Source organism: Alcanivorax sp. DP30 (assembly GCF_009882945.1).
Lineage (GTDB): Bacteria > Pseudomonadota > Gammaproteobacteria > Pseudomonadales > Alcanivoracaceae > Alcanivorax.
The window spans coordinates 117334-173107 of sequence record NZ_WTUY01000002.1; the positions used below are offsets into that span (position 1 = coordinate 117334).

57 protein-coding genes (2 of these 57 running past the window's edge) are annotated in these 55774 nt (G+C 57.4%); 26 read left to right on the top strand and 31 right to left on the bottom strand.

Annotated elements, in window-relative coordinates; genetic code table 11:
* The 7 genes from GQF00_RS01095 to GQF00_RS01125 form a co-directional block, all read right to left on the bottom strand.
* A protein-coding gene (locus tag GQF00_RS01095; RefSeq protein ID WP_161317215.1) for a DUF3336 domain-containing protein crosses the window boundary here: on the bottom strand, nt 1-108 show its 5' portion. The gene continues 1350 nt to the left of window position 1, outside the view; only the first 108 of its 1458 coding nucleotides appear in the window; its start codon is at nt 106-108; its stop codon lies off the left edge, out of view.
* 222 nt (nt 109-330) lie between these two features.
* A complete protein-coding gene (locus GQF00_RS01100; RefSeq protein WP_161317217.1) occupies nt 331-690 on the bottom strand; it encodes a hypothetical protein in 360 nt (119 codons plus the stop codon).
* A 53-nt stretch (nt 691-743) separates the two neighbouring features.
* On the bottom strand, nt 744-1151 hold the full coding sequence (locus GQF00_RS01105; RefSeq protein WP_161317219.1) for a roadblock/LC7 domain-containing protein: 408 nt from the start codon (nt 1149-1151) through the stop codon (nt 744-746).
* Complete coding sequence (locus GQF00_RS01110) at nt 1148-1708, bottom strand: ATP/GTP-binding protein (RefSeq protein WP_237440341.1); 561 nt, start codon at nt 1706-1708, stop codon at nt 1148-1150. The genes GQF00_RS01105 and GQF00_RS01110 overlap by 4 nt, the downstream gene beginning before the upstream one ends.
* The gene (locus GQF00_RS01115; protein ID WP_161317221.1) at nt 1708-2673 is read right to left on the bottom strand and encodes a hypothetical protein; all 966 of its coding nucleotides are present in this window, start codon (nt 2671-2673) and stop codon (nt 1708-1710) included. The genes GQF00_RS01110 and GQF00_RS01115 overlap by 1 nt, the downstream gene beginning before the upstream one ends.
* 270 nt (nt 2674-2943) lie before the next feature.
* Nucleotides 2944-3969: an AraC family transcriptional regulator ligand-binding domain-containing protein gene (locus tag GQF00_RS01120; protein ID WP_161317223.1), complete on the bottom strand. Its 1026-nt coding sequence runs from the start codon at nt 3967-3969 to the stop codon at nt 2944-2946.
* Between the two features lie 6 nt (nt 3970-3975).
* The gene (locus tag GQF00_RS01125; protein ID WP_161317225.1) at nt 3976-4668 is read right to left on the bottom strand and encodes an SIMPL domain-containing protein; all 693 of its coding nucleotides are present in this window, start codon (nt 4666-4668) and stop codon (nt 3976-3978) included.
* 193 nt (nt 4669-4861) lie between these two features.
* On the opposite strand from GQF00_RS01125, the gene apbC reads away from it, so the two are divergent.
* Entirely contained in the window at nt 4862-5947 is a 1086-nt protein-coding gene (gene apbC / locus GQF00_RS01130) for an iron-sulfur cluster carrier protein ApbC (RefSeq protein ID WP_161317227.1), read from the top strand.
* A gap of 240 nt (nt 5948-6187) precedes the next feature.
* Nucleotides 6188-6757, top strand: a complete 570-nt coding sequence (dcd, locus tag GQF00_RS01135; RefSeq protein WP_161317229.1) for a dCTP deaminase — start codon at nt 6188-6190, stop codon at nt 6755-6757.
* On the opposite strand, the gene GQF00_RS01140 is transcribed toward dcd, so the two are convergent.
* The 4 genes from GQF00_RS01140 to purM all read right to left on the bottom strand — a co-directional run bounded on the left by GQF00_RS01140 (nt 6738) and on the right by purM (nt 9983).
* Nucleotides 6738-7526, bottom strand: a complete 789-nt coding sequence (locus GQF00_RS01140) for a DUF3108 domain-containing protein (protein ID WP_161317231.1) — start codon at nt 7524-7526, stop codon at nt 6738-6740. The genes dcd and GQF00_RS01140 overlap by 20 nt on opposite strands.
* A 2-nt stretch (nt 7527-7528) precedes the next feature.
* On the bottom strand, nt 7529-8185 hold the full coding sequence (locus GQF00_RS01145; protein ID WP_370519440.1) for a DUF3108 domain-containing protein: 657 nt from the start codon (nt 8183-8185) through the stop codon (nt 7529-7531).
* Between the two features lie 28 nt (nt 8186-8213).
* Nucleotides 8214-8876 (bottom strand): phosphoribosylglycinamide formyltransferase, encoded by a 663-nt coding sequence (purN, locus tag GQF00_RS01150; RefSeq protein ID WP_161317235.1) that lies wholly within the window; start codon nt 8874-8876, stop codon nt 8214-8216.
* Between the two features lie 63 nt (nt 8877-8939).
* Nucleotides 8940-9983: a phosphoribosylformylglycinamidine cyclo-ligase gene (gene purM / locus GQF00_RS01155; protein ID WP_161317237.1), complete on the bottom strand. Its 1044-nt coding sequence runs from the start codon at nt 9981-9983 to the stop codon at nt 8940-8942.
* Between the two features lie 157 nt (nt 9984-10140).
* Between purM and GQF00_RS01160 the strand changes: the two genes are divergently transcribed.
* The 3 genes from GQF00_RS01160 (at nt 10141) to GQF00_RS01170 (ending at nt 16452) form a co-directional block, all read left to right on the top strand.
* The gene (locus GQF00_RS01160; protein ID WP_237440342.1) at nt 10141-11163 is read left to right on the top strand and encodes a DUF2066 domain-containing protein; all 1023 of its coding nucleotides are present in this window, start codon (nt 10141-10143) and stop codon (nt 11161-11163) included.
* 3 nt (nt 11164-11166) lie between these two features.
* Entirely contained in the window at nt 11167-11856 is a 690-nt protein-coding gene (gene hda, locus GQF00_RS01165) for a DnaA regulatory inactivator Hda (protein WP_161317239.1), read from the top strand.
* Nucleotides 11857-12009: 153 nt separating this feature from the next.
* Nucleotides 12010-16452 (top strand): choice-of-anchor Q domain-containing protein, encoded by a 4443-nt coding sequence (locus GQF00_RS01170; protein WP_161317241.1) that lies wholly within the window; start codon nt 12010-12012, stop codon nt 16450-16452.
* On the opposite strand, the gene GQF00_RS01175 is transcribed toward GQF00_RS01170, so the two are convergent.
* Nucleotides 16429-16713 carry a hypothetical protein gene (locus GQF00_RS01175; RefSeq protein WP_161317242.1) on the bottom strand — a complete coding sequence of 95 codons (285 nt, stop codon included), beginning with the start codon at nt 16711-16713 and terminating at the stop codon, nt 16429-16431. The genes GQF00_RS01170 and GQF00_RS01175 overlap by 24 nt on opposite strands.
* A gap of 114 nt (nt 16714-16827) precedes the next feature.
* Between GQF00_RS01175 and sthA the strand changes: the two genes are divergently transcribed.
* Complete coding sequence (gene sthA / locus GQF00_RS01180) at nt 16828-18225, top strand: Si-specific NAD(P)(+) transhydrogenase (protein ID WP_161317244.1); 1398 nt, start codon at nt 16828-16830, stop codon at nt 18223-18225.
* 143 nt (nt 18226-18368) lie between these two features.
* Here sthA and smrA read toward each other — a convergent pair whose 3' ends face one another.
* Entirely contained in the window at nt 18369-18962 is a 594-nt protein-coding gene (gene smrA, locus GQF00_RS01185) for a DNA endonuclease SmrA (protein ID WP_161317246.1), read from the bottom strand.
* A 91-nt stretch (nt 18963-19053) separates the two neighbouring features.
* On the opposite strand from smrA, the gene GQF00_RS01190 reads away from it, so the two are divergent.
* The gene (locus GQF00_RS01190; RefSeq protein WP_161317248.1) at nt 19054-19377 is read left to right on the top strand and encodes a hypothetical protein; all 324 of its coding nucleotides are present in this window, start codon (nt 19054-19056) and stop codon (nt 19375-19377) included.
* 90 nt (nt 19378-19467) lie between these two features.
* On the opposite strand, the gene GQF00_RS01195 is transcribed toward GQF00_RS01190, so the two are convergent.
* Complete coding sequence (locus tag GQF00_RS01195) at nt 19468-19626, bottom strand: hypothetical protein (RefSeq protein WP_161317250.1); 159 nt, start codon at nt 19624-19626, stop codon at nt 19468-19470.
* Nucleotides 19627-19785: 159 nt separating this feature from the next.
* Nucleotides 19786-20544, bottom strand: coding sequence for a glutathione S-transferase N-terminal domain-containing protein (locus GQF00_RS01200; protein WP_161317252.1), 759 nt, complete (start codon nt 20542-20544; stop codon nt 19786-19788).
* A gap of 247 nt (nt 20545-20791) precedes the next feature.
* Between GQF00_RS01200 and GQF00_RS01205 the strand changes: the two genes are divergently transcribed.
* The gene (locus tag GQF00_RS01205) at nt 20792-22003 is read left to right on the top strand and encodes an acetyl-CoA C-acetyltransferase (protein ID WP_161317254.1); all 1212 of its coding nucleotides are present in this window, start codon (nt 20792-20794) and stop codon (nt 22001-22003) included.
* Between the two features lie 27 nt (nt 22004-22030).
* Entirely contained in the window at nt 22031-24193 is a 2163-nt protein-coding gene (locus GQF00_RS01210) for a 3-hydroxyacyl-CoA dehydrogenase NAD-binding domain-containing protein (RefSeq protein ID WP_161317256.1), read from the top strand.
* 173 nt (nt 24194-24366) lie between these two features.
* Here the strand turns inward: GQF00_RS01210 and GQF00_RS01215 are convergent, their stop codons facing one another.
* A complete protein-coding gene (locus GQF00_RS01215; RefSeq protein ID WP_161317258.1) occupies nt 24367-24777 on the bottom strand; it encodes a VOC family protein in 411 nt (136 codons plus the stop codon).
* 69 nt (nt 24778-24846) lie between these two features.
* Between GQF00_RS01215 and GQF00_RS01220 the strand changes: the two genes are divergently transcribed.
* Nucleotides 24847-25671, top strand: a complete 825-nt coding sequence (locus GQF00_RS01220; RefSeq protein WP_237440343.1) for a polyphosphate kinase 2 family protein — start codon at nt 24847-24849, stop codon at nt 25669-25671.
* A complete protein-coding gene (locus GQF00_RS01225) occupies nt 25664-27202 on the top strand; it encodes a Na/Pi cotransporter family protein (protein ID WP_161317261.1) in 1539 nt (512 codons plus the stop codon). Before GQF00_RS01220 ends, GQF00_RS01225 begins: the two co-directional genes overlap by 8 nt.
* On the opposite strand, the gene GQF00_RS01230 is transcribed toward GQF00_RS01225, so the two are convergent.
* Nucleotides 27199-27561: a response regulator gene (locus GQF00_RS01230; protein WP_161317263.1), complete on the bottom strand. Its 363-nt coding sequence runs from the start codon at nt 27559-27561 to the stop codon at nt 27199-27201. The genes GQF00_RS01225 and GQF00_RS01230 overlap by 4 nt on opposite strands.
* A gap of 268 nt (nt 27562-27829) precedes the next feature.
* On the opposite strand from GQF00_RS01230, the gene GQF00_RS01235 reads away from it, so the two are divergent.
* Both GQF00_RS01235 and purU read left to right on the top strand, forming a co-directional pair.
* A complete protein-coding gene (locus GQF00_RS01235) occupies nt 27830-28849 on the top strand; it encodes an AraC family transcriptional regulator (RefSeq protein WP_161317265.1) in 1020 nt (339 codons plus the stop codon).
* A 30-nt stretch (nt 28850-28879) separates the two neighbouring features.
* A complete protein-coding gene (gene purU / locus GQF00_RS01240) occupies nt 28880-29752 on the top strand; it encodes a formyltetrahydrofolate deformylase (RefSeq protein ID WP_161317268.1) in 873 nt (290 codons plus the stop codon).
* Nucleotides 29753-29798: 46 nt separating this feature from the next.
* Here purU and GQF00_RS01245 read toward each other — a convergent pair whose 3' ends face one another.
* Entirely contained in the window at nt 29799-30458 is a 660-nt protein-coding gene (locus tag GQF00_RS01245; RefSeq protein WP_161317270.1) for an outer membrane protein, read from the bottom strand.
* Between the two features lie 118 nt (nt 30459-30576).
* Between GQF00_RS01245 and rlmM the strand changes: the two genes are divergently transcribed.
* The 3 genes from rlmM to tusA all read left to right on the top strand — a co-directional run bounded on the left by rlmM (nt 30577) and on the right by tusA (nt 33167).
* A complete protein-coding gene (gene rlmM / locus GQF00_RS01250; protein WP_161317273.1) occupies nt 30577-31638 on the top strand; it encodes a 23S rRNA (cytidine(2498)-2'-O)-methyltransferase RlmM in 1062 nt (353 codons plus the stop codon).
* The gene (locus GQF00_RS01255; protein WP_161317275.1) at nt 31638-32867 is read left to right on the top strand and encodes an MFS transporter; all 1230 of its coding nucleotides are present in this window, start codon (nt 31638-31640) and stop codon (nt 32865-32867) included. Before rlmM ends, GQF00_RS01255 begins: the two co-directional genes overlap by 1 nt.
* Nucleotides 32868-32936: 69 nt before the next feature.
* Nucleotides 32937-33167 carry a sulfurtransferase TusA gene (tusA, locus tag GQF00_RS01260; RefSeq protein WP_161317277.1) on the top strand — a complete coding sequence of 77 codons (231 nt, stop codon included), beginning with the start codon at nt 32937-32939 and terminating at the stop codon, nt 33165-33167.
* A gap of 160 nt (nt 33168-33327) precedes the next feature.
* Here tusA and GQF00_RS01265 read toward each other — a convergent pair whose 3' ends face one another.
* Both GQF00_RS01265 and GQF00_RS01270 read right to left on the bottom strand, forming a co-directional pair.
* On the bottom strand, nt 33328-34020 hold the full coding sequence (locus GQF00_RS01265; RefSeq protein WP_161317279.1) for a hypothetical protein: 693 nt from the start codon (nt 34018-34020) through the stop codon (nt 33328-33330).
* A gap of 214 nt (nt 34021-34234) precedes the next feature.
* Nucleotides 34235-35623, bottom strand: coding sequence for an MATE family efflux transporter (locus GQF00_RS01270; protein WP_161317924.1), 1389 nt, complete (start codon nt 35621-35623; stop codon nt 34235-34237).
* 73 nt (nt 35624-35696) lie between these two features.
* Here GQF00_RS01270 and GQF00_RS01275 point away from each other — a divergent pair, with 73 nt between their 5' ends.
* Complete coding sequence (locus GQF00_RS01275; protein ID WP_161317281.1) at nt 35697-36239, top strand: elongation factor P hydroxylase; 543 nt, start codon at nt 35697-35699, stop codon at nt 36237-36239.
* A 422-nt stretch (nt 36240-36661) separates the two neighbouring features.
* On the opposite strand, the gene GQF00_RS01280 is transcribed toward GQF00_RS01275, so the two are convergent.
* The 10 genes from GQF00_RS01280 to arsC form a co-directional block, all read right to left on the bottom strand.
* On the bottom strand, nt 36662-38701 hold the full coding sequence (locus GQF00_RS01280) for a choline BCCT transporter BetT (protein ID WP_161317283.1): 2040 nt from the start codon (nt 38699-38701) through the stop codon (nt 36662-36664).
* Between the two features lie 533 nt (nt 38702-39234).
* Nucleotides 39235-40542 carry a DUF58 domain-containing protein gene (locus GQF00_RS01285; RefSeq protein WP_161317285.1) on the bottom strand — a complete coding sequence of 436 codons (1308 nt, stop codon included), beginning with the start codon at nt 40540-40542 and terminating at the stop codon, nt 39235-39237.
* Nucleotides 40539-41510 (bottom strand): MoxR family ATPase, encoded by a 972-nt coding sequence (locus tag GQF00_RS01290; RefSeq protein ID WP_161317288.1) that lies wholly within the window; start codon nt 41508-41510, stop codon nt 40539-40541. Before GQF00_RS01290 ends, GQF00_RS01285 begins: the two co-directional genes overlap by 4 nt.
* Nucleotides 41507-42826 (bottom strand): DUF4350 domain-containing protein, encoded by a 1320-nt coding sequence (locus GQF00_RS01295; protein WP_161317290.1) that lies wholly within the window; start codon nt 42824-42826, stop codon nt 41507-41509. Before GQF00_RS01295 ends, GQF00_RS01290 begins: the two co-directional genes overlap by 4 nt.
* Entirely contained in the window at nt 42819-44330 is a 1512-nt protein-coding gene (locus tag GQF00_RS01300; protein WP_161317292.1) for a DUF4129 domain-containing protein, read from the bottom strand. Before GQF00_RS01300 ends, GQF00_RS01295 begins: the two co-directional genes overlap by 8 nt.
* Nucleotides 44311-45300 carry a stage II sporulation protein M gene (locus GQF00_RS01305; protein ID WP_161317294.1) on the bottom strand — a complete coding sequence of 330 codons (990 nt, stop codon included), beginning with the start codon at nt 45298-45300 and terminating at the stop codon, nt 44311-44313. Before GQF00_RS01305 ends, GQF00_RS01300 begins: the two co-directional genes overlap by 20 nt.
* Entirely contained in the window at nt 45297-45977 is a 681-nt protein-coding gene (locus GQF00_RS01310) for an RDD family protein (RefSeq protein ID WP_161317296.1), read from the bottom strand. Before GQF00_RS01310 ends, GQF00_RS01305 begins: the two co-directional genes overlap by 4 nt.
* The gene (locus GQF00_RS01315) at nt 45967-46308 is read right to left on the bottom strand and encodes a DUF2069 domain-containing protein (RefSeq protein ID WP_161317298.1); all 342 of its coding nucleotides are present in this window, start codon (nt 46306-46308) and stop codon (nt 45967-45969) included. Before GQF00_RS01315 ends, GQF00_RS01310 begins: the two co-directional genes overlap by 11 nt.
* Nucleotides 46308-46904 (bottom strand): NAD(P)H:quinone oxidoreductase, encoded by a 597-nt coding sequence (gene wrbA / locus GQF00_RS01320; protein ID WP_161317300.1) that lies wholly within the window; start codon nt 46902-46904, stop codon nt 46308-46310. Before wrbA ends, GQF00_RS01315 begins: the two co-directional genes overlap by 1 nt.
* 126 nt (nt 46905-47030) lie before the next feature.
* Entirely contained in the window at nt 47031-47387 is a 357-nt protein-coding gene (gene arsC, locus GQF00_RS01325; RefSeq protein WP_161317302.1) for an arsenate reductase (glutaredoxin), read from the bottom strand.
* Nucleotides 47388-47462: 75 nt separating this feature from the next.
* Between arsC and GQF00_RS01330 the strand changes: the two genes are divergently transcribed.
* The 9 genes from GQF00_RS01330 (at nt 47463) to GQF00_RS01370 (ending at nt 54270) form a co-directional block, all read left to right on the top strand.
* A complete protein-coding gene (locus tag GQF00_RS01330) occupies nt 47463-48755 on the top strand; it encodes a YihY family inner membrane protein (RefSeq protein WP_237440344.1) in 1293 nt (430 codons plus the stop codon).
* On the top strand, nt 48745-49014 hold the full coding sequence (locus GQF00_RS01335) for an acylphosphatase (protein WP_161317304.1): 270 nt from the start codon (nt 48745-48747) through the stop codon (nt 49012-49014). Before GQF00_RS01330 ends, GQF00_RS01335 begins: the two co-directional genes overlap by 11 nt.
* On the top strand, nt 49011-49895 hold the full coding sequence (locus tag GQF00_RS01340; protein WP_161317305.1) for an alpha/beta fold hydrolase: 885 nt from the start codon (nt 49011-49013) through the stop codon (nt 49893-49895). The genes GQF00_RS01335 and GQF00_RS01340 overlap by 4 nt, the downstream gene beginning before the upstream one ends.
* Nucleotides 49896-50178: 283 nt before the next feature.
* Complete coding sequence (locus GQF00_RS01345) at nt 50179-51687, top strand: fumarate hydratase (RefSeq protein ID WP_161317308.1); 1509 nt, start codon at nt 50179-50181, stop codon at nt 51685-51687.
* A gap of 388 nt (nt 51688-52075) precedes the next feature.
* Nucleotides 52076-52489 carry an HNH endonuclease gene (locus GQF00_RS01350; RefSeq protein ID WP_202560315.1) on the top strand — a complete coding sequence of 138 codons (414 nt, stop codon included), beginning with the start codon at nt 52076-52078 and terminating at the stop codon, nt 52487-52489.
* 84 nt (nt 52490-52573) lie between these two features.
* On the top strand, nt 52574-53020 hold the full coding sequence (locus tag GQF00_RS01355) for a hypothetical protein (protein WP_161317309.1): 447 nt from the start codon (nt 52574-52576) through the stop codon (nt 53018-53020).
* A 210-nt stretch (nt 53021-53230) separates the two neighbouring features.
* A complete protein-coding gene (locus GQF00_RS01360; protein ID WP_161317312.1) occupies nt 53231-53632 on the top strand; it encodes a DUF6713 family protein in 402 nt (133 codons plus the stop codon).
* Between the two features lie 93 nt (nt 53633-53725).
* Nucleotides 53726-53971 carry a DUF2164 domain-containing protein gene (locus GQF00_RS01365; protein ID WP_161317314.1) on the top strand — a complete coding sequence of 82 codons (246 nt, stop codon included), beginning with the start codon at nt 53726-53728 and terminating at the stop codon, nt 53969-53971.
* 62 nt (nt 53972-54033) lie between these two features.
* The gene (locus GQF00_RS01370; RefSeq protein ID WP_161317316.1) at nt 54034-54270 is read left to right on the top strand and encodes a hypothetical protein; all 237 of its coding nucleotides are present in this window, start codon (nt 54034-54036) and stop codon (nt 54268-54270) included.
* A 302-nt stretch (nt 54271-54572) separates the two neighbouring features.
* Here the strand turns inward: GQF00_RS01370 and GQF00_RS01375 are convergent, their stop codons facing one another.
* Nucleotides 54573-55774 carry the 3' portion of a hypothetical protein gene (locus tag GQF00_RS01375; protein ID WP_161317318.1) on the bottom strand. The gene runs 28 nt beyond the window's last position, so only the last 1202 of its 1230 coding nucleotides appear in the window; its start codon lies beyond the right edge, outside the window; it ends in the stop codon at nt 54573-54575.

Sequence of the window (55774 nt, forward strand, 5' to 3'; positions counted from 1 at the left end):
TTCATCCGCACCGGAAAGCCGGTCGTGTTCCTGGCTGGCCTCATACCATTCGTTATAGGTCTGAGCGTGCTCAATGGCCCGTTCCAGTTGCTTGAGCGTGCCTTTCATGACGTGTCTCCGTCAGATTCATTATTGTCATTGGATGATGGCAGTATAGCCATGAAGTGGGGGAATGCTGAAGCAATTGTCTGACAAAAGGTGTTTGGGGCGGGCTGACAGCAACTGGAGGTAGCCAGTAAGGCACAGTATGGAGGCTGCCGGGAAAGGAAGACGGATGAGGGAAGGGTGAGGGGAGGGGTAGCGACCTGCGCCGCTGCCCCCCAGTAATGTCTAGATGCTAAGTGTCGACTCCACTTCCTGGCAGGCACGCCGTGCCAGAGCCAGGTTGGATTTGGCTTTATCCAGCACCAGGTAAATAAACAGGCCTTCCTTCGCGGCGACAGGCCGGATGATGTGGTACTGGCTACCCAGGGTGATCAGGATGTCCTCGATCTTGTCGTTCAGACCAAGCGATTTCATGGTTTTCATTTTGGCGCGAACCACTTCGGTATTACCCGCAGCAGCCAGTTCAAGATCCAGACCGGTGCCATCCTGGCCAAGAACCATCCCACTGTTCGCATCGACGATGGCCGTGCACATGGCACCATCGGGTTGCAGTAGGGCGGTAAGACTTTCTTTTACACTAGCCATGTTGTTCTCCTTGCTTTACTTCCTTGAGGGTGTGGTTTTACACGCTTTTGTTGTTACTTCTTGCTGAGTTGCTCGGCCAGGCTGCGGCAACACTCTTTCGAGGCCCACAGCAATTGCCCGAGAATGGACGCATCGTTGGCCACAACGGCCAGCGACATGGGCGGGGAGACGCCACGAACTTCCATGACTGTCACCACGCCAGATTCTGATTCCACAATCATTCGGCTGCATTCCTTGAGGCTTGCTTCCTTGGCAATGGCTTGCCCGATGGCGGCCAGGGAGCTTCCCATGGCTGCCAGCTTGCTGGCGCTTTCATCATTCAGGTGGAGAGAGGCAACCTGAAAACCATCATTGGTCAGCAGGACGGCAGAGGTGACGCCCTTGGTTTCCTGACCGAATTTTTCCAGCTGCCTGGTGGCAATGGAGGTGCCTACCTTTCCCAGTGGGGATTGTGCGGTCATGCTTGGAGACTCCTGCAGTCATCGGCTTCTATCTGGCAAAGCAGGGCATCAACCAGCAACAGTACATCGTCCTGCTGGCGGACATCTGCATCGAAAATGGGTAGGGCAATACCGCGGTCTTCCAGGCGCATGGCCAGTTTTTCCAGGCAGCTAGTATCATCCGCAGCAAGCCGACCTATGCCGACGACCATGGGGACCTTGCCGTTGCCGAAAGCGTTGACATAAAGCTCAAGCTGGTCGGCGACTTCGGGGTGTTCACCGTTAAGCAGCACAATGACACCGGCGGCATTATTGAGAAGAATGGGCCACATGAAGCGAAAACGCTCTTGGCCGGGAGTGCCATACAGACGAACGCAACTGTTATCGGGCAGAACAATCTGGCCATAATCCAGTGCCGCTGTGGTCAGTTCCTTGTTGCACTGTGCAAGATCGGTATTCACCACATCGGTGGAGACGGCTTCATGATCACTGATGGCTGAAATCGCAGTGGTTTTTCCCGCCCCCATGGGGCCGGTAAACAGAATCTTGAATTCGTTGCTGGCGTTGGCGTTCATCATTAGCTACTCAGACCAAGGCGGTGACGCAAACCCTGAATAAACGAGCCCATACGGCGCGGTTCATGGGTGGCGGCTGCAGCACGGGTAGAAGGGGCGACCGCGCCGGTTTCACAGACCAGAAGATTGCTCATGGCACAGGCTGACAGGAAACGGTCGACCTGTTGTTGCGCACACCCTGCATGGGCGGCCAGTTGTTCCCTTTGGCAGGGCTGCTTGGTCATCAACGCACTCATGGATAAGTAGGCACGGTCACTTTTGGCCGAGCGTACATTGGGCCAACGCTTGAGCCGGAAGCTGCCATTTTCGGGTAACCAGGCGGGCAGACTGCTTGCCAGTTGCGCCGTCATCCATGCCAGTTCCGCTATGGGGCGACGGGTATAAGCGCTCAGGTCGGTGTCAGCAGCAGGCTCCAGGGCCGGCAATGTGGCGGCTTTCTGGCGCACCTCATTGAAGAGGGGTTCCTGGATGAAATAAGCGCCGGCTGATGGTGAAACAAACAGAGAGCCTTTTGGACTACGGGACTGATAAAGCGTTTGCGTGTTCTTGCCGGTCACTGCCTGATACAGGGATTCACTGAAATCGGTTTGTTGTGAGGTTGCCTTGCGGGGCTGTTCGGCGGAGGCCTGTGCAGTGGTTTGCTGTCTTTGGCCATCGTGACTCAGGGTGCCGGAGATGTCTTCCAGCACCGAGATAAGCTGCATTACCCGGAATGGATGAGAGAGGGTATAGGGGGCGGCTGGTTTGTCTTCGTTGTTGTGATAAATGACGATGCAGGGTTTGTTGCTGCCTTGCCATTTACGGTTGGCATCACTGTCGTCATTGGCCAGCATAAGAACGTCGGCATCTTCAGGCTCGGCCTGCATCCATTCGATGCTGGAGCGACCATTCATGATCTTCAGCATGGACAGGCAGGCGCTCGTGGTGTCCGCCTCCAATCCTACAAATGCCAATTTCCTGTTTTCCATTGCCGCTCTCCGTGCGGTCTGCGTATTCCCGGGGGTGGGAAGACGCAGCTGTTTGCCACTTTTGTGCGCTAGTCGTGGTCAGCGATGTGATATTCGCGTGAATGACCTTTCCTCCTTTGTAGGGATTAACGGCTCTGCTTGGCAAAGGGATGGCGATGAACGGCCGATTATAGAGGCTGAAAAATCGATGACAGACATTCGAAATGGCACTCGTGTGCAAAAAGCTGCAATTTAAGTAAGCCAAGTGCTCTGGTGAGAGTAGGAAATTGCTTACAAGGTGTGGCGGGTTTTACGGAACTGGCCAGGTGTCTGGCCGGTGTGTCGTTTGAAACTGCGTTGAAAGGAGCGGATATCCGAGTAACCCAGCGCATCTGCAATGCAGGTTTGGGCTTGATCTGTCGTACGCAACAATAGCCTGGCCTGTTCCAGGCGTATCTCATCCAGTAGTTTCTGCCAGCTTTGTCCTTCATCCGCCAGGTGACGGTGCAGGGTACGGATATTCATGCCCAGGCGTTCTGCTACGGCTTCCTTGCGAGGCAAAGTATGGCCGATGGCGTCCTTGATGCATTGACGCACGCGCTGGCTCAGACTGGTTTCGATGCCCAGCTGGGCCAGTTGGGCCGTGGCATGGGCTTCCAGGGTGGACAGCAATAGAGGATCCGGTTGGCGAATGGGTAACATCAACAGATCGGGGGCGCCAACCAGGGCAGAATGAGGCTGGCCAAATCGTACCGGACAACGAAAGATGCGCTGATACTCGGCAACCTGCTTGGCCGAGGGTTCAGTGTGTTCGAGCAGGAGTTGCGCCGGTGCCAGATTGTCATTGCCGGTGAGCCAGCGCGCATAGCACAGCCAAGAGCTGAGTACGTTATCAATCAGATGACGGCGCACCGGTTGATCGGGATAACGGCAGTGCCAGCGAATCTTCGCCTGCTCGTCTTCTATTTCGATGTCAGTGGTGCCCATATCGCCCACCAGCCGCTCATACAGTGTGACCTTGATTAGCGCCTCATGCAGGGTGTGGGCGCTCATGGCTATATAGCCCATCACATTGTATGAGCCCGGTTGAATGAATGCGGAGGTGTGCAGGCCGAACAAGGGGTCGCCGGAGGCTTCGATCAGGTACTGCAGCAGACGCTGAAAATCCCGGCCGTCCACCCGCGCTTCCGGACGCAGGGGTTGATCGGCCTGGAGATTCGCGCTGGCCAATGCCGCCGCGGTATCCAGGCCCAGCTTTTCTGCGTGGGCAAGATATTGCTGGAGGGCGGCGCTGCTGATTTCACCCAGATCGGTCACGGTGTCTTATTCCAGCTCGAAAGTGATTTGCACCTGGGCGGTAATATCGGTTTCGCCAGGGCGGAAGCTTTCAGCGGCGCCCTCTTTGGCGCGTGCCATCATCATCATGGGGCGGGGGGTGCCCATGGTGTGGGATTCAATGCGGATGGCCTCGCCCACATCCCGGCCTGCAGCCGCGGCGAGGATCCCGGCGCGCTTTCGTGCATCGTTGACCGCGTTCTCGAGCGCAGTATCGGACAAGGCATCGGCATTGCTGACCTCATTGCCTGCGGGCTGAATGTCACGAACGTTCAGTTTGGCCAGGCCATCAAGGAGTTCGGCATAGGTTTCCAGACCCTTTACACGGAAGTGGACGGAGCGGGAGACCTGATGACCGATGAGTTTTCTTTCCGGCTGATATTGCCACTGCGGGGTTACCCGGAATTCAGTGGCGCGGGTTTGTGACTCCGGAATATCCAGATCATCGGCGAGGTCGAGCATGGCTTCGATCTGATCATCGACCCGGGATTTCATGGCATCAATATCGGAGCCTTGTTGTTGCGATGATGCGTTGATGGAGAAGATATCCGCAATGGCGGTGACATTGCCCTGGCCGGATACAGTGATGCTGTCGCGTTCCTGGGGCAGCGGGCCTTGCCCACAGGCAGAGAGAAACAGAATCGAGAGGCTGGCCAGGCCAAGTGCGGTAACACCTTTCATGGTATCTCCTTGTTTTTTGTATACCGGGTAGCCCTATTGTGCGAATTTCAGAACGGATAGCCAGTGCATTGAGCAAGCCGTGAAGATTTTACGAACGTTCTCACCATTAAGGGCACAAGATAAGCCCTTGTGCCCCTTGGTTGGCAAGGCTTAAGTCCCTATCATCGCAGCGTGCGATGAGGGAGCAGAGATCATGAGTGCAACAGAACAGGTGATACGTGAACAGCTGGGGCGTTTTGTGCCCGAGGATCTCGGGGTTTCCCTGGATCAGGCTGGTGCCACGATCGGAATCACGGCAACGGATCAGACGGTGACCGCAGATGTGACACTGGGGTATCCCTGTGCCGGTGTTGAGGCATTGCTGCAAAGCCAGATGCAGGATCACCTGAGTGAATGCCTGGCTGGACGGAAGTTTGTACTTGGCCTTCATCATCATGTGATTCCCCATCGCAACCAGTCAGACATTCCGGCTCTGGATCAGGTTGCCAACGTGATTGCGGTCGCCTCCGGCAAAGGGGGCGTTGGGAAATCCACCACTGCGGTGAATCTGGCGCTGGCCCTGCAGGCTGAAGGCGCCAGGGTGGGGCTGCTGGATGCGGATGTGTTTGGTCCCAGTCAGCCCTTGATGCTGGGCAAGCCTGATGGCACTCGCCCTGAGGTGCTGGACGGCAAGACCTTCGTGCCGGTGGACGCCTACGGCTTGCAAACCATGTCCATGGGCTACCTGACCACCCAGCAAACGCCGGTGGTGTGGCGTGGCCCCAAGGCCAGTGGTGCTCTGGTGCAAATGATGGAACAGACACGCTGGCAACAACTGGATTACCTGCTGGTGGATCTGCCGCCGGGCACCGGGGATATCCAGTTGACCCTCGCCCAGAAGATTCCCGTGGCGGGGGCGGTGGTGATTACCACGCCCCAGGACATCGCTCTGCTGGACGCAGTGAAAGGCGTGGAAATGTTTCGCAAGGTGGATATCCGCGTGCTGGGCATCGTGGAGAATATGGCGGTGCATATATGCAGCAACTGCGGCCATCAGGAGCACGTGTTCGGGCAGGGCGGCGGTGAGCGCATGGCCCGGGATTATGACACCGACGTGCTGGCCGCACTGCCATTGTCACTGAAGATTCGCGAGCAGGCAGATAGCGGCAAGCCCGTCGTTGCAGCCTGTCCGGACAGTGAGGAAGCGGCACTGTACCGCAAGGCCGCCCGGCGGATGGCGGCAAGGCTGTCGTTGACCAGCAAGGGCAAGCGGGCGTTTCCCAAGGTCACGCAGCATTAGAAGAAGCTTCAAGCCCCAAGCTACAAGCTGCAACGCGGAACGGGTGAGAGGTGTGTTAGAGGTTGTGCCCGCGCAGGAGCGTCGGGCGCGGCGGCAGACCTGGAACCTGGTATCGCCTGGCTGCGCGTTGCAGCTTGTAGCTTGAGGCTGGTGTTACATCTGGCATCTGGTGTCCGGCGCCTATACCATTGACCGCTTGAAAATCACTGGCAACCCCCATTTCGAAACCGAGAGGCAGAAATGACGATTAAATCGGATCGCTGGATTACCCGCATGGCGAATGAACACGGCATGATCGAGCCTTTTCAGGCCGAACAGGTGCGTGCCGATGCCAGTGGCAACAAGCTGATTTCCTACGGGGTGTCCAGCTATGGGTACGACGTGCGCTGCGCGGATGAATTCAAGGTGTTCACCAATATTCATTCCGCCACCGTAGACCCCAAGAATTTCGATGATCGCAGCTTTGTCGACATCAAGGGCGAATACTGCATTATTCCACCCAACTCCTTTGCGCTGGCTCGCACCGTGGAGTACTTCCGCATCCCGCGTAACGTGCTGACCGTATGTCTTGGCAAATCTACCTACGCGCGCTGCGGTATTATCGTCAATGTGACGCCGTTGGAGCCGGAGTGGGAAGGGCATGTGACCCTGGAATTTTCCAACACCACCACCTTGCCGGCAAAGATTTATGCCAATGAAGGGGTGGCGCAGATGCTGTTCTTCGAGTCTGACGAGGTTTGTCAGACCTCCTACGGAGACCGCGGAGGCAAATACCAGGGGCAGAAAGGCGTTACCCTGCCTCGGGCCTGACCTCGCTCAGCTCGGGCTGTGCCGTGCTGGCATCACTCTGATTGGTCACTGCCTGGGTGCCGGATTTTTCCGGATCCGGGCCGGTGTAATCAATCATGATCAGTTCGGCTTTGAGAAAGGTGCTCTCAATGTGCTTGGCCTTGACCACCATATAGTCCAGAGACGGCGCTACCCAGAACAGGGTGCGCCGTTTTTTCTTGCTGTCGCCCTGTCGTTTTTTTTCTACCAGCAACGTATCCAGCTCCCCCATGGGGGTTTCGATGGTTTCGCGATCAATCACTGCGAAGTGGTGTGTGCGAATACGGTCGCCATAGACACTGGTAACAGAATAGCTGTCGGCACCTTCTGAGAAAACGCAGCGGCCACGCAGCAGAATAGTCAGTTCATCCAGCGCGTTTTCCGGAATGTCCAGACTCTCCTTGTCGTCCTCGGAGACGTTATGGACCCGCGGGGGGCTCCATTGAAAATCCATCCGGTGATAGCGGTGTTTGCCGAAGCCCTCGAACTCATGCAGGTACTTGCTGGTGCGGGGCTGGCAGTCACGCCACTGGAAAAAACTTTCTTCGGTATTGGTGAGCAGGAACGACTTGGCCTTGAGGAGCATGCGGTAGTTATCTGCCCCCTGCGCGGGTTCCAGTACCAGATCGGCTTTTACCGGTGTAGGCAACTTGTTGACGTAAATGCGAAATTCCGCCGCAAACGGGGAAAGGGTTTCGGCCGCGGCCAGATTGCAGACAACCAGCGACAGGCAGAATAGCAGTTGGCGCACAGTTATTGCCCCTCCAGGGATTGCAGTGTCATGAGATGCTCACCGTCTTTGTTCTTTTGCTGCAACTGTACCAGAAGAAAATGATGTTTCGGTGCAAACCACATGAAAGTTTGTCGGGGACTATTTGCGCCCCGAATCCGTTGCACCTTGACGGTGTTGATCCGCTCACCATCGATTTTCAGGGATTCCTCACCGACTACGCGAAAGCGCTGGGTTTCCAGTGACTTCTCATCGGCCACGTCCAGCCTGATGTCCTGCTCGCCACGTTCGAGAGCGCACTGCAGCGCCAGGCTCACAGACAGTTCGTCAGTGGCTGTTTCCGAAATGGGGTAGCTGTGCATGGCTTTGCCGGTACGCTCACTGGCGGCCACCCCGGTTTCCCGGTCCAGATGCAAGGTGGCTTCTTTTAGCTGCCCCAGGCCCTTGCGCATATAGCCATAATAGCTGCTTTGCGGTGTGCAGGATTGCCAGTTAAAGAGGGCGGTCTCGCGGATTTCACCCAGCCAGTTCTTGGCACTGACTTCCATTTTCCACAGGTCACCTTTCACCTTTTTGAGAGTGCGGGTGGCCGTAATGGAGAATGGAATGCCCTCACTCTTGAGTCGATAATCGAGGGTAAAAGGGGTAACCGGTGGCTGGGCAGAGGCAATCGGTGCCACGGCTATTGGTACCAGCAGAAGGGCGGCCCTAAGGGACCTGATAACCCTGTTCGGGTAGAGGCTTCCCATCCAGCTTGACTCCCTGTTCGTCCAGTGACAGGCGCTGCTCTGCGCGCCATTGCAACACCAGCGGGTAAAGCTGATGTTCACGTATCTGTACACGATTGGACAGGGAATCCGGATTATCGTTCGCCACAATTTCCACACGGGCCTGGGCAATCAGTGGGCCGCCGTCCAGTTCTTCGGTGACAAAGTGAATGGAACAGCCGTGTTCCCTGTCGCCAGCCTCCAAAGCGCGGGCGTGGGTGTGCAGGCCGCGGTACTTGGGTAGCAGGGAAGGGTGGATATTGATGAGCCGGCCTGCAAAATGGCGAACGAACACGGGGGAGAGAATACGCATGAACCCGGCCAGTACCAGGGTTTGCGGCTCATAGGGCTCAAGCTTGTCGATCATTGCCTGATCAAAGGCCTCGCGACTGTCGAAATCGCGATGATCCAGAATTTCAGTCGCAATGCCGGCCTGGCGGGCCCGCTGCAGCCCTCCAGCCTCGGCCTTGTTGGACAGCACAACCGGAACCCGCGCGTGCAGATTTCCTGCCGCAATGGCATCCAGAATGGCCTGCAGATTGGTGCCTGAGCCACTGATCAGCACAGCCAGACGATGTGGCGCGGCGGAGGGGGAATCGGTCATTGAACGGGTTTCCAGGGGCTTGTCAGAAAATGGGCTGCCAGCAGGCCGGCAGCCCGGGTTCGATCAGTCTTCCAGGCCTTCCAGAACAACCTCGGGCTCGCCGTCTGCAGCGTGGATCTCGCCCATCAGGAAAGCGGTTTCTCCTTCCGCTTCCATCAATGCCAAGGTGGCGTCGACCTGATCCGCCGGCACTACGATGACCATGCCAACGCCGCAGTTGAAGGTGCGGTACATTTCAAAGGCGGGCACCTGGCCTTCCTGTTGCAGCCACTGGAATACGGCGGGGAATTCCCAGCTGTTGGTATCAATCACGGCCTGGGTACTCTCGGGCATCACGCGGGGCAGGTTCTCTGGCAGGCCGCCACCGGTAATGTGGGCCAGGGCATGCACCTCAACCTGCTCGATCAGCTTGAGCAGCGGCTTGACATAAATGCGCGTGGGGGCCAGAAGGTGCTCCATCAGCGGCTTGCCGTCCAGCTCAACATCCGTTTCGGCCTGCGCCATGATGCGACGTACCAGAGAGTAACCGTTGGAGTGCGGCCCACTGGAGGCCAGGCCGATCAGCTTGTCGCCGGCCTGCACCTTGCTGCCGTCGAGCACGCCATCCTTCTCGACTACACCAACACAGAAGCCAGCCAGGTCGTAGTCTTCACCTTCATACATGCCGGGCATTTCAGCTGTCTCGCCACCAATCAGCGCGCAGCCCGCCATTTCACAGCCTTCGCCAATGCCGGTGACCACACTGGTTGCGGTTTCCACGTCCAGCTTGCCAGTGGCGTAGTAGTCGAGGAAAAACAGTGGCTCGGCGCCGCCAACGATCAGATCGTTGACGCACATGGCCACCAGATCAATACCCACCTTGTCGTGTCGGCCGGTATCAATGGCCAGACGCAACTTAGTGCCCACGCCATCGGTGCCGGCAACCAGTACCGGGTTCTTGTAGCGCGAGGGCAGCTCGCAGAGGGCGCCGAAACCGCCCAGGCCACCCAGGACCTCGGGGCGGCGGGTGCGCTTGGCCACGGGGGCAATACGCTTTACCAGCTCGTTTCCGGCATCGATGTCGACGCCAGCGTCACGGTAGGTCAGTGGCCGTTTCTGTTCGGTCATGGGGGGCTCCGGGTTGATGAAGGCGCGTATTTTAAGAGTCCGGCGCCCATCTTTCCACCGCTGAGTAGCAGAGAATGACAGAGAAAATCCGGTTCGCCAGTCTGCATCGAATAGGTGATAATAGCCCGCTTTATGAGACTGGTTGGATTTTGCGCTCATGCGTCTAAATGGAAAGCAGGTAGTAGCAGCACTGTTATTGTTGCTGGTCATGTTGTCAGGAGTGCAGTCCGCACTGGCCGGAACACTGGATACCGTGGAAGTTGCGGTGGAAAACCGCACCCCGGAAGAGCAGCAACGGGCCTTGGGTGAAGCGCTCAACCAGGTGTTGGTGCGTTTGAGCGGCAAGCCGTCGGTACTGGATCTGCCGGTGGCAGAAAAAGCTGCGGAACAGCGCGATCGCTGGGTCATTCGCCAGGATTACCGCGAGGGTAAGTTGGTGGCGCGGTTTGATACCGCAGGTCTGATGGACTTTATTGGCTCCAGCGGGGCGCCAGTGTGGGGTGTGCCCCGACCCCGTGTGCTGGTCTGGCTGGTGGATCAGGGCACGGGCAAAGGCAGCATGGTCAATCCCGGCCACCCGGATTTCGCCATGCTCAAGCGTGAAGCCGATCGCCGGGGTCTGGACGTGGTGATCCCGGAGTGGGATGCCACCGATCGTGGAGCCCTGGCTGTGGCGGATATTCGAGGCCGCTTTGATAACCAGATTCTGGAGGCGTCTTCTCGCTATCCCCATGAAATGGTGCTCGCAGCGGTGCTGTATAGTGGCGATCCGGCGACGGTGAGCTGGCGAATCCTGCAGGGCCGCAAGACCCTGGATGATGGCCGTATCAAGTCTGACTCCACCCCGCAGGCCATTGCGGACCTTGTGGATAGCGTGACAGATCAGCTGGCTGACCGCTTTGCGGTGGCCGGCGGAGCCAGCGATCAGCGCACCTTGCTGACGGTACAATCAGTTGGTGCGCTGGATGACTGGAAGGCGCTGCGGGACTTCCTCTCAGGGCTTGGTGGGGTGCAGAGCGTCTCGCTGGTTCAGGTTTCCGGAGACTCCCTGATCTATGGTCTGGATTTCAGCGGCAGCGATGCGCAGCTGCGCGATTTGCTGTCACTGTCTTCCGCGTTGTCTCCCTGTCCTGATGACGCTGTGGCCGGGCCACAGTGGCGTTACTGCTGGCGCCACTGATCAATGGTGGCGCAACTACCCCTTGCTCTGCAGCTGCGCGAGGGCAACGACCTGTCCAATTTTGTTGCCGGTGATAATGGCGCCCTGTTTCAGGGTGTTCGGGAAACGGTGCTGGGTGAGGATCGCCAGGCCTTTATCTGGGGTGGCGACGGCCAGGGAAAGAGCCATTTGCTGGAAGGGGCCGTCCGGCTGGCCCAGCATCATGGCCTTAACGCCTGCCTGTTACCCGCCGAAGAAATTCTTCCGCTGAGCCCGGAAGTGCTGGAATCCATGGAGCAGTTCGATCTGCTGGCCCTGGACGATTGTCAGCACTTTGCCGGAGAACCCCGTTGGGAAGAGGCATTGTTCCATCTTTATAACCGGCTGATGGCCAGGGGAGGGCGGTTATTGGTTACCGCCACGGCATCCCCCGCCGCCATGGGGTTGATGCTGCCAGATCTGGCCACCCGTCTGGCCGCCGGCCCGGTATACCGGCTTCAATCGCTGGCGGATGCAGAACTGGAAGCCTTGTTGATCGCGCGAGCACGGACACGAGGCCTGAGGCTGGAGCCGGAAGTGGCCCATTTTATCGTGTTGCGGAGTGAAAGAAGCCCGGCAGGGCTGGTCTCCTTGCTGAATCGCCTTGACCAGCTGGCGCTGGCGCAACAACGTTCGGTCACTATTCCCTTTGTCAAGGATGCGCTGGGGTGGTAAAAAGGAGCGCTTACACAGAAACAACAGTCTGATACTGATATCGGCGTTATTATTGCCCGTAATTACATGGGGTTACATTGTCCAGCCCCATGGGTTTGGAAAGACTTATTAGAACAATAATGCCAGGCGGACTAACGCCTGCAGGAGAACACAATGCGCCACCTTGGGCCATGGCAGAGCCTTGCTGGTTGTACCCTGCTTTTTGCAGCCTCATCCCACGCCACCGTTTACGAGATCAACAGCACGACTGATCCAGAGGTCACCGTGGTGGCTGCTGACCTGGTTGACGAATCTCCGAACCCTCAGGATTGGGACGAAACCACCGACTGGCAGGTGACCACGAGCCCCGCTGATGGTCTGTGCTCTCTTCGCGAAGCAATCTACGCCAGTAATTACCGTCTTCCCGTCGATGGCTGTGAGGCAGGCACAGGCAGCGATACCATCAAGCTGGTTGGGGGCAAGACCTACACGCTCCAGCATGGCAGTCTGCCAATCGGTATTGGTGAAAAAGTGGTTGTGACGTCTGAGGAAGTGCCGGATACGGACACTCCCGATCCGAATGACACAAAAATCGAATACACAGTCACTTTTGAACCGCTCTCCAACCAGATCGCCTTTACGCTTCAGCTGGATGCTTTCGAAGAAGCCGAAGACAAGGTGCGCCCGGTAATTTCCGCTGGGGGCAATTCCCGCGTGTTTGCCATTCATGATGGTGGCGCCATGTCGTTGGCCAATCTGGAGCTTCGGGATGGTAACGCCACCATGGATCCGGACATGGTCATTGCTGATGACAATGGTGGCCTTATTCACGCGGCTGGCACGGTCATCATCAACAGCAATGTGGTGCTGGCTGGTGGGCAAGCCACCAACGGTGGCGCACTTTTCATGACCGAAGGTAGCGGGGTTGCGTTCGCCAGTGGCGGACGTTTCGAAGACAACACAGCGTCTCAGTTTGGTTCCGTGATCGCGACCTCCGATACGTTCGACGGCAATATCATTGGCTACGACTTTTACATGGCCAACAACCAGGCCGGTAGCAACGGCGGTGTGATTTATATGGATGGCGGCAACCCGGGTGACTCGGTTGCCGATCCTGCTGTGCCGGCGGTGCGAGTTGGTATAGAGCTGGGGAATGGCACCATCACTGGGAATACGGGGGGCGGCATCAATGTGGTATCGGATAACCACACGGCGGTCCTGGTGAACATGACCATTGCCTTCAACGAAGGTGTTGCCCTGACCCTGGCTGAATCCGGGTTCGAGGATCCCGCGGATGCGGAAACCCGTGACCAGATTCTGCACACTGTCATGGTCGGCAATGATGGTGGCGCCTGTGCCGGTGCCGTGCTGGATGGCACCGCTGTGAACGCTGCTGCTGCCGCCCGGCTGCTGTTTACGATTACCGATGACAGCAACTGCCCAACGCCGGAAGAGCAGACTCTGGGAACCCCGGTAACCAGTAATCCGAATGGCGCTGAGGTGGATGTGTTTTTTGGTGAAGGCAGGGTACCTTGTGGCGATCCGATTTTTGGCGGCCTGACCACTGGGGTAGGCGCTTGCCCACCAATGTCGGCGGAAGACATTGGCGGGCCTTACCCCGGTTTTCTGCCCAACCCATATCCTGCTGCTGTCTTGGCCGATCCCTCGGCCAGTCCTGGCTTTGCTAGCCTGTTTGACCGTGGCAACCCGGAAAACTCCTCCATCGATCCCTGTGAAAGCACGGACAATCGTGGTAACTCCCGCGGTGGTCCTGGTGGGCGCTGTGATGTGGGTGCCATCGAATTTCTTCGCGCCCAGGCCCAGCCGGAAGAGATTAATCTGATCAGTGGTCAGAGTGTCTTGGGTGATGTGGTGGCGAATGATCTCAATGACACCGTGATCAACTGTTCTCTCCTTGATGACATCGTGGTGAGCGAAGGCACTTGCACGGCGGGTGACGATGTCTGTATTGATCAAGCTGTGATGGATCGCTGCCTGACGATTATCGAATTTCCCGAGCTGGGTAGCGCGGTGCCGGTAATTGATGCCAATGGCTATCCAAAAATTCGTTATAGCCCGTCTTCCAATTTCCACGGTGTAGACCAGATCCGCTACCAGGTAGACAAGGATGCCTTTGAAGGTGGTACTGATCTGGGGCAGAACCTGGATGAGATCGCCAACTTTTTTGCCGAGCCAGAATCCGGATTAACCGAAAAGAAAAGTCTGGGTGCCCAGGGGGGATTAATGCTGCTGCTGGTTTTGCTGGCGGGTATGGTTCGTCGTTTCGGTAGCGGCCTGCGTGGCTTGATGGCGGTTTTTATGCTGGCGGCAACCGGTCAGGCCCTGGCTGTGGACATCACGGTAAATTCCCTCGCGGATAATGTTCCTTCGATCAAGAATGATGGCAAGTGTACTCTCCGAGAGGCACTGCTGAATGCGGGTGAGGCCGCTAGCCCGGATTGTGCCTATGGCGGTAATGCCACGGATACCATCCTGCTGCCTGCTGGCGATATCCAGCTTGCCGATACCCTCGTGGTTAAAGGTGGCGGGGTGGAGATCATCGGTAAAGGGGCCCGTGATGAAGATGACCTGGATGATAACGATACCCTGACCCGTATTCTGGGCGATGGCAGCTTTCGCTTGTTCGAAGTCCAGCCGCCAGGCCCGAATCTTGGTTATCCCTCCGTGCGCTTTCAGTATCTGACCCTGGAAGACGGTTTCGTCAGTGGTAATGGCACGGACGGTGAAGGCTCCGGCGCGGTCATTATTACTGGTGGCTCGGTGATTTTTGACCGTGTACGAATACTGAATAACGCGGCTGAAGCGAATGGTGGCGTGGTCTACATTCGTTCCAATGCGGGTAATGAAAAGCTGCTTACGTTTAACCGCAGTTTTGTCAGCGGTAACAGCGCCGATGTTTCTGGCGGGGTCATGTCCAGCACCGCCCAGTACGTAGAAACCTTCAAGGTTGCCATTATCGATAGCACCTTTGCCAACAATACAGCATTGGTAGAAGGCGGCGTGCTGGATGCCAACATCCGTGCCGGTGAACTGCAAATCGCCAACAGTACCTTTTTGGATAACACGGCCCCTAAAGGATCGGCACTGGATCTCAGCGGGCTGGCGGTCAATGCCAATATCATGAATGCCTCGTTCATGAATAATAGCGGTGGTCTGGGGATTGATCTGGGTGATGCGGTCACCGAGACCCGCATGAGTAATTCGGCCTATTTCAATAGTGGTGATGCCTGTAGCACAGGAGCCACCATCCTGCATGAAAGCGAGTACAACGCCTATTCCGGCCTTGCCTGCACAGCGACAACGGCCAGCACCACCGACCAGACTTCCACTGGAGCGGCGTCACTGGAAAGTGTCTTGACTGATGCTCCTGATTTTGAAGGCGAGGGCAGCAGCGATGACTATGTCCCGCCTTATCTGGCCATTGCCAATGCTGAATTCGACGACGTGCTGTTGAATATGGGTAATGATGCATCGCTGGTGAGCGGCACCGGTACTCCACTGGCATGTCGGGCCACTGACCTTCGCGGCATTGACCGCACGTCCGGTGGCCGCTGTGATATCGGCGCATTCGAGTACCAGCAGATCACCGCAGAAGACGATGAAGGCAGCAACCAGAATACGCCTGCCCGACAGGTGCCGGTGGATATTCTGGATAACGATCTGCCCAGCGATGGTGCTGAATTTGTGCTGTTGGATAGCGGTAATCCTGCCGAGTTTGCCATGGACAAGTTCACCTTTCTGCATGCGGTTCCGTCGGCAGCTGATCCGGAAGTTTACGACAGCACCATTTATGAGTATGTGCAGGACACAACAGACAAGACCCTGTTTACGCTCGACACCGTTGACGACACTTCCATGGTCGGCGCAACCATCCGTTTCGTTTGGCTTTATTATAATGAAGACCGTGACGGTTATGATCTGAAGTGTGGTGATCCGATCCCGCAAAAAGTCATTGATGCCAACCCGAGCCTGTTCGAGGACGGGGACATCGCCGATGAGTGCGTGGTGCTGTTTACCCCGCCAGCCATCCCGGAATTCGATACCCGCATGTGCACCAGTACCAGTGAGGATCCCGTCAAAGTCGCGTTTCGCTATACCTTTGAGGACAGTAATGGTGTAACGGTTCAGGATGCAGATGCTGGCACGGTAGTCATGACCATCAAGGACAAGGCGCCGACACTGAAGAGCCAGTCCGTCGTCAACCAACCGGGCAAAAAGGTGGTGTTCAAGCTGGTGGTGAGTGATCCGGATGAACCCGATGCGGTGATCGACTGGAGCACCGGCCGTTACAACGTTTCCATTGCCAAAGAGCCCAGCTTCGCCAAGAAAAATGAAGATGGGGAGACCCTGGGGGCGGGAATCGTTATTGATGACGACAATGCGGGCACGGTTACCTATGTGCCGGACAGCAACTTCAATACGTTCAAGGATACTTTCACTCTGAAAGTGGAAGATACCCAGTGCAACACTACTTCCCAGCAAGTGACATACACCATCAGCTACAATAACGACGAGACAACCGCCGGCTCTGGCAGCATGGGGTGGATGTTGATTGGCAGTATGCTGTTGCTGTTACGCCGCCGGTTTGCGGCGTAACAGGGTGCGCTTGGCCAGTTCCCAGACCAGGGCGCCGGTCACCATGCTGATCAGCAACAACAGCAGTTTTGGGATGTCCACCAGTGTCCAGAACAGGATGTCGATGCTGGTGGGCTCCAGATTCTGTGCCACGATAATAATCAGCAAAATCAGCCCGATAAGTTGTAGTGCTCCCACCGGGTGGCTGATCAGCCACTGACCGGATTTCTTGCTGCCACGAGCCAGTGCGGAGGATTGCCGGGTATTGTTCTGTTGTTCCATTTGCGGTCTCCCTGACGTGCAATGTGAATCTTTCTTCTGTTTCTCACCTTAGTCTAACTCGTCGTGACTGTGCCACCGCTCTATACTGTGCAAATGTGTGAGAGGGAGGTGTGAATGGACATCAGTGCCGGTTGGGATCTTGTGGTCATTGGTAGTGGTCCGGCAGGGGAGGCGGCGGCGATGCAGGCTGCCAAGAAGGATCTTCGTGTTGCCATTGTCGAAGACCAACGGGCAATGGGGGGAAATTGCACCCACTGGGGGACGATTCCTTCCAAGGCGTTGCGTCACCAGGTCCGCCAGGTTATCCGTACCCAGCGCAATCCGCTGCTGCGAGGCATTATCAATCCGCGCGATGTGCGCTGGCAGGATCTGATCACCCGCACACGGGAGGTGATTGATTCCCAGGTGCAGGTGCGCACGGATTTCTATATCCGTAATCGCGTTACCATTTTTGCCGGCCGTGGCCGGATCGCCAATCCCCATGAAGTGCAGGTGGACGATACCGAAGGGCGTACGCACCTGCTGGAAACGAAGAACATAGTCATCGCCACCGGGTCGCGGCCTTATCATCCGCAGGACGTGGATTTCGACCACCCGCGTGTGTATGACTCCGACACCATTCTCACCATGAACCACACCCCCCGGCACATCATCATTTACGGGGCGGGCGTTATCGGATCGGAGTACGCGTGCATCTTTACCGGATTGGGGATCCGCGTGGATCTGGTCAACTCCCGAGACCATCTGCTGGATTTTCTTGATACGGAAATCTCCGATGCGCTCAGCTACCACCTCCGCGACCAGGGCTGCACCATTCGTCAGGGTGAGGAGTACAAGCATGTGGTGGCGGATGAGGATGGTGTGACGCTGGAACTGAAGTCCGGAAAAAAATTACGGGCAGATGCCTTGTTGTGGTGTAACGGCCGCTCGGGGAATACCGGAAACATGGGCCTGGAAATGGTAGGCCTGGAACCCAACAATCGCGGCCAGCTGGCAGTAAATGAGCGCTACCAGACGGAAGTGGAAAACATCTATGCGGTAGGGGATGTGGTGGGTTGGCCGTCACTGGCCAGTGCTTCCTACGATCAGGGCCGATTCTGTGCCGCGGCCATTGCCGGTGATGAAATCAGGCAAGTGAAAGATGTTCCCACGGGTATCTATACCATTCCCGGGATTAGCTGTGTGGGGCAGACCGAGCAAGAACTCACTGAAGCGAAAGTGCCCTATGAAGTGGGGCAGGCATTTTTCCGGAATCTGGCCAGGGCGCAGATCACCGGTGAGCGGGTGGGGATGCTGAAGATCCTGTTTCACAGGGAAACTCTGGCGATTCTGGGGATTCATTGTTTCGGCTACCAGGCCATGGAGATTGTCCATGTCGGTCAGGCCATCATGCGTCAGCCCGGCGAAAACAACACTCTGGAGTACTTCATCGACACCACCTTTAACTACCCGACCATGGCGGAAGCGTATCGGGTGGCGGCGATCAATGGGATCAACAGAATCAGAAGATAATGAATAATTAATAGCTGCGCGAGCGCGCATGGATTTGATCTGAAACGCAAGAGGCCGCGCCCGGAAGATTGGCGCGGCCTCTTGCGTTTCAAGACCCCAAATCGCGTATCGCGAATTATTCGTTATTAACTATTAATTATTAATTAGCGGTTGTTCTTGCCCGCCTCCATGAAAAACTCCCGGTTTTGCTGCCTGGCCTGGCTGTTCTTGCGGATCAGGACGAAAGTGGCGCCGGTGCCACCGCGGTTTTGCGGGGCGGTGTGGTAGGCCAGCACCAGATGACTCTCTTTCAGCCAGTGCATCACATAGCTTTTCAGTAAGCCGGGGCGTTCGCTGTGCAGGCCCTTGCCGTGGCTGATCAAAACGGCACGCAGGCTGTTTTCGTGGGCGCGGTTGAGGAAATGATTGACCTGATCGCGGGCTTCCATGAGGCGGACTCGATGCAGGTCCAGCACGTCCTGGGCTTCGTATTTCCCCAGCCGCAACTTCCGGTAGACGCCTTCCTGAACCCCGTTTTTCTTTACGCCTATGATATCCAGAGGGGCAATAGGCTCCACCTGTTCCGGCACGGTCAGGGGGTTGTTATCCCGCTTGTCGTCAACAGCAGCAGCCCGCCGCAATTGCTCGCGAATGCTGTCCTGCCGCCGGGGACGGCCGGTGTCTGCGCGGGCATCGTGCTTGATTGGGGTGACATCCGCCATTTCGCGACGGAACAGGTCATCGTCATTGCTGGCCATGGAACTGCTCCACAGAATTAAAAGCTTGTCTTGAATGGTACCTAATGCGGGAGGAAACTGGCAGGAGGACCGGCATGAAAGAGGACTCGTTATGGAACGTCGTCGTTTTCGAAGGCCCCGGTTACGCCTGAACGTGAAGGCCAGTATCGGCAGTCAGCCTATCGGTCACGTCCTGAATCTCACGGACGAAGGAATTTGCCTCACTGGACGAGGTGTCCCTCCAAGCCAGATTCAGCCTCTGCGCCTTGATCTTCCCATAGCCTTGTATGGCCAGCGTGAAGTGGCGGTGATGGCAACGCCATGCTGGCATGATTATCTGCCTAACGGTCATTGGCGTGGAGGCTTTCATCTGCAGGTAGATGACAATGCGGCCTCGATCCTGACCACGCTCGCCGGACGGTACGGCGACGTTTGATCGGGTAGAAAGCAGAAAACAGTAAACCTCCGAAAGCCTGCCAGCGCAGGCTTTCGGGGTGGATGAGAACTGTGTGACGCCGTTCAGGGATCAGGAATAACGCGAGTCCCGGTGTTCCCGGTTCTCGTTATTCTCCTCACCATGATGTCGCTGCCGTTTTGCATCGCGTTTGCGACGATCCCGGTCTGCGCGCTGGTGCTCTTCTTCCCATTCTTCCGGTTCGTAGTCATCAAATTGTCGACGACCCATGGTGCTGCTCACTTTCCGCTGTTGATAGAAGTGATGCTGCCAACCCTGCTGGACAAAACCGGCAGCATCTGAAGCGATATATAGCACTAAAGCGAAAGCGGGAGAAGTGCCCGTAACGGCATTTATCGCCGTTACGGGGGTGGAGAGCTGACGAACGGATTATCTGGCGTAGGTTTGTTCCAGATAGTCCAGAATGGCGGCGGACTCGAACATTTCCACGCCGGTATTTGGATCCACCAGATAGGGGACGGCGATTCTGCCGGCGCGATCCATCAGTGTGACTCGATTGCGCTGGCTGGGAGCGTAGTCTGGCACCAGTTTTTTCCTGAGCGGCGGTAGCACCCAGTCCTGCCACTGGTCGCGGCCACACTGGCGAAGCGTGTAGGGAATCTGCAATTCGGTCAGCCGCTCCCGGACCAGGCGGGCAAAGGGACTGGCTTCAAAGGAATAGAGTTCCAGAGGCTGTTCTGGCACCACGGATTCATCGCTGTAGATACCGCGCCGGGCGCGGGGCAGGGAAGCCGCCACAGAAGCAGCCGTGCGCAGGCTGCGCACCAGCCAGCGCTTTGGCGCGGGGCGCCCGCCGTATTCCTGGTACAGGTATTCGATAATGTCGCTGGACTCGTACAGGGCTGCACCGGTATTCGGATCCATCAGGTAGGGGAACTGCTGCTTGCCTCCCAGTCGTTCTACCAGTGGGCGATAGCGATCGCCATCCTTGGGGCAGGGAAAGATCAGGGCATCCAGATCCAGATCGGTGAGTGCTTCGCGGACCAGACGACAGAACGGACAGCCTTCCATATCGTAAAGCTCAAGGGGCTCTGCGGGTTGGCGTGAGTGGCCGGCGGTATTGATTCCGCGCCCTTGCTGGAGCGTGGAGGACGCTAGTGACTGCAAAACATCCAGAGTGTGTGACATCAGAAGTCTCCCGGAAAGATTGTCCGCACCATAGCAGCTCCCGGTTACCGTGCAATGGCTGCACAGACAGCGGCAAAGTGTTTGCCCTTTCCGCTCAATCTTCCTGTTAACTCATGTCATTGAGTCATGAGGCGCTGGCAGGCACTCTTAGCTCCTCTCTATCGTGGGCAGGATGCCGCTTATCGCACTGCCCTTCATAACCCGTCAGCAAAGCGCTGACATCTGCCTGAGGCAAGAGGAAGGTTCCATGACCGAAGCCTATATCTACGACGCGATTCGTACGCCCCGAGGTCGGGGCAAGAAGGACGGCTCGCTGCACACCGTGAAGCCGATTTCCCTGGTGGTTGGCCTGATTAATGAGATCAAGGCGCGCTTCCCGAACATGGACCCGGCGATGATCGACGATATCGTGATGGGTATCGTGTCCCCGCTGGGTGATCAGGGCGGTGTGCTGCCGAAAATCGCCGCGCTGGCTGCCGGTCTGCCGGAAACCGTATCCGGTCTGCAGATCAACCGTTTCTGCGCATCCGGTCTGGAAGCCGTGAACCTGGGAGCAATGAAAGTACGCTCCGGTTTTGAAGACCTGGTACTTGCCGGTGGTGTGGAAGTCATGAGTCGCGTTCCCATGGGCTCTGACGGTACCCCCTGGGCGCTGGACCCGGAAACCAATTTCGACACCGGCTTTATCCCCCAGGGTATTGGCGCTGACCTGATTGCCACTGTGGAAGGCTTCAGCCGCCGTGATGTTGATGAATATGCTGCCAATTCCCAGGCTCGTGCGGCCAATGCATGGGAAAAGGGGTACTTCAGCAAGTCTGTTGTGCCGGTGAAAGACATGAACGGCCTGGTGGTGCTGGACCGTGATGAGCACGTTCGCGCTGGCACCACCGCGGACGCGCTGGGCAACCTGAATCCTTCCTTCGCCATGATGGGCGAAATGGGTGGGTTCGATGCCGTGGCCCTGCAGAAGTACCACTGGCTGGAAGAGATCAACCACGTTCATACCCCGGGTAACTCCTCCGGCATCGTGGACGGTGCGACCCTGCTGCTGATGGGGTCCAAGGAAGCCGGCGACAAGATGGGTGCCAAGCCCCGTGGCCGTATTGTTGCCACCGCTGTCAGCGGTGCCGATCCGACCATCATGCTGACCGGTCCTGCACCGGCTGCTCGCAAGGCGCTGGCCAAGGCTGGCATGAAGGCCGACCAGATCGACCTGTGGGAAATCAACGAAGCCTTTGCTTCTGTGGCCATGCGGTTCATGAAAGACATGGAAATCAGCTACGACATCACCAACGTGAATGGTGGTGCCATTGCCATGGGGCACCCGCTGGGTGCTACCGGTGCCATGATCGTTGGCACCGTGCTGGACGAGCTTGAGCGGCGCGACCAGAAATTCGGCCTCTGTACCCTGTGTGTGGGTGCAGGTATGGGTATCGCCACCATTGTTGAGCGCCTGTAAGCGGCCACCGGAATTGGAGATATTGAAATGACTGAATCGACTATTCGCTGGGAAAAGGGCGCGGATAACATTGTTACCCTGACCCTGGACGATCCGCAGCAGTCTGCGAATACCATGAATGATCGCTACACCAAGTCCATGCACGACACGGTGGAGCGTCTGGAAAAAGAAAAAGCCGACATTGCCGGTGTCATCATCACCTCAGCCAAGAAGACGTTCTTCGCCGGTGGCGACCTGCGTGACCTGATCCAGGTGAAGCCGGAAAATGCCCAACAAATGGCAGATGGCGGCAAACTCCTGAAAGGTGATCTGCGCAAGCTGGAAACGCTGGGTATCCCGGTTGTATGTGCCCTTAACGGCACCGCGCTGGGTGGTGGCCTGGAGATCGCCCTGTCATGTCATCGTCGCATCGCCCTGAACAACCCGAAGGCCCAGTTTGGTCTGCCTGAGGTGTCTCTGGGTCTGCTGCCGGGTGCCGGGGGTATCGTCCGTACCGTGCGTATGCTGGGTATCCAGAATGCCTTGATGAATGTGCTGATGCAGGGTCAGCGCATGAAGGTCGACAAGGCTCTCAAGGTCGGCATTATCGATGAAGTGGTCGACAGCGAAGAAGACATGATCGCCAAGGCCAAGGAATTCATCCTGGCCAACCCGAAATCCCAGCAGCCCTGGGATGCCAAGGGCTACAAGATCCCTGGCGGCACTCCGTCCACTCCCAAGTTTGCTGCCAACCTGCCGGCCTTCCCGGCTAACCTGCGCAAGCAGCTGAAAGGCGCCAACTACCCGGCACCCAAGAACATCATGGCGGCCGCCGTGGAATCTGCCCAGGTAGACGTGGACAACGCCTTCAAGATCGAAGAGCGCTACTTCATCGATCTGGTAACCGGTCAGGTTGCCAAGAACATGATCAACGCCTTCTTCTTCAACCTGCAGGCCATCAACGGTGGCGCCAGCCGTCCCAAGGATGTGCCGAAGTTCACCGCCAAGAAAGTCGGTGTACTGGGTGCCGGCATGATGGGCGCAGGCATTGCCTACGTGACCGCCATGACTGGCTCCGAAGTGGTACTCAAGGACATCTCTGTCGAGAATGCCGAGAAGGGCAAGGACTACTCCCGCAAGCTGCTGGACAAGGCCATCTCTCGCGGCAAGATGACCGAAGAGAAAAAAGAGCAGGTGCTGTCCCTGATTACGGCCACCGCCGATGCCAAGGATCTGGAAGGCGTGGACTTCGTTATCGAAGCCGTGTTCGAAAGCACCGAGCTGAAGCACAAGGTGTTCCAGGAAATCGAAGACGTGGTACTGCCTGACGCGGTGCTGGGGTCCAACACATCCTCCCTGCCGATCACCGGCCTGGCCAAGGGCGTGAAGAAGCAGGACAACTTCATCGGTATCCACTTCTTCAGCCCGGTCGACAAGATGCCGCTGGTGGAAATCATCTGCGGTAAAGATACCTCTCCGGAAGTCCTGGCCAAGACCTACGATTACTGTTTGCAGATCCGCAAAACGCCGATCGTGGTGAACGACGCCCGTGGCTTCTTCACTACCCGTGTGATCGGCACCTTCGCCAACGAAGGTATCGCCATGCTGGGTGAGGGTGTTTCGGCGTCTTCTGTTGAGCAAGCCGCTCAGCAGGCAGGCTATCCGGTGGGCACCCTCAAGCTGATCGACGAAATCAACATGGGCACCGCCCTGAAGATCGGCAAGGCCGCCCGCGATGATGCAGAGCGGGAAGGTACTCCGATGCCTCCTGAGCATCCTGCAGAGCAGGTAATGAAGAAAATGGTCGAAGAGCTGGATCGCCCTGGCAAGCTGCAGGGTAAAGGCTTCTACGACTATCCGGAAGGTGGCAAGGCCAAGCTGTGGCCGGGGTTGAAAGATGCCTTTGGAGACAGCACCGAGATCCCCATGAAGGATATGCAGGAACGGATGCTTTTCATCGAAGCCATGGAAGCGGTGAAGTGCTTTGAGGAAGGTGTTATCGAGTCTGTTGCCGATGCCAATATCGGTTCCATCTTCGGTATCGGTTTCCCGGGCTGGACTGGTGGTGTTATTCAGTACATCAACCAGTACGAGGGTGGCCTGAAAGGTTTCGTCCTTCGCGCCCAGGAACTGGCAGCCAAGTACGGCGAGCGCTTCAACCCGCCGGCACTGCTGGTAGAAAAAGCCGAGAAGGGTGAAATCTTCAAGTAAGATTTCCCTTTCCTGCAGTACAGAAAAGCCCGGCCATGCGCCGGGCTTTTTTGTGGTCGTAGTGCCGTCATGAGCTTATCGAAGGGGTGATGGGCCCGGTACAGCGTTCGCACGCCGTTGGTGATTTTCTCGCGTTCTCATTTGAAACCTGTCACTTGCTCCTCACGCCCGTATTATCTCGGTCCCACCCAGAAGTGCGGATTGCACGCCACTTCCCACAGATGCCCGTCAGGATCAGAGAAGTAGCCGGAATAACCTCCCCATTCAGTGGGACGTGCGGTCTTGATGACGGTGCCGCCGGCCTGTTCGGCTTGCCGGATCAAACTGTCAACGTCAGCAGGCGAATCCAGGTTATGGGCCAGGGCCACTCCACGGAATCCGCTGCCGTGGGCATCCATTCCGGCATCCTCTGCAAGGTCGTTACGGCCAAACAGCCCCAGCCAGGTGCCGTTAAGCTCAAAGAATGCCACCGGTGCATCATCGGGCATGGGGCGGCGGGGTAGGTCCAGTCCTTGCTCATAAAATTCAATGGAGGCCGCCAGATCGTCGACGCCAAGGGTTATCATGCTGATTCTGGGTTGCACGGCATGCTCCTCATTTTATGTACCGGGAGATCCCATTATGCTCAACACAGGATGTGGAGGGGAATGGTGATGACAGCGTCGATATTTACCGAGGCGGTGACGCCAGGGATGCAGGTGGAAAGCCTCGAAACGCGCATTTCCACAGGCTCTGTAGCCGATCTGGGGAGCTCTCTGGATACGCTTAACGAATACCACCGGCGGCTAATGGCAAATCGCCGTTACGGTGTGCTGCTGGTGGTGCAGGGACTGGATGCTGCGGGCAAGGACAGTCTGATTCGTACTCTGGCCCAGGGCATGGATCCTGCTGGGTTCCGGGTGCACAGTTTTTCGCGGCCGTTGGGGGAGGAGGTGCATCATGACTTTCTTTGGCGTGTGTGGCGGCATCTGCCCGAGCGCGGGGAGGTGGTGGCATTCAACCGAAGCCACTATGAGTCGGTACTGGCCGAACGGCTGTGGCCGATCTCCGAGCACGCCAGCGACGAATGGCCGCTGAAGTACCAATCCATCAATGCTTTTGAAGAGCATCTGCACCGTGAAGGCACTCGCATCATCAAGATCTGGCTCAATACCTCTCGAGATGAGCAGCGGAAGCGACTCGTGAAGCGCCTTGATAAGCCCAGAAAGCGGTGGAAATTCGATGACGCCGATATACGGAGCTGGGAGGCCCGGGCGGATTATCTGCAACTGGTCAATGAGGTGCTGCCGGCCACGCATACCGAATACGCGCCCTGGCATGTGATACCCAACGACGACAAACCCGCTGCTCGAGCAGTGGTGGCCGCCATTCTGGCTGAGTCCCTGAAATCGCTCGCTCCAGAGTACCCCCGGGAGCACGCTGCCTGCATCGCCCGTTATCGCGAGCTGTTGCTCGACCAGGATAACGGCGATGCATAGCCTATTGACCATGGTGGCCGGGCTTGGTCTGTTTCTCTTTGCGATGCAGCAGATTGAACAGGCGGTACAGGCCCTGTTCGGTGAAAAAGCGGCAGGCTGGCTGCGTGCAGGCACCTCGACGACATTGAGAGGGGTAGCGGTTGGGGCCTTGATCACGGCGGTGATGCAGAGCAGTTCTCTGGTGGGTTTGCTGGTTCTAGCCTTTGTTTCCGCCGGAATTCTCCCCTTGCGACAGGCTATTGCGGTGATGCTGGGGGCGAATCTGGGAACCACGATCACAGGATGGCTGGTGGCGTTGCTTGGCTTCAAGCTCTCCCTGTCGGGCATCAGCTTGCCCCTGGCGGGAGCAGGGGGGCTAGCCTGGGTGTTGCTGCCCAAAGGGTTCTGGCGTGCCGCCGGACTTTTCCTGTTCGCGTTCGGGTTACTGATCTTTGGGCTCGACACCATGAAGCAGGCGGTGGAGGGCGTGGGACAGCGATTTGATCTTGCATGGCTGCAGGGGTACCCGCTCATTCTGTACCTGTTTGCGGGTGCGGTGCTCACTGCAATCATCCAGTCTTCCTCGGCGGCCATGCTGATTACCTTGTCGGCCCTCCACGGTGGTCTTGTGGGGTTGCCGGAAGCACTGGCTTTAGTGATTGGGGCGGACCTTGGCACCACTAGCACCTTGCTGCTGGGAGCGCTGAAAGGGTCTCTCAGCAAGAAGCAGGTTGCCGCTTTTCATGTGCTCTATAACGTTGCGACGGCACTGGTGGCGTTTGTTCTGGTGATGCCGCTCTGGCCGTGGTTGATGACGAAATTGGGAATTCATGATCCGCTGTATTCTCTGGTTGCCTTTCACAGCGGCTTCAATTTACTGGGGATTGTTATCTTCATGCCTTTTCTTGGATGGTTTGAAAAAGCCATTCGTCGTTTTATCGGGAAGAGGGACGGGGGAGGGGTGTTTACAGATATTGCCCCGAATTCAGGGGAGCCGGCATTGCTGGTGCTCGATCAGCACGCTGACAACCTGGTGGAGACGATACGGCAGTTGTGTCAGCGACCGCTGTCGTCAGGCACGTTGGAGGCCTTTTACCACCGTTATGAGGCCATCACAGACCAGGAGCTGGTGATGGCGGATTATGCCAATCGGGTCGCACAGGAAGCCCTGTCCGCCAGCCAGTCCGAGCGGCTGGGATTGTTACGCTCGAGAGTCAGAGAGGCAGTTTACGCGCTCAAGTCTGTCAAGGATGTGGTCGATGACATGGCGGCCATGGCCCGCAGTAATGATCCGGGCTTGCGGGCACTGGATGGTCATATCAGGAGGTATCTTGAGACGCTTTATGGGGAGGCGACAGTAAACGTCCAAAACCATGCCTGTGCCATGGAGCGGTTGTTGGTGGAAGCTTACGGCCTGGTCCGCCCTGCACGGGAGCAGGGGATCAGCGTGCTGAATCTTGCCCGGGAAATTGATGAAAGTGGCCGCCACTGGCTGCGTAGCAGGGCGGCAGACCGGGGAGCGGGAAGCGGCGATATAGTGCCTATGGTTTAGCTGGCCCTGGCCAGATAGCCCTCAAGCCAACGGCGCAGTTCGCTGGGCCGGATAGGCTTGGCCATCAGTGCATCACCACCAGAATCCAGGCTTTGCTGCTGGTAAGCTTCACTGCTGTTGCCGGAAATAAACAGGATAGGGATATTGCGGTCCTCGTTACGGACTTCCCGGGCCACACTGAAGCCATCCAGCACGGGCAACTCCACATCCAGAATCAATAGATCCACTTCGCGCTGCCTGAACAGACGCAATGCTGCCTCACCGTCGGCTGCAAGCACGTATTCGTGCTCCAGTTCCTCAATGATTCTGCAGATGATCAGGCTGACAGCCTTGTTGTCTTCGACGACCAGAATTCGCATGAGTCGTTTTTAGCTGATGGCGGGTTTCAGCACAAGGGCGCATATTGATGATCGCAACAATTAGTGTGACAAGTTGCAACAGGTTGAGGCTGGAAGGCCTTGAAATTGATAAAATCATGCTCTTGGGGATCTGTCAGTGCAAGACTATGTCAATTGTCTGCATTTTCTTTATTATTGGCGTTCCAAGGCTCCGTGTACCGGGGTTACAGCAGCCCGGCTGACAATAATGCTGAACGGGCGGATCAGACGGTAGAGGATAGACTGATCGATGTACCATCGCAGAACGATCAATATCAATCGAGTGGTCAAGTTGTTGCAGGGTGCGGCCCGATCCGGAGCCAGTATTCCCGAGCTGCTGGAAAAATGCGGTATTCCTCGCCAGCTGCTGGAGGATCCGGAAGGTACAATCGAGCGTGATACGTTTATCAAGATGATGCTCCTGATCATGGAGCAGACCCAGGATGAGTTTCTGGGCTTCGGCCAGGGACGCAAATCCAAGCCCGGTACGTTCTCCATGATGGCCCATGCGGTCATCAATTGCCCCAATCTTGGCTCTGCCGTAGAACGGGGGATCCGCTTCTATGATCTTTTCGAGCTTAGCTCCGGCACGGTGATCGAGCGCGATGGTGACATTGCCCGTCTGAAGGTGGCCACGGATCCGCGCCTGGATTTCCGTGAAGTCATCATCGAGGCCTCCCTGTTTATCTGGCTGCGGTTCATGAGCTGGCTGGTGGGCAAGGCCATTGAGCCCCAGGCAGTGCGCCTGGACTATTCCGATACCCAGAATGATGAAGAGCACCGGTTCCTGTTCGATTGTTTGATCGAGTATGGTGCCGAAGAAAACTCTGTGACCTTCAAATCCGAGTTCCTGGAACTTCCGCTGGTACAGAATGAGCTGTCCCTGTCCAAGTTCCTCAAGGATTCCCTGGCCCAGTTATTCGACGGCAACATCCACAATGTGGGCCTGCCGGCACAGATCCGCTCGATCATTTCCAATGAGTACGGCAACAGTTTTCCGGATTTCACCGAAATTTGCGGCAAACTGAATATGACACCGCAGACCCTGCGTCGCCGTCTCAAGGAAGCCAATACCAGTTATCAGGAGATCAAGGATTCCATCCGCAAGGATGCCTCGGTCTATTATCTGTCCAAGCCGGAACTCAGCATTGACGAGATTGCCTTGCTGATGGGCTTCAGTGAAGCAAGTTCCTTTCATCGTGCCTTCAAGAAATGGACCGGGAAAACCCCGTCCAGCTATCGCAAGGAACATTTTGGTGTCAGCCAGTGATCCTGGCAGGCACCCGTATCAGGATCTGAGATGACCATGACCGACGCCACCACGGCGCGACTGTTGGTAACCTGCCCGGACAAGCCTGGCATTATCAGTGCAGTCAGTACCTTTCTGTTCAATCACGGCGCCAACATTACCGATTTCGACCAGCATTCCAGTGACGCCCATGGCGGCACGTTTTTTCTGCGTCTGGAGTTCCAGACTCCGGAGCTGGATTGTTCCCGTGAGGCTCTGCGTAACAACTTTGCCAGTCGCGTGGCAGAACCTTACGGCATGCAATGGCAGATCAGTTACGCCAGCGAGAAAAAACGCATGGCGGTACTGGTATCAAAGCACGATCACGTACTGATGGATCTTCTCTGGCGCACCTCTCGTGGTGATATGCCGGCGGTGATACCGCTGGTGATCAGCAATCACGATGATCTGCGCGAGGAAGTGGAGCGTTTCGGTATCGAGTATCACCATATACCGGTAACGGCGGACAACAAGGCAGAAGCGGAAGCGCAAGCACTGCGGCTACTGGAAGGGCGCGTAGATGTGATTGTGCTGGCGCGCTACATGCAGATCCTCAGCCCCGATTTTGTTTCCCGCTATCCGCACAGCGTGATCAATATCCATCATTCGTTCCTGCCGGCGTTTGTGGGGGCCAATCCCTATCAACAGGCCCACGACAAGGGCGTCAAATTGATTGGTGCCACCAGTCACTATGTGACCGCGGATCTGGATCAGGGGCCGATCATTGAGCAGAACGTGCAGCGGGTAAGTCACCGCCATTCAGCGGATGAACTGAAGGCACTGGGCCAGGATGTGGAGCGCCAGGTCATGCTACGGGCTGTCCGTTGGCACCTGGAAGACCGGGTGATCGTCGATGGCAACAAGACAGTGGTGTTCGTTAAATAACGCACAACCAACACGCTGCACGCCGTGAGCGTGCAGCGTGTTGTTATTAGTTGGTGAATCTCAGGCCGATACCCAGGGTGCCGAAGTTTTCGGATTCCAGATTGGTATATTGGTATTGGGCGGTCAGTGACAGGCGATCCAACACCGGAACCGCTACACCGGCAGTGACGTAAGGGGCGAAACCGGATTGGCTGTCACTTTGCGGAGCATCATTGACGGTGGTCACGGTGTCGCCGTTGACGTCCAGAAGGATACGCTGCTGGCGATTGTCCAGCTTGAGGTCATAGAGGTAGCCACCGGCCTTGAGGTACAGCCAGTAGGGGCTTTGCCAGACAACACCGGCGGTAAAGCCGCTGAGTTCCAGGGAGTCTTCCTGACGGACACGTACTGAGGATGCGCCGGCCTGATCTTCCGAAACGGAAGGTGCACGGATGAAGTCATTCGTTTCATCCACATCACCCTGAGTCACAAAGCCGCCTTCAATACCAAAGCGGGATTTTTCGCCCAAATCGACACTGTTCAACCACATGCCGATATTGATGGTGAGCCCGTCGGCAGTATCAAAGCCGTAGGGATCCATGTCAGCCTTGGTCATCTGGGCCTGTACAAAGAAATCCACGTCGGGTGGCGCAAGCTCTTCTTCGGCGTGTACTGGGGTGATCAGGGCGCCAGCCAGCGCCAAAGTCAGCGGCAGTGTTGTTTTCATTATTGATCCAGCCGTTGTGATAAGGACAATGTAGCCATCTTGCTCCCCTGCTGCGTCAGCCTCAGAGGCTGATGTTGTGGGGTAAATGCCACCGTATTGTAACCAGCGTGAGACCGACATGCCCAGCGACTTCTTGAATACCGGCACTGAAACCCTTCTGGCACTGTGCCGGCCGGGCTTTGAGGCGGATCTTGCAGCAGAGTTGAACTTTCATGCCGCAGAACAGATGGTAGCAGGTTATCCGCGTACCACGGCCAACAGTGGTTATGTGTTATGGCACAGCCAGCAGGGCAGTATGGCGCCCCTCCTTGATAGCGGACTGATTTTTGCGCGAAGTCTCAGCATGGGGGTAGGGGAGTTTATTGATATCGGCGATGACCGGATCAGTGCGCTGTGGCCGCTTCTGGAGGAGGCCGCCCCCTTCAGCGAGGTGTATCTGGACCACCCGGATACCAACGAAGGTCGTGAACTGCAGCGTTTTCTCAAAGGCTTCCGCAAGGCGCTGGAGCCGCGCCTGAAGAAAGCCGGGCTGTTACGCCGCAAAGCAGCCAATCGTATTCACCTGTTCTTCAGTGATTCCCACAATGGTTGGGTGACGATAAGCCCGTCGGACGTACCGTTGGCAGAGGGGGGCGTCCGTCGTCTCCGGTTGCCGAGCGAGGCACCCAGCCGTTCGGCTCTGAAAGTTGAGGAGGCGCTACTGCGGTTTTTTGGTTCCACCGAGGCACTTACGGCCAAATCAGCGGTAGATCTCGGCGCGGCACCAGGGGGGTGGAGTTGGCAATTGGCCCGCAGAGGCATCAAGGTACAAGCCGTGGACCATGGCAAACTGGATGCCCGTCTGCTGGATGAGTACCCCGTTCAGCATATCTACGGTGATGCCTTCACCTGGCGTCCGAAAACCAGTGTGGATCTGGTTGTCTGCGATGTGGTGGACAAACCGGCCCGTACCCTTCAACAGATGGAAAAGTGGCTTGAGCAGGGCTGGAGCCGTGCCGCGCTGTTTAACCTCAAGCTGCCCATGAAGCGCCGCTTCCAGGAAGTCTGGCAATTGCTGGAAAAGCTGGCCACGACCATGGAGCGTCATCCAGAGCGTGGAGAGGTGATCATCAAGGCTGCACACCTGTATTACGACCGGGAAGAGATTACCGTCTGGGCTGCCTACCACCGGGATTATTGATGAACACATCCAGACCGGGCCCGGCACTGTACGCGACCCTTGGTGCCCTCTATTTTGCCCAGGCGCTTCCGGTGAGCATGTTGGGCAAGGCGCTGCCAGCCCTGGCCCGGGATGCGGGCTTGCCCACCGAGTGGATCGGCTTTCTGGCCCTGCCGGCCTTGCCCTGGGCATTGAAGTTTATCTGGGCGCCCTGGGTAGACCGCTGGGGTGCCGGTCGCCCTAATCACCGTAAACGCTGGATCCAGGGTTGTCTGGTTGCAGTGATGGCCGTGTTGTTTGTGGTGTCGTTGTTTCCCCAGAAATGGTTGCTGGGCCCGGGTTTTGTGCTTCTGCTGGGGCTGCTTTTTTTGCTTAACCTGTTTAGCGCCACCCAGGATATCGCCACCGATGGTTTGGCTACGCGCCTGTTACCACCGGATTTGCGCGGGTTGGGGAACAGTATCCAGGTGAATGGCTACAAGATCGGCATGATGGTGGGCAGTAGCGCCTTACTGATCCTCGTGGGGTGGTGGGGGTGGCAAACCACGCTCGGGTTAGTCATCGCCGGGATGATGATGGTGCTGGTACAGGTGACCCGCTTCCAGGAACCGGTAGAGCCAATCGTAGTTCGCGAAAGAGCCAGTTTCCGATGGTGGCGACAGGAACTGGTGCGTTTCTGGCGCCGGCCTGGCATGGGGTTATGGTTGTTCCTGCTGCTGTTCTACAAGGTAGGGGATGGCTTCGGTACCCGTATGATCAATCCCTTCCTGGTGGACAATGCCTGGACGCTGGTGGAAATCGGCACTCTGGAACTGGTGATCTCTTTTGCCGGACTGGCAGGCGCAGCCATGGCCGGGCTGTTGATGATCCGGATGCGTCATCGAACGGCTTTGTTCGTGTTTGCGTTGCTGCAAACACTGGCGTTCTCCGGCTGGGCCTTTCTGGCCCATTACAATGCCATGGATTGGGTCTGGCCAGTGGCGCTGTTCGAGCAGTTCACCGATGGCCTCTCTACCGTCGCCTTCTTCACCCTGATGATGGATTACTGCCGGGACGGACACGAGGGTAGTGACTACACCATGCAGGCGTCGGTACGCTTGTTCGCGGTAGGGGTCTTCACCTTGGGTAGCGGATTCAGTGCTGCATGGCTGGGTTATGATGGCCATTTCCTGTTGGCTGCGGTTCTGGTTGCTATCGTTATCCCCTTGGCATGGCGTTGGCAGCCGCCGGGTCTTGTTGCCCACCGGTAGTCCACGGCTGCGAAATTGATCGCAATCATTATAATGGCGCACCCCCTTGTTTTGACCGGAGCTCCCTTCATGGATGCACAACACCATCTTGATGCCACTGGCCTGCTGTGCCCTGAGCCAGTGATGATGCTGCATAACAAAGTGAGAGACATGGCTCCCGGCGACCTCCTGGAAGTGCGCGCTACCGATCCCTCCACCGAACGGGACATTCCGAAGTTCTGCCAGTTTCTGGGTCATACTCTGGAAGGGCAGGAGGTGCGGGGGGAAGAGTACTGGTATTGGATACGTAAAAAGCAATGAACAATGAATAGTGAATAATTCATAGCTGCGCGAGATAGCGCCGCAGTAAAAATGCGCATGAGGCCGCGACCAACCTTTGGTCGCGGCCTCATGCGTTGAAGTCCCAACTGGCGCCTCTGCGCGCCGTTATTGCTTATTCATTCTTAACTATTAATTATCTTTACCCTTCTGTCGCCAGCATCGCCACTGCTGCCAACGCCTCCGGATCCCGATCCTTGAGCTTGTTGGCGATGCCGTGCTGGAAGAAGTAGCGGAAATCCGATTTCTCCGGGGCAGGCACCAGGCACTTGGCGCCAGGGAGAATCGGGGTTTCTACCGGATCAGCTTCTTCGGCCACCATGGCAGTGAGGGTGCCGTCTGCATGCAGGCGCCAGCTGACAACTTCCATCAAACTGATGGTGTGGAACTCATCGGCAGAGAACACCGCATGGGTGCCGATGGTGTCCGGGATTTCCTGGATGGATTGGCTGCCGGGTTGGGGCTTGCCAAAGAAGCGCACCGCAGCATCCAGCTCCTGCACCTTGTGCTCAGGCGCATCCACGAACAGGTAATCGCTGCCGGGCAGACGATAGCCTTCCCAACGTCCATTGAGTGGATCCGCCAGTGCCATAGCCGTTACGGGTTTTTTTAGCCAGGGCACCATGGCAACGGTATCTCCGTTGGCCAGTCGCGCCCAAGCCAGGATTTTCAGGGAGAAGAGGGTGTCGGGGTGCTGGTCATTGGCATACAGCAGCTCAATACCGTCATATTCGGGTGACAGCCGAAGTATAGGGGGTTGTGCCGCTTGGCGACGTGGAGAGAAAGGAACAACGTTGCTGTTCCCGCCAGGGTGTTGCCGGTGAGCCGAAGTCATGGGCACCTCCCGGTACGTGTCCTAGAGGGTCGCCAATGTTGTTACACCCGGCAGGGTGCTGGCACGATCACATGCCATGGCGACCGTTAATTCAACTTATCGTTTACGGCGCAACCATGCAAGCCGTCGTGAAAGTGACATGAAGAATGGTTGCATACGTGGATAGATGGCGAAGCAGGGGGGATTTCGGTGATGCTCGATTCTATCGTGCTTGTCAGGCCGCTTTTCGAGGCTTGGGTGCGGTGGTGCTGGCCGGGACCGACAGTGGTTGAGCCATGCGCCATTTGAGGCGCAGGCCGAGCAGGATGGCCGCCATGGTCAGGCCTGCGACCAGACCGATCCAGAAGCCCGCCGGGCCCATGGGTTCCACAAACACGGAGGTCAGGCCAAGTGCATAACCCAGCGGCAGACCCACGCCCCAGTAGGCAAAGAGGGTCATGACCATGGGCCAGCCGGTATCTTCAAAACCTCGCAGGCAGCCGTTGGCGCACACCTGTAGAGCGTCGGAAATCTGATACAGGGCGGCGAACAGCAGCAGGTAACTGGCCAGCTCGATGACGTCCCGGTTATCGGTATAGATGTGCGGGATCCAGTGGCGTGCCAGCACCAGTGACAGCGAGGCCAACACGCCAACCACCAGGGTGATCATGTGCGCCACCTGCACCGCATGTCGCAGGCTGATCGGGTCGTGCCGACCTCGGGCATGGCCCACCCGCACCGTGGCAGCGATGGCAAAGCTCAACGGAATCATGAAGATCAGGGAGGTAAAGTTCAGGGCAATCTGGTGGCTGGCCACGATCTGGGCGCCAAGGCTGCCAATCAGAAGGGCAATAACGGCGAAGATGCTGACCTCAAAGAAAATGGTCAGGCCCACCGGCAGGCCGAGGCGCAGCATGTACCCCAGGCTGGGTACTTCGAAATGCCTCTGGCGCAGGTTGAGTGGTGCATGTCGGTAGACCGGGTGACGGTGTGTGTAAATCAGCATCATCAGGGCCATGGACCACATCACCAGTGAGGTGGCCCAGCCGCAGCCCACGCCGCCCATGGCCGGCAAGCCCAGCTTGCCGTAGATCAGCACGTAGTTGCTGGGAATATTGATCAACAAGCCGGTAACACTGAACAACAGCACCGGGCGGGTGTGGTTCATGGCTTCGGTATAGCTGCGCATGGCCAGCATCAGGGCGGCGCCAGGCATCCCCCAGCTCAGGGCATCCAGATAGCCGGAGACCATGGGGCGAATGGCCGGGTCTACCTCCATCCAGACGAGCACGGGCGCCACACTGCGCAGGATCAGGGCGCTGAGTATGCCCAGCCCCATGGCCAGCCAGATGCCTTGCTGGGCGAGGGGGTTGATACGATGGTAAGCTTCGCCGCCAAGATGGCGTGACAGAATCGGGGTGGTGCTCATCAGCACCCCGGTCATGAACAGGTACAGTGGCACCCAGATACTGGCCCCCACGGCCACGGCAGCCAAATCATTGGCGCTGACCCGGCCCGCCATCAAGGTATCCACAAAGCCGTTGGCAGTCTGCGCCAGCTGGCCACCGAGAATCGGCAGGGCTAGCGTGAGCTGGGCGACAAATTCCTGACGGCGGGAAGACATAGGCACGACGAATCTTATGGGTGAGAACCGGGACCGGAGAAAGGTCGCTACCATACCGCAAAGCGAGGGCGGGATGCACCGTAGTGCAGACCTGGAATCCTTGTTTCGGGCGACTTTTTTTTCTGGCTTCGCCACGGTGCTGGAAGGCGGCGCCGCTGAGCCTGTCTATTTGCCTGGCAACCCCCATCGCATCTGCTACACCCGCGACTACTTTCGCAGCGCCCTTCATGAGATTGCCCACTGGTGTGTGGCTGGTGCAGAGCGGCGATTGCTTGAGGATTACGGCTACTGGTATGCCCCGGATGGCCGTAACGCGGAACAGCAGGCCGAATTTGCCAGTGTGGAAGTGTTGCCCCAAGCCTATGAAGCCCTGTTCTGTGCCGCCTGCGGACATGATTTCAGGGTATCGCTGGATAACCTGAACGGCGATGGGGGGGATGAACAGTCATTTGCGTTGATGGTTCGCAGGCGTGCCGGGGCGTTGCTGGAACGGCAACTACCCGAGCGTGTGCAGCGGTGGTGTGAGGCGTTGGCAGGGTTCTATCAGCGCCACCATATCCCACTGGCAGAGGGGTTATCGGAGACCTTTCAGTTGCCGCTTGCGGGTTCCCGTTAGGTTCCTTGGAGGCCCGGCGAGTTTCGGGTTGCGAGTTTCGAAAGGCACAATCGAAAACCCTGCGGACCAGAGGGTTTGGCACTCCGGAAATCGCTCCTCGTGACCCGCACCCGTGTGGTTCGCGCCTCAAGAGGCGCTCCTACAGGGGGGGATGTGCGGCGCGGTCATCATGGGCTCGATCACCTTCCTTCGTCGCTGCTGTGGGAGCTTGCCTGCAGGCGAATGGCCACCCTATCGTCTGCAGGCAGACTCCCACAAGAAGATTTGTGCCTGGACTACACCCCAGGTTTGGCCTTTGTTTTTTCTCGCAGATCGTTGCTAAAGAAAAGGCCGCACCCAATGTCTTGGGGCGGCCTCCTGAACTTCACTGAGCAACAACCCTGAACGCATTGTTGCATGAAGCGTGCAGCATGAAGCGGTTCTTAACGCAGCATGTGCAGGAAGTGCATGTGCTTCTCGTACTGATCCAGCACATCCACGATGACCTGATCCTTGGTGTAACCCATCAGGTCGTAATCCTGCCCGCCTTCCTGCAGGAACACTTCGGCACGATAGTAGGTGTCCTTGTCCGCATGTTTCTTGGCGTGGTCCAGCTGGCGGATGGTCAGGGAGGGACGGGTATAGCCGCGTACCCGAACGCCGTAGACGAAATCGGTTTCCTGACCATGGCTGACTTCCAGGTAGGCCCGGTCGTCTTCATGGCGGATTTCCACCTTCAGACCATAGCTTTCCAGCTCCTCTGCAACGCTTTCCAGCGCTGGCTTCACAGTGACTTCAAGGAACTCCAGCACCCGTACCCGCATCGGGAAATGCACCATGTTCTTGAGGCGAGACTTCCAGCCGCCGCCACCCTGAGGGCGCTGATGACCCACGTGGACTTCCGCTGGCGGTGCCACGGCGGCGGCCAGGCTGCGCTGGCGTATGCCTTCAACGCGCAGTGAACGCAGCAATCCGTAAGCGGCAACAAGCAGTACTGCGGAGAATGGCAATGCCGCGGCAATGGTTGCCGATTGCAGCGCACCAAGACCACCAGCCAACATAAGGGCAATGGCCACAATCCCTTCTGAGCTTGCCCAGAATACACGCTGCCATACCGGCGTATCGTCATGCCCACCGGAGGCGAGCATGTCCACCACCATGGAACCGGAATCCGAGGAGGTCACAAAAAACACGACTACCATCAAGGTGGCTATACCGGAGATAAAGCCGGAGAAGGGGAATTGTTCAAGGAAATGGAACAAGGCAACCGACATGTCTTCACCGACCAGTCTCCCCAGTTCAGGGAAAGAGTTATCCATGATCATCTTGATGCCGGAATCACCGAATACCGTCATCCAGAACAGGGTGAAGCCGGCCGGAACGAACATGACGCCCATGGCGAACTCACGGATGGTTCGGCCACGGGAAATACGGGCAATGAACAGGCCCACGAAGGGAGACCAGGCGATCCACCACCCCCAATAGAAGATTGTCCAGCCGCCGACCCACGCTTGCGGTCCGCCATCTACCTTGGGTTGGTAGGCGTACAGATTGAAGGTCATGCTGACCAGTTCTGACAGGTACGAGCCCACATTCTGCATGTAGGTCTTCAGCAGGAAGATAGTGGGGCCCAGAATCAGCACAAAGGCGAGAAGCAGGAAGGCAAGCCCCAGGTTCAACTCTGACAGTCTGCGAATTCCGGCATCCAGGCCTGTCACCACAGAGATGGTGGCAAGGCCGGTAATGCCGACAATAAGGAAGACCTGAACCGTGTCGCTCACCGGTAGGCCGAACAGGTAATTCAGGCCCGCATTCACCTGCTGTACACCAAAGCCCAGAGACGTAGCGACACCCAGCACGGTACCGACGACGGCAAAGATATCAACGGCGTGGCCGATAGGACCATAGATGCGTTTGCCGATGATGGGATACAGGGCGGACCGGAGAGTAAGCGGCAAACCGCGGCGGAAACTGAAGTAGGCGAGTATCAGGCCAACGATGGCGTAGATGGACCAGGCATGCAGACCCCAATGGAAAAAGGTGACGCGCATGGCTTCTTTGGCGGCGGCAACAGTGCCCGGCTCTGCCATTGGCGGGCTGGTGAAGTGCATTACCGGCTCTGCAACGCCAAAGAACATCAGGCCGATGCCCATACCGGCTGAAAACAGCATGGCAAACCAGGAGCCATAACTGTAATCCGGTTCGGAATGATCCGGACCCAGCTTGATTTCGCCATACTTGCTGATCCCCAGGAAGGCAACCAGCGAAATGATGATGGCGACAGTCAGCACATAGAACCAGCTGGCGTCTTCAATGACGGCCAGCTTGAGACCATTGAAGAAAGACCCGGCAGTTTCAGGTGCAATGACCGAAAAAAGAACCAGGCCCACAATGATAGCGAGAGAACCGTAAAAAACAGGGGGATTGATCTTGTCGTGAATGCCCGGCTTGGACGATATTTCCTGCTCGGCAGACTCTGACATTGGAAGCTCCTTGTCCGGATTGAGGGTGCCGTTTCCGGGAACCGTAGCTTCTACGCTGCGCACTGACTGGCAAAGACAGACCTTGTAAACAAGGGGCGCAATGACAGCAAAATTGCACTGCTATCTCACACCGCGGAGTACTACAAAACTGTATTCAGTGGTTCCCTTGTTGGCCCACCTTAACATATGAGGCTTTTTAATCACCCCCGGTGGGGGTTGTTGTTGGGGCAGGGGCAAAAGGGGGAGGATCGGGCTCTGATCTTCGACGATCGTTTCTCAAATCTTATATCGGTATTGTTCGCGCCTAGAGAGGCACTCCTGCAAGGGCTTCGGGTGAAGGGTGGGGAGCTTCCGGCTGTAGTCGCACCAGTCACCCCTTCGGGGCCGTCTACGACGTTCCTGCGTTTCGCTTGGTGAGGTGCGAATCGAGCGATAGTGCGTTTGAGTTACGAGTTACGAAAGGCAGAGGCAGAGGCGAAAGCCTTGCGGGCTGGAGGGGTTGGGTCTTCGAAACTCGCTTCTCGCAACTCTTTTTACAACCGCCCACTTCGTTTGAGCATCAGATACAGATGATTCAATTGCGCGGGCATGTTCTGAGGCGTTGTCGCGGTGACCAGGGCGCCGGCATGACGCAGCCGAGTGTGTAGCTGCTGCCGTTCCTGTTGTTCCTGGGCATCCGCGCAGACCTGCAGGGCATCATCAAAATCCTGGACTGCACTGCGCGCCAGCTGTTCCTGTTCCGGCAACAGCATGTCTGCCACCAGAACCAGATGGTGCTTGCGCAGCAGGGTCACAGCACTCATCAGATCGTCCCGGTCTTCCTGTTGCAGACGAGTGACCAGTACTACCAATGCGCGGCGGCGACTTTGTTTGAGAAGCTGCCTGGCGGCCAATGAGAAATCACTGGCGTGTTGGCTGGGGTGCAAGTCATACAACCCGTTCAGCAAGTGATTGATGCCGTGCTGACCCTGCACGGGCGGCAGCCAGCGAGGTTGGTCACCGGAAAACAGCATGGCGCCAGCCTTGTCCTTCTGCTTGAGTGCGCTCCAGGCGAGCAGCAGCGCGGCATTGAGCGCGTGATCAAAGCCAGTGAGATTGCCCACTGGCATGGCAAGGCGGCGTCCGCCATCCAGCATCAACAGGATTTGCTGGTTCTGTTCGTCCTGATATTCCCGGCTGATCAGCGTGCGCCGCCGGGCAGTGGCTTTCCAGTCGATCTGCCGCAGACTGTCACCGGCGTGATACTCGCGTAACTGGTGAAATTCCATGCCTTCACCACGGCGCGGTTGCAGCCGGGTTCCACTGAACAGGTAGGTGTGGCTGGCATCCAGGCTGGATGCATGGAGCCGGGAAAAGTCCGGGTAAACCGGTACGCTGCACTCCGCCGGCACGATTTTGCGCGCCTGCCACAAGCCAAGTCGACCGGGTACCCAGAATTCCAGATCTCCGAAAGCGGTGGGGCCGCGGCGACTGGGACGGTATTGATAGGTCAGCTCAGTCAGTTCATCGGCGCTGGGATTGAGCTGGCAGGGTAGCCCGGTTTGTGGATCATCGCCGGGGTGGCGATCGGCCAGCAGAGTGCCCTTGGCCAAGCTGTCCGAACGCACCCGGATACGCACCGGGTGAGGTTGCTGGACCGACAGGGCGCTGGGCAATATGCGTTGGGCGGCCGGGGCCGGTTGGCGGGTCAGCTGCCAGGCATCCAGCAGGCACACGATCAGCAATACGCCGCCCAGCGCCCACCACAGCGCTGCCAGACCGGCGGAATCCAGCCAGATCAGCGGAATGGCCAGGGCGACCCAGAGGGCGACCAGTTGTAATAGTCGGCGAGCCGGTTTCATTGGCGTGGCGCTTCCACCTGCTCCAGCAGACGGCCGAGAACGGTTTCCGGGGTCTGGCCTTCAATTTCCGCATCGGCACTGAGCTGAATGCGGTGGCGCAGCACCGGGCGGGCGACCTGCTGGATATCATCAGGCGTGACGAAGTCGCGGCCTTCCACCAGCGCCTGCACACGCCCGGCCCGCGCAAGGGCAATACTGGCGCGGGGGCTGGCGCCATGGCTGAGTCCACTGAAATCCCGGGTCGTGCGTACAATCCGCAGGGCATAGTCGAGCACTTCACCATCAATCAGCACGCTGTCACTGAGCGTGCGGATGGCCATCAAACCGGCACCATCGGTGGCTGGGGTCAGGCTTTCCACGTCCAGGCTGGCGCGGATGGTGCCATCCAGCACCATGTTCACCAGCCGTGTCTCGTCACCGTGATCGGGATAATCAATCATCACCTTGAACAGGAAACGATCCAGTTCCGCTTCCGGTAGCGGATAGGTCCCTTCCTGGTCCAGGGGGTTTTGGGTAGCCAGTACCATATAGGGTTCTTTCAGGCTGAACGCTTTGCCTTCAATAGTGATCTGTCGTTCCTGCATCACTTCCAGCAAAGCGGCCTGGGTTTTGGCGGGGGCGCGGTTGATTTCATCGGCCAGCAGCAGCTGAGTGAAGGCTGGCCCACGGCGAATGCGAAATTGCTCGGTTTTCTGGTCGTACATGGCATGACCGGTGACATCCGTGGGCATCAGATCCGGGGTGAACTGGATACGGTTGAAGTCCAGTTCCAGCACCTTGCCGAGGCTGCGAACCAGGAGCGTCTTGCCGAGGCCGGGGACGCCCTCGATGAGCACATGGCCGCCGGCGATCAGGGCAATCAGCACTTCGCGGACGACCTGTTGTTGGCCGATCAACACCTGATTGAGGCGCTGTTCGATCTCGCTGGCCAGGGCTGCGGCTTCCTGCAGGGTGGTGGGTTGGCTCATGTGTTGCTCCTTAACGCTTGCAGAAGCCGGACCTGCGCAATCAGCTGGTCTCGGCTTTGCGGGGTGTCATTGAGGGCGCTGTGCAGTTCGCCACTGGGACAGTTCAGGTCCCGGGCTGCCAGAGTCAGCGCCTTTTCGTCGTTGTTGTGATAGCCACGCAGGCGGGCACTGGCCTGCTGGCGCAGCGCTGCCAGCAGAGTGTCCTGCTGTTCGGTGCGCCACTGGAAGTAGCCACTGGCATGCAGATGCTGCAGATAGTCTCGGTGCTCATCGTCTTGCGGTGGCTGCATTGGCCCCTGCCGGGGGATACGCAGCCAGAGCCAGAGTGCCAGCAAGACCAGAAGTGCCAGGATCAGTTGTGGGGCCCGTTGCCACAGCCATTGCAGCAATGGAGGCATGGCTACGGAACGAATAAACCAGACCGCATCCTGGCCGGTGAGCCAGGCCAGCAACCAGGCATGATCAAAATAGAGCAGGTGGTCGTTGTCCCACAGACTCAGGTCGGTCAGTACCGTGATCTGGCCATCGCCGAGGGAAAGCTGAATCAGCTGGCTACCGAACTCGTTGTCCGCATAGGCAATGACTTCGGTATCCCATTCGCGATGCGGGGCGATATCGTCTTCTTCATTCCAGCTGTCGTGCCACAGCACATGGTCGCTGAAGAGCTGGATATGACGGGGAAAGGCATCCTCGTCAGTATGCAGCGCCAGCGGCTCTGGTTGTTCCGGGGCATCACACAACAGGGATTCGCAACTGGTGCGCAACTCGTCGTTATCGCTGGTCATGCAGTATTGCAATGGGTCGCCAGCAAAGGCCGGCATCATCGCCAGAAATGCAATCAGTGGGTCTTCTTTCAGTTCCTGAAACTCGTCGTCACCGGTAATTTCCCACACTGTAATGCCCAGCGGATAAAGTAGCGGATCGTTGTCGCGCCATTGTGTATCCGTGGCGGTGTCTTCATCGCGGGATTGCGGCAACGGGCGGGCCGCGACAATCAGGTCGCCGCCCGCCATGACCCAGTTGATCAGGCTGTGAACCTGGTCGTCGGTCATCAGGCCGCGCTGCTTGTCGAAGATCAGGGTGGTGTCGGTATCCGGCAGCGGAAACAGGGCGGCGGCACTGAGAATGCGCCGTGTGGATTGTTCCCGCTGGCCGAGCCAGGCCTGGGCAGCATGGAACGGGTCCCGTTGTACGCTGCTATCGGGGGCAACCCGGTGCACGGTGGTCACGGGCTCGGTGAGGGCGTAATAGGCGACCGTCAGACCAAGCACCAGCAAGGCAATGAGGCCAGGAAGCCACTTTCGCAGTTTAGCCATTTGGCACCTCCACGAACCTGACGGCCTGCCACTGGGCCAACAGCTCACGAACTTCGTCGGCGCTCACCGGGCGATGGGCCCAGGCGGTGCGTACCCAGGCGTTGACGACCGGTTGCAGTACCTCTATGCCCGGGGCCTTGCCGTGCTGGCGTTGCAAAGTACGCAGACAATGCTGCTCGGTGCTGCCGGCGGCGAGAGCGACAGGGTATTCGCGCAGCAGGGTTGCCAGGCTGACACGCAGCAGTAATGACATGGCCGTGCGGATGTCAGTGTCGTGCAAGGCGTTTTCCACAGCGGCGTTGATGTCGTCGGGCAAACTCTGCTGACGAATATCGAGGCCGGCCACATGGGTTGGAATCACGTGGTTCTGTTTGCGGGTCCGCCCGGTAAAGCCCACCTGGGAGGCCACCTTCATCAGTAACCACAACACAATGCCGGCGAATAGAGCCCAGAAAACGGCCCAGATAAGGTTGTCCGGGATGGAGAAGGGTTTGCTGTTGGTGCTGGTGTTGTCATTGGCCCGATCAAAGAACGCCTTCCAGAATGCCTCCCACCAGCTGGCTTCTTCACCCTCGTCGTTATCCTGGTCTTTCCATTCCCGCTGGGTACGGGTTTCAAAGGGCATGTAGTCCTCGCCGGCCAACAGCTCGATGATTTGCTGCTGCTCGGCATGCATGTCCTCCACGCGGTGATCCACGGCCGTTGCCGGTTCACTGAACGGCAGGGCGAGCATGCCAATGAGCAGTGCTGCGGCGATGCCGTTGGGCTTGCGGCGTTTACCAATGCGGGTGAGGCCCAGCTGCAGATCCCAGCCTTCCAGCCAGGTGCGCTTGTTCAAATAAAGGGCAAAGCCGCAGGCCACATAGAGAGGCTCGGTAATGCACAGCACCAGATACAGGCAGCTGCTGGCAATGGCGGTTTGCAACACGCTTTGTTCAAAAAACCAGTCGCTCAGCTCCAGATTGAATTGCCAGGGCACCAGGGTATAAAACAGCGCCAGCAGCCCGTAGCCCATGAACTGCTCGATATGAAATAGCACCAGTGTCAGCATGCCTGCACGGTTGGAAGGGGCGCGATGCAGTACCTGATGTCGCTGGCTCACCTGGTCACCGCGGGCGCCTTCCAGTTGCCAGATTGCGGTATTGAAACTGCGCGAAGGACTGAGGCGCCGCCAGGTCAGTTGGGCAAACAGGCCAGGCAGCGCGTATTGCTTCCAGCGTTTGAATAAAGTTTTGAGTGTCAGTTCTTCGGCAAACAGCGCATGGCTGTACCAGGCCAGCAATGGACGTTCCCACATGGGCTTGAACCACCAGAACAGCACCAATGGCCACCAGGACTCCAGCATGCTGGCATAAGCCAGCAACAGCACGAAGGGCAGCAGGGTGAACGCCAGCCAGATACGCACCGTGGGCCAGGCCCAGCGGCGAAACATCTGCGTGCCCAGGTCCACGGCTTGCCAGGGGCTGCGTGGTGCCAGTCGGGCGCTAGCCTTTTCCAGTTCCATGGCGTCCCCCGAACAACAAATAGAGATAAAGCAGGCCCCAACAAGCGGCGCCCACGCTGTATTTCACCACCGGCTCAAAATCCCGGGGTGACCAGAACGCCTCTATGAAAGCGGCCAGCAGCAGCAAGGCAAACACCCCATACATGGTTGGCAGGCTGTCTTTCGCAGCCAGTCGCAACGCATTGAGACGGGTATAGGGGCCGGGCGCAATAATCGCCCAGCCCAGACGCAGGCCGGCACCACCGGCAAGGACAATGGCGGTCAGTTCGGGAGCCCCGTGGGCGATCACGAAGGTGAAGAAGGGTTGGTCTCCGCCCACATTGATCAAGTGCGCGGCAATGGCACCGAAGAAACTGCCGTTGAACAGCATCACGATAATGGCACCCACACCTAACAGCAGGCCGCCGGCGAAGGTGCGAAAGGCAATGCCGATATTGTTCTTGATGTAGTAGCCGAACATCATCACGTCATCGTCGCCACCACGGCCTTCATGGATATCGCCGCTGCCGTCCTCACCAGGCTGGTACATCATTTCGATATCGGTGAGAGAGTTTTCGTCCAGTACGGTGTAGACCATATCCGGTTGTTGCTGCACCAGTATCCACACCAGGGCAATGGACAGCACAAAACTGAGCGCACTGACCATGTGCCAGCGCCACTGGCGACGCACTGCCTGGGGAAATCCCCTTGCCAGGAAATCCCCTATGCGGTCCGCCAAAGGCGGGTTGTAGCGGTACAGCTGCCGGTGGGCGCGCAATACCAGGTTATTGAGATACTGTTGCAACTCCAGGCTGTAGCCGCGCTCACGGGCCAGGGCCAGCTGATGGCAGAGCTGGCGGTAATCAGTGACGAACTGATTCAGCGGCAGAGCCTTGCGCCGGTTCACACGTATGGCTTCCAGCTGTTTGAGCTGATCTTCCAGGGATTCCCATACCGGGCGGTAGCGGTGCTCGAACTGGATCTGCTTCACCGTGCGCCCTCCATCAGGTAGCGAGTCACGGCCTTGAGTCGTTGCAGTGCCAGGGAGGGAGACAGTTCCGGGTAGGCCAACTGTGCCAGTTCCTGCTGCCGGGGTTCGGAGAATTGAGCCTGACGTTCCTGGAAGGCGAGCAGGGCAAGCTGGTCATCGCGGTTGAGTGGCCAGTCCGGAGCAGTGGCAGTACTTTCATCCGGTTTTACAGCCGTCGGCGCATTTTCCACATGAATTACTACGGAGTTGGCGGCCATGTCCCCCAGTCGCTGGAACCGTGGGCTGACCAGGGTGCTGATGAAGCCCAGCAGGTAAAACAGTGGAAAGGCATCTGCGGTGCGCAACAGGTTGCGAATCAGGCTGCCATTGAAGCTGAGAGGTGTGCCGTTGCTGTGTACCACGGCAATGCCCATGAATTTCTTGCCCGGAGTCTGGCCGTTACGCAGGGCTTCGAAAAGTGTGGGGTAGAACCATTCCAGCAGGAACAGGGAAATCAGGATCATACCGGTGCCCACATTGCCGAACGCCCCAACCAAAAAGGCGATAATGGCAAAGATAATCAGGCGAATGAGCAGATCAATGCCATAGGCCATGGCACGTGGGATCGGGCCGGCCAAGGACAGCGTCAGCAATGTCCCTTCCGGTGTCTCGATCTCCAGGCGCTCATCAATCAGCATGCTGGCCCTGACGAATCTGCATGGCAGCCAGTACGAACACCACGACGGTCAGTGTGGTCTTTGCGACAGCAAGGGTGAAGACCGGCGCAGGGTCGAGGAGTTGCACGGCGTAGCCACAGAAGTAGAACAACAGCATGAAACACAACCAGGTGCACTGCCGTTTGTTGCCATCCACAACCGCCGGCAGCATGGCCAGCAAGGGCACATATAACACCAGGGCAATGATTACGGTGGAAACAACATGGGCGTCGGATGGCGCCAGGGTGAACAGGCCGCTAATGCCTACCAGTAACAGCAGCGCGTAGCTAATCCGTAAAAGAACAAGAATCATCAGGATGCCTTGAGTTGTCTGGCCAACTGGCCCAGGCGTTTGCCCAGGGCTCTGGCCAGAGAGATTTCGTGGTCGGTGAGGTTGGCGTCACCGCGAGACCCGGAGACATGGGTCGGCCCATAGGGAGTGCCACCACTTTGGGTATCGATCAATGCCGGCTCGGAATAGGGCACGCCGGTGATGACCATGCCGTGATGCAGCAGCGGTGTCATCATGGAAAGCAAGGTGCTTTCCTGGCCACCGTGCAAACTGCTGCTGGCGGAGAATACCCCGGCGGGTTTGCCGATCAAGGTACCTTGCATCCACAGTTCGCTGGTCTGGTCGATGAAATATTTCATGGGCGCGGCCATGTTGCCAAAGCGGGTGGGGGAGCCAAGGGCCAGCCCGGCGCACTGGCGCAGATCATCCAGCGTGGCATAAGGGGCGCCACTTTCCGGAACCGGTTTTCCTGTGGATTCATGATCCGCTGAAACCGGGGGAACGGTTCGCAGTCTGGCTTCCATTCCGGTGCTTTCCACGCCCCGTGCCACCTGAGTGGCAAGATTGGCGACACTGCCATTACGGCTGTAGAACAGCACCAGGACATATTCCGTCATGTGTTGTTGGCCTTTGTGTTTCTCATGGGCGCGCGATGGGTAGCCCGTTCGCACGTTTAGCTGCATGCCTGGCGTCAGTTGCCCGGACAAATGCGCGTTTCTGCTTCCGGTCTCTGGCCTCCGGCGTTACTTTCCAAGCAGTGACAGCACGTTTTCCGGTGGGCGGCCCAGTACGGCCTTTTGGCCGCGGACGACGATGGGCCGTTCAATCAGTTTCGGGTACGCCACCATGGCGGCGATCACATCCTTGTCGCTGCTGTCGGGGGTCAGGCCTGCAGTGCTGTAATCGGCTTCCTTGTTGCGCACCAGATCATGGGCTTTTTCCAGCCCAAGCTGGTTGATCAGGGTTTGCAGGGTTGCCGCATCCGGGGTGTCATCCAGATACTTTACAATGGTAGGCGCGACGCCGTTTTCTTCCAGCAGGACCAGGGTCTGGCGAGACTTGGAACAGCGCGGATTGTGGTAAATAGTGTAGTCCGTCATGGCTTTGCATATTCTGTGAGTTCGCCGACATTGTAAGCTGCCGGCACACGGTGGCAAGGAGAGGATGCCTTTTCTATGAAGGAACCCATGAATATGGAGGATGCCCTGATCCCGGTGCGCCCGCGCTATGATTCCGTGCGCGCCTTTCTGGGCTTGTTGGTTCGACAGTTCAATGAAGATGGTTGCCGGCAAAGTGCTGCCGCGCTGACCTATACCACCCTGTTTGCCATTGTGCCGGTGATGACGGTGAGTTTTGCCGTTTTGGCATCAGTGCCAACGCTCAAGGACAAGGGGGTGCAGTTCCAGCAATGGGCGTTTGATTATTTTGTGCCTTCAGCGGGCAACATGTTGCTTGAGCATCTGCAGTCGTTTGCCAAACAAGCAAGCAATCTTACCGGGTTGGGCATTGTGTTTCTGGTGATCACCTCGGTGCTGATGCTGCGTACCATTGAGCAAACACTGAACCGAATGTGGAAAGTGCCGACTGCCCGCAAGGGGCTAACCAGCCTGTTGATGTATTGGGCGGTGTTGTCACTGGGGCCAATTTTCCTTGGCGCTGGGTTGGCGATCAGTTCGTACCTCACTTCCATGAGCGTATTCAATGAAACGGTGAGCTTTCTGGGCGGCGCGAGAATGTGGCTGACGGTGCTGCCGTTCGTGTTTACTACCCTGATGCTGACGTTGCTCTATACCGTGGTGCCCAATACCAGTGTACCGTTCAGACAGGGGCTGCTGGGCGCGGCGTGCGCGGCCCTGTTGTTCGAGCTTGCCAAAGGAGGCTTTACCTTCTTTATCAAACAGGCTCCAAGTTATCAGGTAGTTTACGGGGCCTTCGCGGCCGTGCCGGTATTTCTGTTATGGCTCTATGTTTCCTGGACCATTGTGCTGGGAGGGGCCGAACTGGTGCGGGCACTGGTGGTATTCCAGGAGCATCGCCGCAAGGTGCCGCGTATGCATGCGTTGCTACGGTTGTTGCATGTGTTCTGGGAGCGGCAACAGCACGGCAAGACACTGCGCAGCCGGGAAGTGCGCAAGGTGATGCGAGAGTCGGGGATTGCCCAGTGGGATGAGTTCCGCAATCTGCTGCTGGATGCCCGCCTGATTCAGCGTACCGATGAAGGTGGTTATATCCTGTCTCGTGATTTACGCAATCTGACCCTGGCACAGTTGCTGGCGGCGCTGCCCTGGCCCTTGCATACCCAGCTACGTATCCGTTCCCAACAGGACATGCTGCCCTGGGAAGATCGCCTGAAAGATCATATGGATGAAGCCCGTGGCGAGCTGATGCAAACCCTGAAAGTGCCCCTGGACGAATTGTTCCGCGGCCAGGTTGATGCGCAGCCGGAGGAGGAAACAGATGCTGACTAGGCATGTACTGGTAACAGGAATGGTCCAGGGGGTAGGCTATCGCGCCTGGACTCGCCAGGCCGCCCTGCAGCGCAATCTGGTCGGGTGGGTTCGCAATCTTGCCGATGGACGGGTGGAGGCGGTCCTGCAAGGAGAGGACGATGACGTGCTCGATATGCTGGATGCCATGCGTCAGGGACCAGCCATGGCTCGGGTCGAGGATCTGCAAAGCCGTGCCGAAGAAGCACTGGTCAACAATCATTTTGAGGTAACGGGATGAAACAGGTAGAGCTGGTAAACGGAGATCTGCGCTTTCCGGCCCTGATGGCGGGGGAAGGGGAGCCGGTGATTCTGTTGCATGGCTTTCCAGATACCTATGAAAATTGGGCAGTGCAGATCAATGCGCTGGCCAAGGCGGGGTTTACGGCCATTGCCCCTGCGCTGCGCGGCTATGCGCCCGGCTGTCAGCCTGGCAATGGCGACTATTCCCTCTATGCCGCCGTGGACGATCTGATGGTCTTCGCCGCCCAGCTGGGAGGGCGGGTACACCTGATTGGTCATGATTGGGGCGCTGTGGTGGGCTATCTGGCCTGTGCCCAGTCCCCGGACACTTTCTGTTCCTTTAGCGCCCTGGCTATCCCACCGGTGCGTCGCATTCCCCAGGCGCTGCTGAAAGTGCCAGAACAGGTATTGCTCAGCGGCTACATGCAGTTCTTCCAGCTGCCCCTGGCGCCGGAAGCCTGGCTCAACAAAGGGGATCTGAGCGGCGTAGAGACCCTGTGGCATCGTTGGTCGCCCAACTGGGATCCGGGCATGTACCTGGACAACGCCAAGTACACCCTGGCCGAACCGGGGGTGATCCCGGCAGCGCTGGCCTGGTACCGCTCCCTGTTCAAGGTGTGGAAGAAAGAGCACCGCAAGGCCCGTGCCTGGCTCGGCCGGGATCTTCATACCCCCACCCAGATTCTGATCGGCGAAAACGATGGCTGCATGAGTCCCAAATTGTTGGAGCACACGCTGGTGGAAAGCGACTTCAAGGCGGGCATGGAACTGCAAACCATCGCTGACGCAGGGCATTTCCTGCATTTGGAGAAGCCGGAAGCGGTCAATGCGCATCTGATCCGGCACCTAAAAGCCACCGAATGCGAAAGCACGCCCTGATTACCGCTCTCCCTGTGGGAGCGTGCCTGCACGCGAATGCTATGGTCGGACGTCTGAGGTCGGACGTCTGACGCTAACCCCGCCCGGATCCTGAGTTTTTGGGCTTGGGTCTTGCGCGTCCGACATCTGACGTCCGACCATCAAGCCAATACATCCATGACAGCCCGCCACCTCAATCCCCATGACCAAACCGCTGGTAGCGCCGATCAGCCCGGCAGATGCAAGTTTGCCGGGCGCTACGCTATACTAGCGCCCCCAAATTCAGTCCCAGCAGGAGTTCCCCATGACGGTGATTCGCCAGGATGACCTGATTCAGAGCGTGGCAGATGCCTTGCAGTACATTTCCTACTATCACCCCGTGGATTTCATCCGTGCGGTGAAAGAAGCCTACGAGAAGGAAGAGAGCAAGGCTGCCAAGGACGCCATGGCGCAGATCCTGGTCAACTCCCGCATGGCCGCCATGGGGCACCGTCCGATCTGTCAGGACACCGGCATCGTTACTGTGTTCGCCAAGGTGGGCATGAATGTCACCTTTGAAGGCGACATGAGTCTGGACGACATGATCAACGAAGGTGTGCGTCGCGCCTACAACCATCCGGACAATGTCCTGCGTGCCTCGGTGCTGGCGGACCCGGACGGCAAGCGTGCCAACACCAAGGACAACACCCCGGCGGTGATCAACTACTCCATCGTCCCCGGCGATACACTGGAAATCGACGTGGCGGCCAAAGGCGGCGGTTCCGAAGCCAAGTCCAAGTTCGCCATGCTCAACCCGTCTGATTCCGTGGTGGACTGGGTGCTGGAACAGATTCCGAAAATGGGTGCCGGCTGGTGTCCGCCGGGCATGCTGGGTATTGGCATCGGCGGTACCGCCGAAAAAGCCATGCTGATCGCCAAAGAAGCCCTCATGGACCCCATCGACATCCACGAGCTGCAGGCCCGTGGTGCCCAGACCCGTTCTGAAGAACTGCGCCTGGAACTGTTCGAAAAAGTGAACGCACTGGGTGTGGGCGCACAAGGCCTGGGCGGCCTGACCACCGTGCTGGACGTGAAAGTGGTGGATTACCCCACCCACGCCGCCAACAAGCCGGTAGCACTGATCCCCAACTGTGCCGCCACCCGTCACGCGCACTTTATCCTCGATGGAACCGGCCCTGCGGATCTGAAAGCTCCGGACCTGGAAGAATGGCCGGACATTGCCTGGGGCAACGACGAAGGCGCCAAGCGCGTGAACCTGGACACCGTGACCCCGGAAGAAGTGCAGACCTGGCAGCCCGGTGACACCCTGCTGCTGTCCGGCAAACTCCTCACCGGCCGTGATGCGGCCCACAAGCGCATGGTGGACATGATCTCCAAAGGCGAGAAACTGCCCGTGGACTTCACCAACCGCTTTATCTACTACGTGGGCCCGGTGGACCCGGTGGGCGACGAAGTGGTTGGCCCGGCAGGCCCCACCACCGCCACCCGCATGGACAAGTTCACCCGCACCATGCTGGAAGAAACCGGCCTGATCGGCATGGTCGGCAAAGCTGAGCGTGGCGATGCGGCCATCGAAGCCATCAAAGACAACAAAGCCGTGTACCTCATGGCCGTGGGCGGCGCCGCCTACCTCGTCTCCAAAGCCATCCGCAAATCTCGCGTAGCGGCGTTTGAAGATCTGGGTATGGAAGCGATCTACGAATTCGAAGTGGAAGACATGCCCGTCACCGTGGCCGTGGATTCCACCGGTGAATCCGTCCACAAGACCGGCCCTGTCATCTGGAAACAGAAGATCGCCGAAAAGAGCGCGTAGTACGCACTACAACAGCTCACAAAAAAGCCGCGCACCTTGCGCGGCTTTTTTGTGTCTGCCTTTCAGCTCGCTGAACGAATGCAGCCCAACATAAGCCCGCTGCATCCCCCTGTAGGAGCCTGCCTGCAGGCGATCCGAGCCCCAGCGAGGTACGATTTCATCCCCCAACTCGCATTCAAAACTTGCCCCTTTTCACTCGCACGCAACTTGAATTTGTAGGATAAGACTTACATGAATTTGTAAGTGGTTGAGATAAAGTGGTTTTTCAGAAAAGCGGATGTAAGAAAAGTACGAGTAAAAATTCCCGTTCAACACGCAAGTGCAAGAAAAGTCTGTTGAGAGTGATTTCTGGTTGAGGGGTAAGTCACTGATCGGTAGGAGATTTGATGTGATTCTTGTGGGCGGGAAGATCGGGGATATACAGCAAAGTGTTATATCGCATCTGCAATTGAATACGCGGTTATGCGTAATGAACCTGGTGGAGGCGATGGCGAATAATTGGAATATCCCTGCTGATTTGGAGCGGGAAGTCAGGAAAAGAGACCGAGCCTGTGTCTACTGTGGAAATGAGTTTCTGTCACACAAAGAGTCGGCAAAGGCATCAGCGAGTTGGGAGCACATCATCAATGATGCTTCGATAATCACTCGTGAGAATATCTGTCTTTGCTGTCGTGGCTGCAATGCGAGCAAAGGACAAAAGAAGCTCTCTGATTGGCTGCTTACTAATTATTGCAAGGAGCGTGGTATTGCTGCTGATACGGTTGCTCCAATCATTAAGCAGGCAATCGAAAATGGGCAGTAGTGTCATGCATAACAAGGCGCTGCTGCCGACAAGCGGCAGAGCGCAGCGTTAAGTTTTATCCGAAATCGGGGAAACAGTCGATACATGGAAATTACAATATGGGGAGTTTTGACGGGGGCAATACTGCCTTTGTTTGGATATCTGGCGTTTCATTATTTAGCTAGCTCAAGAGAAAAGAGTTCTCGACTCGCCAAGGCATGCCAAGACTTTCGGGTGGCGGTTATCGAGGCTACGTCGAAGATTCCTAAATCAAATAAGCACTGGGATAACGATGTCCTAAATGAGATTCCAGATGCTATTCGGAAGATTGAGACGGCAGTGGCAATATTCAAATATTTCCTACGCGGCTGTAAATCTAAAGACTTAGAGAATGAATTTACTTCACTTAGGGCGCTGGCTGAAAAAGATATACCCCAAGCACTAACAACAGAGAATGTAATGTATGGAGGGGGGCAGCATACGCCGGAGCAGGCGCGCAGCTTATTCTGGGAAAAAATTGAAGAATTAAAGCGGTATGCTAAAAAAACTTAACAAGTGCGTCTTGGGCGGCCACTTTGTGGCCTGGGACCTTCACTCCGGCGCTTCGCACCTGCGGAATCGGGGTCAGGTTTTGCCCCGTGATCTCTCTAAAAAACAGTAGCGTCACTCCTGATAGATTTCAGACAGGCCTCCACACACCCTTATTTCCCTTTACGCAAAAAACCCGGTAGAACAGGTAAACTTAACCCCAGGATCCCCACGATGTCTGCTACCCCTCAACCACTTTGGCTTAGAGCCCTGTTCCTCCTCGGTGTGAGCCTGCTGTTTACCCATGAACTGGATGCCATGACCCATAGCGAGTGGCGGGTGTTGCCGCTGACCAGCTGGTTGGAGCCGGAGACGGGGCGGGTGGTGTTTGTTGTCTTGCATGTGCCGCTATTCGCGTTGGTGTTGGGCTGGTTGACCAGTCAGTTGCCTGCGCGAGTCCTTAAGGCACAGTTCTGGGTCTCTGTGTTTCTGGTGGTCCATGCCGGGTTACATGTGGCGTTTAGTGGCCAGCCGCATTACACCTTTGCGGGGATGCTTTCCAATACGTTGATCTTTGGCGCGGCGGTGTGTGGGGCGGGGTATCTGGTGGGGAATTATGTGGTGCGACGTGATTGAATGTGATCGTGAATTGAACGTCTTGATCGCGGTGGAACCACCGCTCCTACAGGGGCGGTGTGTTTGTTGGACGGTTGTGATGAAGAGAAGATGATGACGGATATTACTTTCACCGCAGACCAGAAAGCTCGCATGGTCAGCAAGATCAAGGCCTACTTTGAAGACGAGTTGCAGAAGGATATCGGCGGCTTTGAGGCGGAGTTTTTGATCGATTTCTTTGCCGGGGAGATCGGCCCGTATTTCTACAATCGTGGTCTTCAGGATGCTCGGCAGGTGCTGACCGAGAGGATGGACGAAGTAGGGTATCTGTTGCAGGAGTTGGAAAAGCCGGAAGGATAGGGTTTAGTTGTTGTGACAACTTTGGGTTGTGTTCTGGTTATCAATGAAAAGGAAAATAAAGAATGGAAAGCCGTGATTACCTGGAAATGACATTTCGCTCAATCAATTGCTTCTCTGACGATGGCAAGCTGGATGTGAATGAGCTGGACTCGCTGGTGGAGATTGCCATGCGGGATGGGGCGATTGATGACAACGAGAAGCGGGTGCTGCGCAATATTATCGACCGGTTGACCGATGCGGAGTTGACCGACGACATGCAGGCTCGGGTGCAGGGCTTGCAGGAGCAGCACGGGATTTGATCCTGATTGACCGTTACGCAAAAAGCCGCTCTTGTGAGCGGCTTTTTTTTGGGTGGTGTTTGCTGACACAGCCTGAGGAGAGAGTGAGCGTCTACAGGCAAGCACCGTGAAGAGGTCCGGGGAGCCCGGCCCCGTCCCTGGGGCGCGGAGATCAATCAGCAGGCTTTCCTGGGGTCACAGTAATGAAGGCCTGTGGGCTACCCGGACGACCAATATACTGATCATATGATCAGTGGTCAACTGCGATGGCCTCTCCTGCCAATTATCGCGCAACAGGGGCCGAAGCTGCAGTGATCCGGGGTTTACTGAATCAGTTCACATGCGATGTGGGAGTATTTCTTTTTCACCTGGCTGCGGCAGACATTGGCACCGAAGGACGGCACCTGATCACAGGCCTTCATGGCCGCGTACCGTTTTGCACATTGCGCCGCGATATCGGCCATGCCTGGCTGGGCAGTAACCTCGGCAGGGGATGGCGTGCCCGGACTCGCTGCGCCGGAGGTGGCGCTGGTCACGGTGGGCGCAACGGCGGCGGGTTTGACCGATGTCGGGTTGGCACTGGCATCAATCATGGCCGCGATCAGCCCGGGCGACAGGCCGCCTTCCTTGAGCAGGGCGATCTCGTCGCCGTTGAATACCTTGTAGGGCTGATTGGCGGCGCGGATGCGTGAGGCCAGCAAGGTTTCGTCCTCTTCCCGCGACAGTCTCAGCACGTCGTAGACTTTCATGTCCTGAGGGCCGAGAAACCAGATGTCGTATTCATCAGGAAGATAAACGATGTAAGCATTGTCCAGGGCGACGTTGTCACGATGAAAGGGCAGTGCGTGGGTCGCTGGCGCCAGTTCAGAAAGGCGACGCAGGGTTTCCATGCGGAAGAAGGACTCCGGGTTGTCCTGCAGGTACTGGCGATAGGCCTGCACCGTTCCGGCCGAGACGGCCGTTTCATAGTCTTTCTGCTGTGACTGAATGTACTGCTGAAGCGCCTGCTTGTGGCGGTTGAGCTGGTCATCGGCCATGACCTGGTACTGCCCGGTGCCGGGGCTGCCCAGCAGGTAGGCGGAGGGCAACAGCATGGACAGCGCTGACCGGTAGGCCACGGGCTCACGATTCTGGAACAGTACCTCGTCGCCACTCTTCACTTCCATCACCGTTTCGCCTTCAGTGGTCAGCCAGGTGGGCAGAATCCCCAGGGTCAGGATGTAGGGCAGCATGCTCAGCCAGCCACTGTCCTTGATGTTCTCATTGCGCACAGCAACGGTCAGATCATCCCCGCTGTCGGCAAACCAGTTCTGAATATCTTCGTTGGCTCGCTGTGTCGGGTAAGCCCTGTCATCCGGGGAGGCATAGCCGCCGGGAAGATTCAGTTCAACCCTGGCATTCCCGTCGAAGCCTTTCAGGGCTTGCGGTGGGGGTGTGGGGCTGGCGAGTTGACCCTGTGAGGGTATGTAGCGTGTGCCGGTACAGCCGCTGTTCAGCAAGCAAGCCAGAAGCGTCGCCCAGAGTG

Excerpts from the sequence above, each read along its gene's own strand:
- GQF00_RS01220 (WP_237440343.1), top strand. The coding sequence starts at position 24,847 with ATGACAGCGTCGATATTTACCGAGGCGGTGACGCCAGGGATGCAGGTG.
- GQF00_RS01300 (WP_161317292.1), bottom strand. The coding sequence starts at position 44,330 with ATGGAACTGGAAAAGGCTAGCGCCCGACTGGCACCACGCAGCCCCTGG.
- tusA (WP_161317277.1), top strand. The coding sequence starts at position 32,937 with ATGGATGCACAACACCATCTTGATGCCACTGGCCTGCTGTGCCCTGAG.
- GQF00_RS01160 (WP_237440342.1), top strand. The coding sequence starts at position 10,141 with ATGCGTCTAAATGGAAAGCAGGTAGTAGCAGCACTGTTATTGTTGCTG.
- GQF00_RS01270 (WP_161317924.1), bottom strand. The coding sequence starts at position 35,623 with ATGTCTTCCCGCCGTCAGGAATTTGTCGCCCAGCTCACGCTAGCCCTG.
- GQF00_RS01225 (WP_161317261.1), top strand. The coding sequence starts at position 25,664 with ATGCATAGCCTATTGACCATGGTGGCCGGGCTTGGTCTGTTTCTCTTT.
- GQF00_RS01265 (WP_161317279.1), bottom strand. The coding sequence starts at position 34,020 with ATGACTTCGGCTCACCGGCAACACCCTGGCGGGAACAGCAACGTTGTT.
- GQF00_RS01330 (WP_237440344.1), top strand. The coding sequence starts at position 47,463 with ATGAAGGAACCCATGAATATGGAGGATGCCCTGATCCCGGTGCGCCCG.
- GQF00_RS01105 (WP_161317219.1), bottom strand. The coding sequence starts at position 1,151 with ATGACCGCACAATCCCCACTGGGAAAGGTAGGCACCTCCATTGCCACC.
- GQF00_RS01245 (WP_161317270.1), bottom strand. The coding sequence starts at position 30,458 with ATGAAAACAACACTGCCGCTGACTTTGGCGCTGGCTGGCGCCCTGATC.
- dcd (WP_161317229.1), top strand. The coding sequence starts at position 6,188 with ATGACGATTAAATCGGATCGCTGGATTACCCGCATGGCGAATGAACAC.
- GQF00_RS01285 (WP_161317285.1), bottom strand. The coding sequence starts at position 40,542 with ATGAAACCGGCTCGCCGACTATTACAACTGGTCGCCCTCTGGGTCGCC.
- GQF00_RS01115 (WP_161317221.1), bottom strand. The coding sequence starts at position 2,673 with ATGGAAAACAGGAAATTGGCATTTGTAGGATTGGAGGCGGACACCACG.
- GQF00_RS01355 (WP_161317309.1), top strand. The coding sequence starts at position 52,574 with ATGGAAATTACAATATGGGGAGTTTTGACGGGGGCAATACTGCCTTTG.
- GQF00_RS01100 (WP_161317217.1), bottom strand. The coding sequence starts at position 690 with ATGGCTAGTGTAAAAGAAAGTCTTACCGCCCTACTGCAACCCGATGGT.
- apbC (WP_161317227.1), top strand. The coding sequence starts at position 4,862 with ATGAGTGCAACAGAACAGGTGATACGTGAACAGCTGGGGCGTTTTGTG.
- purM (WP_161317237.1), bottom strand. The coding sequence starts at position 9,983 with ATGACCGAACAGAAACGGCCACTGACCTACCGTGACGCTGGCGTCGAC.
- GQF00_RS01110 (WP_237440341.1), bottom strand. The coding sequence starts at position 1,708 with ATGATGAACGCCAACGCCAGCAACGAATTCAAGATTCTGTTTACCGGC.
- GQF00_RS01200 (WP_161317252.1), bottom strand. The coding sequence starts at position 20,544 with ATGTCACACACTCTGGATGTTTTGCAGTCACTAGCGTCCTCCACGCTC.
- GQF00_RS01345 (WP_161317308.1), top strand. The coding sequence starts at position 50,179 with ATGACGGTGATTCGCCAGGATGACCTGATTCAGAGCGTGGCAGATGCC.
- GQF00_RS01170 (WP_161317241.1), top strand. The coding sequence starts at position 12,010 with ATGCGCCACCTTGGGCCATGGCAGAGCCTTGCTGGTTGTACCCTGCTT.
- GQF00_RS01290 (WP_161317288.1), bottom strand. The coding sequence starts at position 41,510 with ATGAGCCAACCCACCACCCTGCAGGAAGCCGCAGCCCTGGCCAGCGAG.
- GQF00_RS01335 (WP_161317304.1), top strand. The coding sequence starts at position 48,745 with ATGCTGACTAGGCATGTACTGGTAACAGGAATGGTCCAGGGGGTAGGC.
- GQF00_RS01205 (WP_161317254.1), top strand. The coding sequence starts at position 20,792 with ATGACCGAAGCCTATATCTACGACGCGATTCGTACGCCCCGAGGTCGG.
- hda (WP_161317239.1), top strand. The coding sequence starts at position 11,167 with ATGGTGGCGCAACTACCCCTTGCTCTGCAGCTGCGCGAGGGCAACGAC.
- GQF00_RS01255 (WP_161317275.1), top strand. The coding sequence starts at position 31,638 with ATGAACACATCCAGACCGGGCCCGGCACTGTACGCGACCCTTGGTGCC.
- purN (WP_161317235.1), bottom strand. The coding sequence starts at position 8,876 with ATGACCGATTCCCCCTCCGCCGCGCCACATCGTCTGGCTGTGCTGATC.
- GQF00_RS01360 (WP_161317312.1), top strand. The coding sequence starts at position 53,231 with ATGTCTGCTACCCCTCAACCACTTTGGCTTAGAGCCCTGTTCCTCCTC.
- GQF00_RS01310 (WP_161317296.1), bottom strand. The coding sequence starts at position 45,977 with ATGCTGATTGATGAGCGCCTGGAGATCGAGACACCGGAAGGGACATTG.
- wrbA (WP_161317300.1), bottom strand. The coding sequence starts at position 46,904 with ATGACGGAATATGTCCTGGTGCTGTTCTACAGCCGTAATGGCAGTGTC.
- GQF00_RS01235 (WP_161317265.1), top strand. The coding sequence starts at position 27,830 with ATGTACCATCGCAGAACGATCAATATCAATCGAGTGGTCAAGTTGTTG.
- GQF00_RS01195 (WP_161317250.1), bottom strand. The coding sequence starts at position 19,626 with ATGGGTCGTCGACAATTTGATGACTACGAACCGGAAGAATGGGAAGAA.
- GQF00_RS01275 (WP_161317281.1), top strand. The coding sequence starts at position 35,697 with ATGCACCGTAGTGCAGACCTGGAATCCTTGTTTCGGGCGACTTTTTTT.
- smrA (WP_161317246.1), bottom strand. The coding sequence starts at position 18,962 with ATGGCCAGCAATGACGATGACCTGTTCCGTCGCGAAATGGCGGATGTC.
- GQF00_RS01370 (WP_161317316.1), top strand. The coding sequence starts at position 54,034 with ATGGAAAGCCGTGATTACCTGGAAATGACATTTCGCTCAATCAATTGC.
- GQF00_RS01230 (WP_161317263.1), bottom strand. The coding sequence starts at position 27,561 with ATGCGAATTCTGGTCGTCGAAGACAACAAGGCTGTCAGCCTGATCATC.
- GQF00_RS01315 (WP_161317298.1), bottom strand. The coding sequence starts at position 46,308 with ATGATTCTTGTTCTTTTACGGATTAGCTACGCGCTGCTGTTACTGGTA.
- GQF00_RS01210 (WP_161317256.1), top strand. The coding sequence starts at position 22,031 with ATGACTGAATCGACTATTCGCTGGGAAAAGGGCGCGGATAACATTGTT.
- GQF00_RS01280 (WP_161317283.1), bottom strand. The coding sequence starts at position 38,701 with ATGTCAGAGTCTGCCGAGCAGGAAATATCGTCCAAGCCGGGCATTCAC.
- GQF00_RS01190 (WP_161317248.1), top strand. The coding sequence starts at position 19,054 with ATGGAACGTCGTCGTTTTCGAAGGCCCCGGTTACGCCTGAACGTGAAG.
- GQF00_RS01340 (WP_161317305.1), top strand. The coding sequence starts at position 49,011 with ATGAAACAGGTAGAGCTGGTAAACGGAGATCTGCGCTTTCCGGCCCTG.
- rlmM (WP_161317273.1), top strand. The coding sequence starts at position 30,577 with ATGCCCAGCGACTTCTTGAATACCGGCACTGAAACCCTTCTGGCACTG.
- arsC (WP_161317302.1), bottom strand. The coding sequence starts at position 47,387 with ATGACGGACTACACTATTTACCACAATCCGCGCTGTTCCAAGTCTCGC.
- GQF00_RS01295 (WP_161317290.1), bottom strand. The coding sequence starts at position 42,826 with ATGGCTAAACTGCGAAAGTGGCTTCCTGGCCTCATTGCCTTGCTGGTG.
- sthA (WP_161317244.1), top strand. The coding sequence starts at position 16,828 with ATGGACATCAGTGCCGGTTGGGATCTTGTGGTCATTGGTAGTGGTCCG.
- GQF00_RS01175 (WP_161317242.1), bottom strand. The coding sequence starts at position 16,713 with ATGGAACAACAGAACAATACCCGGCAATCCTCCGCACTGGCTCGTGGC.
- purU (WP_161317268.1), top strand. The coding sequence starts at position 28,880 with ATGACCATGACCGACGCCACCACGGCGCGACTGTTGGTAACCTGCCCG.
- GQF00_RS01125 (WP_161317225.1), bottom strand. The coding sequence starts at position 4,668 with ATGAAAGGTGTTACCGCACTTGGCCTGGCCAGCCTCTCGATTCTGTTT.
- GQF00_RS01365 (WP_161317314.1), top strand. The coding sequence starts at position 53,726 with ATGACGGATATTACTTTCACCGCAGACCAGAAAGCTCGCATGGTCAGC.